47 protein-coding genes and 1 riboswitch are annotated in these 51,862 nt (G+C 63.3%); of the genes, 32 read left to right on the top strand and 15 right to left on the bottom strand.

The annotated features are described in order from the left end of the window. Positions 1 to 152 precede the first annotated feature (152 nt). The 3 genes from aceF to ggt are packed head-to-tail and all read left to right on the top strand — an operon-like array spanning position 153 to position 5,141. On the top strand, positions 153 to 1,514 hold the full coding sequence (gene aceF, locus B0E46_RS04485; RefSeq protein ID WP_254425036.1) for a dihydrolipoyllysine-residue acetyltransferase: 1,362 nt from the start codon (positions 153 to 155) through the stop codon (positions 1,512 to 1,514). Positions 1,515 to 1,527: 13 nt separating this feature from the next. After that, the gene (gene lpdA, locus B0E46_RS04490; protein WP_077554614.1) at positions 1,528 to 3,309 is read left to right on the top strand and encodes a dihydrolipoyl dehydrogenase; all 1,782 of its coding nucleotides are present in this window, start codon (positions 1,528 to 1,530) and stop codon (positions 3,307 to 3,309) included. Between the two features lie 50 nt (positions 3,310 to 3,359). Then, positions 3,360 to 5,141, top strand: a complete 1,782-nt coding sequence (gene ggt / locus B0E46_RS04495; RefSeq protein ID WP_077554512.1) for a gamma-glutamyltransferase — start codon at positions 3,360 to 3,362, stop codon at positions 5,139 to 5,141. A gap of 98 nt (positions 5,142 to 5,239) precedes the next feature. Here ggt and B0E46_RS04500 read toward each other — a convergent pair whose 3' ends face one another. After that, positions 5,240 to 5,545: a GIY-YIG nuclease family protein gene (locus tag B0E46_RS04500; protein WP_254425037.1), complete on the bottom strand. Its 306-nt coding sequence runs from the start codon at positions 5,543 to 5,545 to the stop codon at positions 5,240 to 5,242. A 307-nt stretch (positions 5,546 to 5,852) separates the two neighbouring features. On the opposite strand from B0E46_RS04500, the gene dapB reads away from it, so the two are divergent. Beyond that, positions 5,853 to 6,653 (top strand): 4-hydroxy-tetrahydrodipicolinate reductase, encoded by an 801-nt coding sequence (gene dapB / locus B0E46_RS04505; protein ID WP_077554515.1) that lies wholly within the window; start codon positions 5,853 to 5,855, stop codon positions 6,651 to 6,653. 33 nt (positions 6,654 to 6,686) lie between these two features. On the opposite strand, the gene B0E46_RS04510 is transcribed toward dapB, so the two are convergent. After that, positions 6,687 to 7,163: a hypothetical protein gene (locus tag B0E46_RS04510; RefSeq protein WP_077554516.1), complete on the bottom strand. Its 477-nt coding sequence runs from the start codon at positions 7,161 to 7,163 to the stop codon at positions 6,687 to 6,689. Then, positions 7,160 to 7,741 carry a sigma-70 family RNA polymerase sigma factor gene (locus B0E46_RS04515; RefSeq protein ID WP_077554517.1) on the bottom strand — a complete coding sequence of 194 codons (582 nt, stop codon included), beginning with the start codon at positions 7,739 to 7,741 and terminating at the stop codon, positions 7,160 to 7,162. Before B0E46_RS04515 ends, B0E46_RS04510 begins: the two co-directional genes overlap by 4 nt. A 121-nt stretch (positions 7,742 to 7,862) precedes the next feature. Here B0E46_RS04515 and B0E46_RS04520 point away from each other — a divergent pair, with 121 nt between their 5' ends. Next, a complete protein-coding gene (locus B0E46_RS04520) occupies positions 7,863 to 8,189 on the top strand; it encodes a hypothetical protein (RefSeq protein ID WP_077554519.1) in 327 nt (108 codons plus the stop codon). A gap of 44 nt (positions 8,190 to 8,233) precedes the next feature. Further along, positions 8,234 to 8,638, top strand: coding sequence for a DUF3224 domain-containing protein (locus B0E46_RS04525; RefSeq protein ID WP_077554520.1), 405 nt, complete (start codon positions 8,234 to 8,236; stop codon positions 8,636 to 8,638). A 31-nt stretch (positions 8,639 to 8,669) separates the two neighbouring features. Here B0E46_RS04525 and B0E46_RS04530 read toward each other — a convergent pair whose 3' ends face one another. After that, positions 8,670 to 9,347: a hypothetical protein gene (locus tag B0E46_RS04530; protein WP_139350413.1), complete on the bottom strand. Its 678-nt coding sequence runs from the start codon at positions 9,345 to 9,347 to the stop codon at positions 8,670 to 8,672. 169 nt (positions 9,348 to 9,516) lie between these two features. Here B0E46_RS04530 and B0E46_RS04535 point away from each other — a divergent pair, with 169 nt between their 5' ends. Continuing rightward, on the top strand, positions 9,517 to 10,467 hold the full coding sequence (locus tag B0E46_RS04535) for an ATP-binding cassette domain-containing protein (RefSeq protein WP_077554524.1): 951 nt from the start codon (positions 9,517 to 9,519) through the stop codon (positions 10,465 to 10,467). Then, complete coding sequence (locus B0E46_RS04540; protein ID WP_077554526.1) at positions 10,464 to 11,780, top strand: ABC transporter permease; 1,317 nt, start codon at positions 10,464 to 10,466, stop codon at positions 11,778 to 11,780. Before B0E46_RS04535 ends, B0E46_RS04540 begins: the two co-directional genes overlap by 4 nt. On the opposite strand, the gene dinB is transcribed toward B0E46_RS04540, so the two are convergent. Then, positions 11,770 to 12,876 carry a DNA polymerase IV gene (dinB, locus tag B0E46_RS04545; protein WP_077554527.1) on the bottom strand — a complete coding sequence of 369 codons (1,107 nt, stop codon included), beginning with the start codon at positions 12,874 to 12,876 and terminating at the stop codon, positions 11,770 to 11,772. The genes B0E46_RS04540 and dinB overlap by 11 nt on opposite strands. 9 nt (positions 12,877 to 12,885) lie before the next feature. Next, positions 12,886 to 13,815: a hypothetical protein gene (locus B0E46_RS04550; protein WP_077554528.1), complete on the bottom strand. Its 930-nt coding sequence runs from the start codon at positions 13,813 to 13,815 to the stop codon at positions 12,886 to 12,888. 17 nt (positions 13,816 to 13,832) lie between these two features. Beyond that, positions 13,833 to 13,909: riboswitch (S-adenosyl-L-homocysteine riboswitch) on the bottom strand. 182 nt (positions 13,910 to 14,091) lie between these two features. On the opposite strand from B0E46_RS04550, the gene B0E46_RS04555 reads away from it, so the two are divergent. Next, a complete protein-coding gene (locus tag B0E46_RS04555; RefSeq protein ID WP_077554530.1) occupies positions 14,092 to 15,423 on the top strand; it encodes an amino acid permease in 1,332 nt (443 codons plus the stop codon). Between the two features lie 195 nt (positions 15,424 to 15,618). After that, the gene (locus tag B0E46_RS04560; protein WP_077554531.1) at positions 15,619 to 17,745 is read left to right on the top strand and encodes a beta-agarase; all 2,127 of its coding nucleotides are present in this window, start codon (positions 15,619 to 15,621) and stop codon (positions 17,743 to 17,745) included. On the opposite strand, the gene B0E46_RS04565 is transcribed toward B0E46_RS04560, so the two are convergent. Continuing rightward, the gene (locus B0E46_RS04565; RefSeq protein WP_077554533.1) at positions 17,739 to 19,106 is read right to left on the bottom strand and encodes a hypothetical protein; all 1,368 of its coding nucleotides are present in this window, start codon (positions 19,104 to 19,106) and stop codon (positions 17,739 to 17,741) included. The genes B0E46_RS04560 and B0E46_RS04565 overlap by 7 nt on opposite strands. A gap of 163 nt (positions 19,107 to 19,269) precedes the next feature. Here B0E46_RS04565 and B0E46_RS04570 point away from each other — a divergent pair, with 163 nt between their 5' ends. After that, positions 19,270 to 19,701: a hypothetical protein gene (locus B0E46_RS04570; RefSeq protein WP_077554534.1), complete on the top strand. Its 432-nt coding sequence runs from the start codon at positions 19,270 to 19,272 to the stop codon at positions 19,699 to 19,701. Between the two features lie 83 nt (positions 19,702 to 19,784). Here B0E46_RS04570 and B0E46_RS04575 read toward each other — a convergent pair whose 3' ends face one another. From B0E46_RS04575 to B0E46_RS04585, 3 genes are read right to left on the bottom strand one after another with little or no spacing between them, the layout of a single operon-like run. After that, complete coding sequence (locus tag B0E46_RS04575; RefSeq protein WP_077554536.1) at positions 19,785 to 20,192, bottom strand: hypothetical protein; 408 nt, start codon at positions 20,190 to 20,192, stop codon at positions 19,785 to 19,787. After that, positions 20,189 to 20,659, bottom strand: coding sequence for an Mpo1-like protein (locus B0E46_RS04580; protein ID WP_077554537.1), 471 nt, complete (start codon positions 20,657 to 20,659; stop codon positions 20,189 to 20,191). The genes B0E46_RS04575 and B0E46_RS04580 overlap by 4 nt, the downstream gene beginning before the upstream one ends. A 28-nt stretch (positions 20,660 to 20,687) precedes the next feature. Beyond that, complete coding sequence (locus tag B0E46_RS04585) at positions 20,688 to 21,584, bottom strand: phosphoribosylaminoimidazolesuccinocarboxamide synthase (RefSeq protein WP_077554539.1); 897 nt, start codon at positions 21,582 to 21,584, stop codon at positions 20,688 to 20,690. A 132-nt stretch (positions 21,585 to 21,716) separates the two neighbouring features. Here B0E46_RS04585 and B0E46_RS04590 point away from each other — a divergent pair, with 132 nt between their 5' ends. From B0E46_RS04590 to trpE, 7 genes are all read left to right on the top strand, one after another. Further along, positions 21,717 to 22,043: a c-type cytochrome gene (locus tag B0E46_RS04590; protein WP_077554540.1), complete on the top strand. Its 327-nt coding sequence runs from the start codon at positions 21,717 to 21,719 to the stop codon at positions 22,041 to 22,043. Continuing rightward, entirely contained in the window at positions 22,040 to 22,864 is an 825-nt protein-coding gene (gene djlA / locus B0E46_RS04595; protein ID WP_077554541.1) for a co-chaperone DjlA, read from the top strand. Before B0E46_RS04590 ends, djlA begins: the two co-directional genes overlap by 4 nt. Positions 22,865 to 23,014: 150 nt before the next feature. Next, positions 23,015 to 23,683, top strand: coding sequence for a ribulose-phosphate 3-epimerase (gene rpe, locus B0E46_RS04600; RefSeq protein ID WP_077554543.1), 669 nt, complete (start codon positions 23,015 to 23,017; stop codon positions 23,681 to 23,683). A 797-nt stretch (positions 23,684 to 24,480) separates the two neighbouring features. Further along, the gene (pdsR, locus tag B0E46_RS04605; RefSeq protein ID WP_077554544.1) at positions 24,481 to 25,170 is read left to right on the top strand and encodes a proteobacterial dedicated sortase system response regulator; all 690 of its coding nucleotides are present in this window, start codon (positions 24,481 to 24,483) and stop codon (positions 25,168 to 25,170) included. Then, on the top strand, positions 25,170 to 25,757 hold the full coding sequence (locus B0E46_RS04610; protein ID WP_254425038.1) for a hypothetical protein: 588 nt from the start codon (positions 25,170 to 25,172) through the stop codon (positions 25,755 to 25,757). Before pdsR ends, B0E46_RS04610 begins: the two co-directional genes overlap by 1 nt. Before the next feature lie 26 nt (positions 25,758 to 25,783). Next, positions 25,784 to 27,799, top strand: a complete 2,016-nt coding sequence (locus B0E46_RS04615) for an ATP-binding protein (protein WP_077554546.1) — start codon at positions 25,784 to 25,786, stop codon at positions 27,797 to 27,799. 18 nt (positions 27,800 to 27,817) lie between these two features. Further along, positions 27,818 to 29,347: an anthranilate synthase component I gene (gene trpE, locus B0E46_RS04620; protein ID WP_077554547.1), complete on the top strand. Its 1,530-nt coding sequence runs from the start codon at positions 27,818 to 27,820 to the stop codon at positions 29,345 to 29,347. 58 nt (positions 29,348 to 29,405) lie between these two features. Here trpE and B0E46_RS04625 read toward each other — a convergent pair whose 3' ends face one another. Together B0E46_RS04625 and B0E46_RS04630 are read right to left on the bottom strand one after the other, a co-directional pair. Beyond that, the gene (locus B0E46_RS04625) at positions 29,406 to 29,885 is read right to left on the bottom strand and encodes a GNAT family N-acetyltransferase (protein ID WP_077554548.1); all 480 of its coding nucleotides are present in this window, start codon (positions 29,883 to 29,885) and stop codon (positions 29,406 to 29,408) included. A 67-nt stretch (positions 29,886 to 29,952) separates the two neighbouring features. Further along, positions 29,953 to 30,357: a hypothetical protein gene (locus B0E46_RS04630; protein ID WP_077554549.1), complete on the bottom strand. Its 405-nt coding sequence runs from the start codon at positions 30,355 to 30,357 to the stop codon at positions 29,953 to 29,955. Between the two features lie 256 nt (positions 30,358 to 30,613). On the opposite strand from B0E46_RS04630, the gene B0E46_RS04635 reads away from it, so the two are divergent. The 8 genes from B0E46_RS04635 to B0E46_RS04670 all read left to right on the top strand — a co-directional run bounded on the left by B0E46_RS04635 (position 30,614) and on the right by B0E46_RS04670 (position 43,211). After that, a complete protein-coding gene (locus B0E46_RS04635) occupies positions 30,614 to 31,297 on the top strand; it encodes a hypothetical protein (RefSeq protein ID WP_077554551.1) in 684 nt (227 codons plus the stop codon). 299 nt (positions 31,298 to 31,596) lie between these two features. After that, positions 31,597 to 32,892, top strand: a complete 1,296-nt coding sequence (locus tag B0E46_RS04640) for an integrase arm-type DNA-binding domain-containing protein (RefSeq protein ID WP_077554552.1) — start codon at positions 31,597 to 31,599, stop codon at positions 32,890 to 32,892. 288 nt (positions 32,893 to 33,180) lie between these two features. Next, complete coding sequence (gene lexA / locus B0E46_RS04645; RefSeq protein ID WP_077439063.1) at positions 33,181 to 33,801, top strand: transcriptional repressor LexA; 621 nt, start codon at positions 33,181 to 33,183, stop codon at positions 33,799 to 33,801. Next, the gene (gene imuA, locus B0E46_RS04650; RefSeq protein WP_077554554.1) at positions 33,801 to 34,424 is read left to right on the top strand and encodes a translesion DNA synthesis-associated protein ImuA; all 624 of its coding nucleotides are present in this window, start codon (positions 33,801 to 33,803) and stop codon (positions 34,422 to 34,424) included. Before lexA ends, imuA begins: the two co-directional genes overlap by 1 nt. A 12-nt stretch (positions 34,425 to 34,436) precedes the next feature. Further along, a complete protein-coding gene (locus B0E46_RS04655) occupies positions 34,437 to 35,840 on the top strand; it encodes a DNA polymerase Y family protein (RefSeq protein WP_077554555.1) in 1,404 nt (467 codons plus the stop codon). Next, positions 35,837 to 38,908, top strand: coding sequence for an error-prone DNA polymerase (locus tag B0E46_RS04660; protein ID WP_077554556.1), 3,072 nt, complete (start codon positions 35,837 to 35,839; stop codon positions 38,906 to 38,908). Before B0E46_RS04655 ends, B0E46_RS04660 begins: the two co-directional genes overlap by 4 nt. 83 nt (positions 38,909 to 38,991) lie before the next feature. Further along, entirely contained in the window at positions 38,992 to 41,319 is a 2,328-nt protein-coding gene (locus tag B0E46_RS04665; RefSeq protein ID WP_077554558.1) for an AAA family ATPase, read from the top strand. Further along, positions 41,316 to 43,211 (top strand): UvrD-helicase domain-containing protein, encoded by a 1,896-nt coding sequence (locus B0E46_RS04670; RefSeq protein ID WP_077554559.1) that lies wholly within the window; start codon positions 41,316 to 41,318, stop codon positions 43,209 to 43,211. Before B0E46_RS04665 ends, B0E46_RS04670 begins: the two co-directional genes overlap by 4 nt. A gap of 129 nt (positions 43,212 to 43,340) precedes the next feature. Here the strand turns inward: B0E46_RS04670 and B0E46_RS04675 are convergent, their stop codons facing one another. Further along, positions 43,341 to 44,345, bottom strand: coding sequence for an SOS response-associated peptidase family protein (locus B0E46_RS04675; protein WP_077554560.1), 1,005 nt, complete (start codon positions 44,343 to 44,345; stop codon positions 43,341 to 43,343). A gap of 568 nt (positions 44,346 to 44,913) precedes the next feature. Here B0E46_RS04675 and B0E46_RS04680 point away from each other — a divergent pair. Beyond that, a complete protein-coding gene (locus B0E46_RS04680; RefSeq protein ID WP_077554561.1) occupies positions 44,914 to 45,399 on the top strand; it encodes a JAB domain-containing protein in 486 nt (161 codons plus the stop codon). 65 nt (positions 45,400 to 45,464) lie between these two features. Here the strand turns inward: B0E46_RS04680 and B0E46_RS04685 are convergent, their stop codons facing one another. Next, positions 45,465 to 45,815, bottom strand: a complete 351-nt coding sequence (locus B0E46_RS04685) for a helix-turn-helix transcriptional regulator (protein ID WP_077554562.1) — start codon at positions 45,813 to 45,815, stop codon at positions 45,465 to 45,467. 272 nt (positions 45,816 to 46,087) lie between these two features. On the opposite strand from B0E46_RS04685, the gene B0E46_RS04690 reads away from it, so the two are divergent. From B0E46_RS04690 to B0E46_RS04710, 5 genes are all read left to right on the top strand, one after another. After that, complete coding sequence (locus B0E46_RS04690; RefSeq protein ID WP_168171126.1) at positions 46,088 to 47,731, top strand: lysozyme inhibitor LprI family protein; 1,644 nt, start codon at positions 46,088 to 46,090, stop codon at positions 47,729 to 47,731. A 291-nt stretch (positions 47,732 to 48,022) separates the two neighbouring features. Beyond that, positions 48,023 to 48,979: a DUF932 domain-containing protein gene (locus B0E46_RS04695; RefSeq protein WP_077554564.1), complete on the top strand. Its 957-nt coding sequence runs from the start codon at positions 48,023 to 48,025 to the stop codon at positions 48,977 to 48,979. Between the two features lie 13 nt (positions 48,980 to 48,992). After that, positions 48,993 to 49,445, top strand: coding sequence for a hypothetical protein (locus B0E46_RS04700; RefSeq protein WP_077554566.1), 453 nt, complete (start codon positions 48,993 to 48,995; stop codon positions 49,443 to 49,445). A gap of 80 nt (positions 49,446 to 49,525) precedes the next feature. Next, complete coding sequence (locus B0E46_RS04705) at positions 49,526 to 50,524, top strand: lambda-exonuclease family protein (RefSeq protein WP_077554567.1); 999 nt, start codon at positions 49,526 to 49,528, stop codon at positions 50,522 to 50,524. Beyond that, positions 50,518 to 51,417, top strand: a complete 900-nt coding sequence (locus tag B0E46_RS04710; RefSeq protein WP_077554568.1) for a hydrolase or metal-binding protein — start codon at positions 50,518 to 50,520, stop codon at positions 51,415 to 51,417. The genes B0E46_RS04705 and B0E46_RS04710 overlap by 7 nt, the downstream gene beginning before the upstream one ends. A gap of 251 nt (positions 51,418 to 51,668) precedes the next feature. On the opposite strand, the gene B0E46_RS17870 is transcribed toward B0E46_RS04710, so the two are convergent. Further along, a partial coding sequence (locus tag B0E46_RS17870) for a hypothetical protein (RefSeq protein WP_217316316.1) occupies positions 51,669 to 51,862 on the bottom strand: 194 nt, incomplete at its 5' end.

Consider the following 51,862-nt stretch of genomic DNA (forward strand, 5'->3'; position numbering starts at 1 on the left):
CAAGGTCATGCATACGCGTGCGCATGGTTGGCGTTGGCGCGGGCTTGCCGTGCTTTGGTGCAATACGGATCGGGTGCAGCTTCGCTATGATTAAGGCCTTGTTCGCGTCCGCCATCCCCGAGCGGCACGCCCTCGCCATCGCAGGAGTCCCCATGGCCGATCTCAAAGAAGCCCTTGTTCCCGATATCGGCCATGCCGACGTGCCCGTCATCGAGGTGCTGGTGAAAGTCGGTGACCGCGTGGAGAAGGAACAGAGCCTGATCACGCTGGAGTCGGACAAGGCCACGATGGAAGTGCCCGCACCGTTCGCCGGCACGATCAAGGAGTTGAAGCTGAAGGTGGGCGACGAGGTGTCCGAGGGCGCGCTGATCGCGATCATCGAGGCAGACGGCGCCGCCGCTGCGCCTGCCGCCGAGGTTCCGAAAGCCGCCGCGCCGGCTCCCACCCCGGCGCCTGCGCCAGCCAGGGTGGCAGCGCCGCAGGTCGAAGAAAAGCCCGCGCCGATCGGTGGTCGCAGCGTGCTGCCCGGTAGCGTGCCGGAGGGTGACGTGTCGCCAGCGGCGCGACCGCCGCTGGATGCACGCCTGGTGATGCCCGGCGATGCGCCGTACGCCAGCCCGGCGATCCGTGCGTTTGCGCGCGAGCTTGGGGTCGACATCACCCAGGTGAAGGGTTCCGGCCGCGGTGGCCGCATCCAGCGTGAGGACGTGGCCGCTTGGGTGAAACACGCGCTCGCTTCCGGCGCGCGGCCGGTCGCCGGTGCATCCGCCTCGCTCGGCGGCCTCAGCCTGCTGCCATGGCCGAAGATCGACTTCGCCAAGTTCGGCGAGATCGAGGAGAAGCCGCTCTCGCGCATCCAGAAGATTTCCGGCGCCAACCTCGCGCGCAACTGGGCGATGATCCCGCACGTCACCCAGCACGACGATGCCGATATCACCGAGCTGGAAGCGTTCCGCAAGAAGCTCGGCGAAGAGAACAAGGACCTGAAGGTCACCCCGCTGGTGTTCCAGATCAAGGCGGTGGTGGCGGCACTGAAGCAGTTCCCGCAGTTCAACGCCTCGCTCGACGAGAGCGGCGAGAAGCTGATCCTGAAGAAGTACTTCCACATCGGCATCGCGGTGGACACGCCCGATGGCCTGGTGGTGCCGGTGATCCGCGATTGCGACAAGAAGGGCCTGCTCGACCTGGCCCGCGAGCTGGGCGAGATCTCGAAGAAGGCGCGCGACAAGAAGCTCGGCCCCGCCGAGATGTCCGGCGGCTGCTTCTCGATCAGCTCGCTCGGCGGTATCGGCGGCACCGGGTTCACGCCCATCGTCAATGCGCCGGAGGTGGCGATCCTCGGCGTCTCCAAGGCCGCGACCAGGCCGGTCTGGAACGGCAAGGAGTTCGCGCCGCGGCTGATCCTGCCGCTGTCGCTGTCGTACGACCATCGCGTGATCGACGGCGCGCTCGCCGCGCGCTTCGCGTCCTTCCTGGCCACCCAGCTCGGCGACATCCGTCGCCTGTTGCTCTGACGGGAGACGGATGATGGCGAACACGATGGAAGTGAAGGTTCCCGACATCGGCGGCAATCACGATGTGCCGGTGATCGAAGTGCTGGTGAAGGCCGGCGACACGGTGACCAAGGACCAGAGCCTGATCACGCTGGAGTCGGACAAGGCCACGATGGAGATCCCCTCCAGCGCCGCCGGCGTGATCAAGGAATTGAAGGTGAAGGTGGGCGACGAGCTGTCCGAAGGCGCGGTGATTGCCGTGCTTGAGGTCGCCGGCGATGCTGCTGCACCCAAGGCCGAGACCGCACAAACCGAAGCGCCGAAGGCTGTTGCACCCGCTGCCGCTCCGGCTCCGGCCAAGGCAGCGCCGGCGCCATCGGCAGCGAGCGCTTCCGGTCGCAAGGCCGACATCGACTGCAAGCTGGTCGTGCTCGGCTCCGGCCCCGGTGGCTACTCGGCCGCGTTCCGCGCCGCGGATCTCGGCGTCGACACTGTGCTGGTGGAACGCTATGCCACGCTTGGCGGTGTCTGCCTCAACGTGGGCTGCATCCCGTCCAAGGCGCTGCTGCATGCGGCGGCAGTGATCGACGAGGCCGCCTCGATGGCCGCGCACGGCGTCAGCTTCGGTGCGCCGAAGATCGACATCGACAAGCTGCGCGGTTTCAAGACCAAGGTGGTCGGCCAGCTCACCGGCGGCCTGACTTCGATGGCGAAGCAGCGCAAGGTGCGCACCCTCGAAGGCAACGGCAGCTTCGTCTCGCCGAACGAAATGGAAGTCCAGACCAAGGACGGCGTGAAGCTGGTCCGCTTCGAGTACGCGATCATCGCCGCCGGTTCGCAGTCGGTGAAGCTGCCCTCGTTCCCGTGGGAAGACGAGCGCATCGTCGACTCCACCGGCGCGCTGGAGCTGAAGGACGTGCCGAACAAGCTGCTGGTTGTCGGCGGTGGCATCATCGGCCTGGAAATGGCCACGGTGTACAGCGCGCTCGGCAGCGAAGTGACCGTGGTCGAGTTCATGGACCAACTCATCCCCGGTGCCGATGCCGACCTGATCAAGCCGCTGGCCAAGCGCATCGGCGGCAAGCTCAAGGGCGTGCACCTGAAGACCAAGGTGGTCGAGGCTAAGGCGACCAAGAAAGGTATCGAAGTCAGCTACGAAGGCGACAGCATTCCCGAAACCACTTTGTTCGATCGTGTGCTGGTATCGGTGGGCCGCTCGCCGAACGGCGGCAAGATCGGCGCCGACAAGGCCGGTGTCGCGGTGACCGATCGCGGTTTCATCAACGTCGACAGCCAGATGCGCACCAACGTGCCGCACATCTTCGCGATCGGCGATCTGGTCGGCCAGCCGATGCTGGCGCACAAGGCCACGCACGAGGCGAAGGTCGCCGCGGAAGTCGTTGCCGGGCAGAAGAGCCACTTCGATGCACGGGTGATTCCGTCGGTGGCCTATACCGACCCGGAAATCGCCTGGGTCGGCGTGACCGAGCGCGAGGCGAAGGAAAAGAGCCTGAAGATCGGCGTGGGCAAGTTTCCGTGGGCCGCCAGCGGCCGCGCGATCGGCATCGACCGGACCGAGGGCTTCACCAAGCTGATCTTCGACGAGGACACCCATCGCATCGTCGGCGGCGGCATCGTCGGCGTGCATGCCGGCGAGCTGATCTCCGAAGTCGCGCTGGCGATCGAGATGGGCAGCGAGGCGGCCGACATTGGCCTCACCATCCATCCGCATCCCACGCTGAGCGAGTCGATCGGCATGGCGGCCGAGGTGTACGAAGGCACGATCACCGACCTGTACCTGCCGAAGAAGAAGTAAGTCGCGCCGCTGCGATAAAACAAAACTCGGGTCGCCCCGAAGGAGCCGTGATGAGTCATTCGCAGATCCGGATCGGCGCTGCCGTCGCCCTGCTGGTGGGGCTGACGGCCGCGACGCATGTCAATGCCGATGTCGGCCGGGGTGATCGCTACTCCGGCCATCCCTGGGCCTCCCGTTCGCCGGTGCTGGCCCAGCACGGCATGGCGGCGACCGAGCAGCCGCTGGCCTCGCAGATCGCGATCGACATCCTCAAGAAGGGTGGCAGTGCAGTGGATGCCGCGATTGCGGCGAACGCGGCGCTCGGCCTGATGGAGCCGGTGTTGAACGGCATCGGCGGCGACTGCTTCGTGATCGTGTGGGATCCGAAGACGCACCAACTCTACGGCTACAACGGCTCCGGCCCGTCGGCGAAGGGCCGCGACCTGGCCAAGATGCAGGCCGAGGTCAAGGCCGCGTATCTCAAGGCCGGGCTGCCGGCGAAGGATCACATTCCCGCCGTCGGCTCGCTGCCGATCACCGTGCCGGGCACGGTCGATACCTGGGGCGCGCTGCACGACAAGTTCGGCAAGCTCTCGCTGGCCGACGATCTGGCGCCGGCGATCGGCTATGCGCAGAACGGTTTCCCGGTTACCCAGCTGGTTGCTCAGTACTGGAAGGGCAACATGGCGGCGTTCGAGCGGATGCACGGACTGATCGAGGAAAGCGCGAATGCGCGCCACACCTATCTGATCGACGGCCACACGCCGGCCGAAGGCGAGGTGTTCCGCAATCCCGATCTGGCCCATACCCTGACGCTGATCGCACAGGGCGGCCGCGATGCGTTCTACAAGGGCGCGATCGCACACACCATCGATGCCTACTTCAAGCGCATCGGCGGCGACCTGCGCTACGAGGATTTTGCCGGCTACCACGGCGAGTGGGTGACGCCGCAATCGGTGAACTACCACGGCTACGACGTCTACGAACTGCCGCCGAACGGACAGGGCTTCGCCGCGCTGGAAATGCTGCAGCTGCTCAAGGGCTTCGACCTGAAGAAGATGGGCGTGGGCAGCGCCGATGCGCTGACCGCGATGCTGGAAGCCAAGCGTCTCGCCTATGAGGATCTGGCCAAGTACTACGCCGATCCGCGTTTCGTCGATGTGCCGATGAAGGGCCTGCTGTCCGAAGGCTATGCCGACCAGCGGCGCAAGCTGATTCATCTCGACCACGCCAACGCGGGCATCGGTCCCGGCGATCCGAAGCTGTTCAACGGCGACACCACGTACTTCACCACCGCCGACAAGGACGGCATGATGGTGTCGATCATCCAGTCCAACTACCGCGGCATGGGTTCGGGCCTGGTCGCCGATGGTCTCGGCTTCATGTTCCAGGATCGTGGCGAGCTGTATTCGCTCAAGCCCGGCGCGGCCAACGTCTACGCTGCCGGCAAGCGACCGTTCCACACCATCATCCCGGGCTTCGTGATGAAGGACGGCGCGCCGTACATGTCGTTCGGCCTGATGGGCGGCGACATGCAGCCGCAGGGTCACATCCAGGTGCTGACCAACATGATCGACTACGGCATGAACGTGCAGGACGCCGGCGATGCCGCGCGCTGGCGCCACTACGGCAACGCCGAACCCACCGGCGAGGCCTCGCAGGGCATCGGCACGGTGGAGATGGAGTCGGGTTTCGATCCCGCGGTGAAGGCCGAGCTGGTCAAGCGCGGCTACAAGGTCGTGCCTGGCACCGGCAACTTCGGCGGCTACGAGGCGATCATGTTCGACGCCAAGCAGCACGTGTACTGGGGCGCCACCGAGATGCGCAAGGATGGCGAGGTGATCGGGTATTGAGGTGACGGGTGAAAAGCTCCTCGCTGGAATGACGGCAATGGCCTATTCGGACCAAGCTTGGCTAGATCTTGATCAGAAGATCAATGCGGTATCGACAACTATTGCGACGAATCGGCCAATAGAAACGCCAGCTTCCGCTTCCGCGGCAGCTGCTTGATCTGCCATTCCGCACGCGAAGCGCTGGCGCGATCCGGATAGCGGCGAAATCCCAGCAAGCGCAGCGGCGGGTTGGCGCGGGTATAGCGCGCGCCGCGGCCGGCCACATGGGCCGCATAGCGTGCGTCAAGGCGGTTGGTTATGCCTGCGTAGTAGCTGCCGTTGCGGCATTCGATCAGGTACAGGCACCAAGCACCGTCGGCTTCCGGCGATTGCGATGCTGCGTCGGCGGCTGGCGTTGCAGTCACGAGGTCTCGTTTCATGTCGGTGGCAGCTGAATCGGGTCGGTGCGGAATGGTGCCTACGTAGGCTCGTCATTCTCGCGGAAGCGGGAATCCAGCGCCTCTCGCTATACCCGAAACCTTGCAGTTGCTGGATTGAGCAGCTTCGCTGTTGTGGCGATTTTTTGCTTGCGCAGGAATGACGAAAGATGAGGCTTCCTGCTCAAGCGAGTGCCATTTGGGTCGGTGCGTTCAATCGTCGCCGGTGATTCGGGACAAGCGTGCCACGCGCAGATTACTCTGCGCCGATCACGACAAGAACCACGAGGTCACCATGTCACTGAAGGTATGCGTTGCCGGCGCCACCGGCTGGGCCGGCTCCGAGCTGGCACGCGGCATCGCCACGGCCGATGACCTCTCGCTGGTTGCGGCGGTAGCCCGCAAGCACGCGGGACAAAAACTCGGCGAGGTGCTGGGCGAGCCCCGACTGGCGACACCGGTCTTTGCCAGCGCCACCGAGGCGCTGACACAGCCCTGCGATGTCTTCGTCGAATACACCAAGCCGGACAGCGCGAAGGCGAACATCCTTGCCGCGCTGGAACATGGCGCGCACGTGGTGGTCGGCACGTCGGGGCTCACCGACGAGGATTACGCGCAGATCGACGCGCTGGCGCGCGAGCGGCAACGTGGCGTGCTGGCCTGTGGCAACTTTGCGCTGACCGCGGTGCTGCTGATCAAGTTTGCCGAGATGGCGGCGAAGCTGATTCCGCAATGGGAGATCATCGACTACGCCTCGGCCGGCAAGCCGGATGCGCCCAGCGGCACCGTGCGTGAGCTGGCCGGACGGCTGGGCAAGGTGCGCCAGCCGACACTGGAGGTGCCGCTGGAGCAGACCATCGGCATGCGCGAAACACGCGGCGGCACGCTGGCCGGCAGCCAGGTGCATGCGCTGCGCCTGCCGGGTTTCGTGATCGGGGTCGAGACGATCTTCGGCATGCCGGACCAGACCTTGAGCCTGCGCCACAACGCCGGCAGCAGCGCGAAGCCTTATGTCGGCGGCGCGTTGCTGGCGATCCGCAAGGTGTCGGGGCTGCTTGGCGTGCAGCGCGGGCTGGATGCCGTGCTGGATCTGTGAGCAACCGTGATCGGCCGGCGCATATGTCCTGCGTCAGTCGCGTCCATGTTTGTGCTGCTGCCATGAGCCCAGCAGCCACGACATGCCGATGCATCCAGCGAAGGCCAGCAGCCAGCGGATGGCCGATGGGTCGGGCGCGGGTAGTGTCGCGCTGATCGAGGGCAGCCATGCGCTGCCGTAGCTCGCCGTCGCCCAGCCGGCGGCGAGCGCGAAGATGATGAGGAGCGAGATCGTCAGGGCAAATTCGAAGCGGATGCCGGTTGTCGGTTTGGCCGCCATGCCGGCCGCGGCCAAGGCGGCCACGTGTCGTGCGAAATCGGGCGGCAGTGACTCCTGCAGCGGTTGCCGCAATGCATGCGCCAGCATCCGATAGCGCAAGGCCTTTGCATCATCGCCTGCAGGGTCGAGGTGCAGGCGTTCGCGCCGCATGGCGCGTTCCTGCAGCAGCCATTCGCGTTCGTGGGCCGCATCGTCGAAAGGAGGGGTGGTGTCGTCGATGTCGTGGTTCATGCTGCAACTCCGGTCCGGGCCTCGAGCGCGCCGCGAAGGCGCAGTCGTGAGCGGAACAAGTGGCTCTTGATGGTGCCGCTGGCCAGCCCGGTGATCCGGGCAATCTCGGGTATCGTGATTTCTTCAAGGTAATACAGCGTCAGCACGGTCCGCTGCAAGGGCGGCAGCGCCTCGATGGCGGCGTGCAGGTGCTGCGTCGTTTCCGCGTCGGCACAGGCGGCTTCGAGGTCGAAGCCATCGCCGATGTTTTCCACCAGCGCATAGTCGTCGCCGTCCTCGGTGTTCTCCAGCAGCGGGATGCGCTTGTGCTGCAGGTGGCGCAGCGCGATCGTGTAGGCCACGCGCCCGATCCACGATTTCAGCGCGCTCTCGTAGCGATACTGGTGCAGGCACTGGTGCACGCGCAGAAAGGTGTCCTGGCACAGCTCCCGTGCGTCCTCGGGGTGGCGCACCATGCGATGGATGATGTGCCAGCACAGGCCCTGATACTCGCGGACCAGGCGCTCGAACGCGCCCGGCCGGTTGGCCAGCACGGCATCGACCAGTTCGCGGTCCGGGCTGTTGGGGATGTCTTCCATGCCGCAAGGGATACGCGCATCGCCATAATGGTTGCAAGTGGATTTCTGCAACCGTCGGCAGGGTGGCCGTATCTATGGTCCCGACAGTCAGTCATTCCGCCATCAACCCAAGGAGAGCCCCATGAATTTCGGCGACTTCATCCCGATCAGCCTGTTCATCTGCATTGCCTACTCGATCAAGGTCTGCGTCGACGCCATGGTGCGCCGGCACATGGTCAACGCGGGCGGTTCCGAGGAGCTGGTCAATTCGATCCTGCGCGACGAGGCACTGCGCCGGCGCTACACGTCGCTGCGCTGGGGCATCGTACTGGTGTCGGTCGCGGCTGGCTTCGGCCTGATCCAGTGGTTCAACTGGCAGGAAGTCACCCCGGGGCTGGTGGCCGTGCTGGCCGGTGCCACCGGCCTGGGCAACCTGGCGTTCTTTGCGATCTCGCGCAAGCTTGGCTAGGCGATCCGAGGGGTGCGACCATGTCGCACCCAGGCTGGAGAGTCATGAGCATGCATGCCAGTGGCACGTTCGAAGTGAAGATGATTCCACAGCCGGCGGAAGACGGTGTCGGTGATGCCAGTATCGGCCGGATGGCGCTGGACAAGCAGTACCGCGGCGACCTCATGGCGACCGGCAAGGGCCAGATGTTGGCCACCCGCATCGCGATCGAGGGTTCGGCCGGCTATGTCGCATTGGAGCGCGTCAGCGGTACGCTGCAGGGACGCAGCGGCGCGTTCGCGCTGCAGCACAGCGGCACCATGACGCGTGGTGCGCCACAGCTGACCATCATGGTAGTGCCCGATTCCGGCAGTGACGAATTGCAGGGACTGGCCGGGACGCTGGCGATCACGGTCACCGACGGCCGGCATTTCTACGATTTCGAATACACGCTGCCCGAGCAGGGCTGAGTGCACGCGGGCATCAGCTCACCGCCAGCGGTTATCGGCTGCCCTGCGTCTCGTCCGGTACGGCGTCGACGAGATGTTTCTCCAGTTCCTGCAGGTTGTTCTTCAGGCTGGTGTTGGTCGTATTCAACTGCTGCAGTGTGTAGAGAAACGCCTGGGGATCCACGTCGTGGTCCAGGTCGAGGTCGGTCTTGAAATTGATCACCTTGGGCATGTCCAGCATCAGCATGCTGTCGTGCTGCACCCAGTCGTTCAATTCACGCTGGGCTGCGTAGGCGGCGGAATACCTCTTCAGGCTGGCCGGTTCGATCCAGCTCACCGATTGATTCGCCACGGCCACATCCCAGGCTGACGAAGGCAGGCTTGGCCAATTCAGATTGAGCAGGAAACCCGCTTTTTGTGCACGGATGTGCTGGTTGATCGTGGCTGCCGGCAGGCCGCTTTTAAGGTCGGCGATGACCATCGCGTCGAGCTTCCCGACAGCCCGCAGGGTCGCGTCGTTCCGTCGCAGCGAATCGCGTGTCTCGGCGAGATTGTGGCGCAGCTCGGCCGTCATCTGTCGACTCGCCGCCTCTGCGGCATGGGTGTGATGCGCATGCTCGATCCATGCCTCCAGCCCAAGCGCCGTGAGGATGCTGAGCACGATCATCAGGTAATGCTTGAGAAAGTCCTTCAGCGAATGGATGCGGACTCTGGGCAGTTCGAAATGCATGTCGCTGTTCCAGTCACGGACAATGCGGGGCACACAGCGTACACGATCTGCGTGGCGCAGCTGGCGATGGTTCATGCGCACTCTGCCATAGGTCATCTACGTGCTTTCGCGGCTGCATGCTATTTTCGCGCAGGGGGCCGCGTGCCCGACAGGCCAGGGACAGGGGACCATGCCATCGCCTAGCGTCAGTGTCGAATCCGTCACCAAGCGGTTTTCAGGACATACCGCCGTCAACCGCCTTTCGCTGCAGGTTTCCGCCGGCGGCATCTTCGGGCTGCTCGGGCCGAACGGCGCGGGCAAGTCCACCACGATCCGCCTGATCATGGGCATTCTCGAACCGGACGAAGGCAGCGTGTCGCTGTTCGGCTCCGCGCATGGCAGTCGCAAGCTGTCCGCACGCATTGGCTACCTGCCGGAGGAGCGCGGGCTGTACAAGAAGATGAAGGTGCTCGATCACCTGATCTTCCTGGGCGAGACCAAGGGCATCTCGCGTGCCGACGCACGCCGGCGCGCGCTGGCGTGGCTGGAACGGCTGGGCATCGGCGAGTGGGCGCTGAAGAAGGTCGAGGACCTGTCCAAGGGCATGCAGCAGAAGGTGCAGTTTGCCGGTGCCTTGCTGCACGAGCCGGAGCTGGTGATCCTCGACGAACCGTTCTCGGGTCTCGACCCGGTCAACGCCCAGGTGATGAAGGACATCGTGGTGGAGATCGCCGCCAGCGGACGTACCGTGCTGTTCTCGACCCACGTGATGGAGCAGGCCGAGCGCATGTGCGACCGCATCGCGATCATCGCGCGCGGCCAGACCGTGGTCAGTGGCACGGTGGCGCAGGTCAAGGCGGACTTCGGCGGCCGGCATGTGGCACTTGGTTTCAGCCACGACAAGTCGCGTGCCGAGGCGATCCTTGCCGACCGTTCGCTGATTGCCCGGGTCGACGATTACGGCGCTTCGGCGGAGCTGCAGATGGTCGATGGTGCCGACCCCGGGCAATTATTGGCGGCGCTGGTGCATGCGGGGGTCGGCCTGCGCCGGTTCGAAGTGGTCGAGCCGTCGTTGCATGCCATTTTCATTGCCAGGGTCGGCGCCGATGCCGCCGTTGCGCATGCCGGAGCAGCCGCATGAAGAAGATCATCGCCGTGATCCGCCGGGAGTTCGTCGAGCGCGTGCGAACCCGGGCGTTCCTGATTTCCACGATCCTGCTGCCGGTGTTCATCGTGATGATGGCGGTGCTGCCGGGGCTGATGATGAGCGGCTCGGACCGCACCAGCCGGGTCGCCGTGGTCGATGCGTCCTCGGTGGGGTTGGGGCAGTCGGTCAGTCAGGCAATGCAGTCCGAGAAGCTGGGGGATGGCTCCTCGACCAATGCGCGCTACAGCGTGCAGGTGTTTCCCGCCACGACAGCGAACCTGGCTGCGGTACGCGACGGTCTGATCGCCAGTACCGGTTTCTCCGGCAAGGGGCAGAAAGACGGCTGGGACGGCGTGCTGGTGCTCACCGACGATACCCTGGCCAGCGGCAAGCTGGACTACTACGGCAGCAACGTCGGTTCGCTGCAGTCGATGTCTAAGCTGCAGCGAACCGTGTCCAATGCGCTTGCCGGCGTGCGGCTCGGCAAGTCAGGCGTGGACGAGGCGCTGGTGAAGCGCGCGATGGCGCCGGCCGACATGGATACCACCAAGGTGTCCGACGGCAAGTTGACCGGGCAGAGCGGCGAGGATTCGTTTCTGATCGCCTATTTCATGGGCTTCGTCCTGTACATCTCGATCCTGCTCTACGGCCAGCAGACGATGACCTCGGTGATCGAGGAGAAGAGCTCGCGCATCATGGAGGTGCTGACTTCGTCGCTGACGCCGTTCCAGATGCTGCTCGGCAAGGTGCTTGGCGTGGGCATGGCCGGTCTCGCGCAGATGGCGATCTGGGGCGGCTCGGTGTTCCTGGTCAGCAGCCAGCGCGTGCACCTGGCTGGCATCTTCGGCATGAGCGCGGATGCGGTACGCAGCTTTCCGATCCCGAGCATGGCGCCGGGCCTGCTGGTGGTGTTCCTGCTCTACTTCGCGCTGGGCTTCCTGCTTTACGGCGCGCTGTACGCGGCGATCGGCGCGATGTGCAACACGATCCAGGAGACCCAGCAGTACGCGGTGTTCGTCACCATGTCGATCCTGCTGGGTTTCTTCTCCGTGTTCAGCCTGATCAAGGATCCGACCGGCAGCCTGGGCGTGACGATGTCGTACATCCCGCTGTTCGCGCCGTTCACGATGCCGGTGCGCTGGTCGTTGAGCTCGGTACCTCCATTGCAGTTGGCGCTGTCGCTGGGCCTGATGGTGCTTGCGCTACTCGCCTGCGTCTGGCTGGCCGCGCGGATCTATCGCACCGGCATCCTGATGTACGGCAAGAAGCCGTCGTGGCGCGAACTGTGGCGCTGGATCAGGGCCTGACTTCCGACACCACCGGGTTGTCGAACAGGTCGCTCTGCGCCTGGTAGCTGTCCTGCTCGACGAAGCCGGCCAGGCCGACGCCGACGAGCCGGTAACGGCTGTCGGCAGGGCGCTCGACGCGTTCGCGCAGCGCGCACGCGATGTCGGCCAGCTCGTTTGCCGAGAGCGGTCGTTGCACCGGGGTGAGGCTGCGCGTCAGCGTGCGGAAGTCCGCGGTCTTCAGTTTCAGCACTACGGTGCGTGCCACGCGACCCTGCTCGCGCTGGTGCCCGGCCCAGGCTTTCTCGGCGAGCCGGCGGATGTGCGGTTCGAGTTCGTCGAGCAGCAGGTCGTGCTCGAAGGTGTCTTCGGCGGAGACCTGCAGGGTGAGGCGCTCCGGTTGCACCGGATGCTCGTCGATACCGCGCGCCAGCTCGTGCAGGCGGCGGCCCCAGCGTCCGAAGCGCTGCTCCAGTTCGGCCAGCGCAAATGCGCGCAGTTCGCCCACGGTGGTAATGCCGAGCACGGCCAGCTTCGCCTCCATTACCTTGCCGACGCCGGGCAGCCGGCCGATCGGCAATGGAGTGAGGAAGGCCTCGACCTGCTGCGGGCGGATCACGAACAGGCCATCCGGCTTGCGGAAATCCGAGGCGATCTTGGCCAGGAACTTGTTCGGCGCCACCCCGGCCGATGCGGTCAGCATGGTCTCCTCGCGGATCGCGGCGCGGATCGCCTCGGCGGTAGCCGTGGCCGAGGGCAGGCCGCTCTTCGTCACGGTGACGTCGAGATAGGCCTCGTCCAGCGACAGCGGCTCGATCAAGTCGGTATGTCGCGCGAAGATCTCGCGCACCTGCCGCGACACCGCCTTGTAACGCACGAAATCCGGCGGTACGAAAACCAGCTGCGGACACAGCCGTTCGGCGCGGATCGCCGGCATCGCCGAGCGCACGCCGAACACGCGGGCCTCGTAGCTCGCCGCGCACACCACCGAACGCGCACCGCGCCATGCCACCGCCACCGGCTTGCCGCGCAGCGACGGGTCGTCGCGCTGCTCCACCGACGCATAGAACGCGTCCATGTCGATATGCAGGATCTTGCGTGCGGCTGGGACGGACATGCGGTGATTCTAGGGCGTCGCTGTCTGCCTGTCGGTGCTGTGCGGAAGTTGTCGATTACCGGGAAGCCGGTTCGCCACCAGTTGCGCCAGCCGGTCGGCCGCTGCCGGATGCTCGGCGAGATGCAGGAACGGCTCGATCAGCTCCAGCTCCATGATCAGGAAGCGGCCGGCGCAGACCACGCCGTCGACGCGTGCATAGGCTTGATCGCGATGCCCGATATCGGCGACTGCAGCGAGTGCACGTTCGGCAGCGCCCAGCGTCGCGGCATTCGGCACGATCGGATCGGTGCTGCCGCCGTACTCGCCCTGCACGCGATAATCACCGGCAGCTGGCCGCTTGATCACGGCGTGACTGAACTCGCCGCCGAAATACAGCAGCGACCACTCGCCGTCGCTGACGATCTCCGGCACGAACGGCTGCACCAGATAATCGTATTCACGCGGCAGCTGCGTCACCGCCTGGGCGAAGGTCTCGGCGCCGACGGTGCCGCGCAGCGTATGCCAGGCGCCACCGCTTATCGTCGGCTTGATCACCACCTGCTGCGCCGGCATCGTCGACAGCACGTCGCCCAGCTCATGCGCACTGGCGAGCTGCGTCGGGATGATGCCGATGCCGCGTTCGGCGAGTTCGAGCAGGTAGCGCTTGTCGCTGTTCCAGCGCAGCAGGGCGCTGTCGTTGATGGTGGGGATGCCCAGTCGGTCGAGCCGGTCGAGCCAGGCCAGGAACGCCGCATGGTGCTTGAAGTAATCCCAGATCGTGCGGATCAGCACCGCATCGAACGTCGGCCAGTCGACGTCCGGGTCATTCCACACGCAGACGATCGGCTCGAGGCCGAGGCGCTCCAGCGATGTGGCCAGACCGACATCATCAGGCTGGATGGACGGGTAGTCCGCGGAGGTGGCGAAAGCGAGCCGGCGAGCGGCAGCGTGAACAGACATGGCGACATCTCCAGTAAGTGGAAAGGGCGCCCTTGCGATGGAGTCGCATGCCGAGCGTGGCGGACGGAGGTCCGCTGCAGCACCCCTCGGCGACGACGACGCAACGAAGTCGCCGCTGCGTCATGAATCGGCAGTGTGTGTCGCACTGCGATGCCAGTGTTCCGAGACAAAAGCCGCTTGTCAATTTGCGGTTGGCGCCGCTGCATACCGCCTGAAAAGGTTCGTATGCGACGCGGGACTGGCCGAAGCGGTGCCCACAATGGCATGGTAGCGGCCATGCTGACCGAACCCGCCAATGCCTATGCCCGTCGCCTGAACACCTGGGACGCCGCGATGATCGTCATCGGCGGCGTGATCGGGGCGGGCATCTTCATCACGCCGGCCACGGTGGCGCAGAACACCTCGTCCGGCCTGCAGGTGCTGATCCTGTGGGCGATCGGTGGCCTGCTGACCCTCGCCGGCGTGCTGTGTTACGCCGAGCTCGGCGCGCGACGGCCGCAGGCGGGTGGCATCTATGTGTACCTGCGCGAGGCGTTCGGCTTGCTGCCGGCGTTCCTGTTCGGCTGGACCATGGCGCTGATCAACTATCCCGGCAGCGTGGCGGCGGTGGTGACCAAGTTCGCCGTCTATTTCTGTCGGGCGCTGGGCTTGAGCCGGCTCTGCGAAATGCCGGTGGCGGTCGGCGCGATCGTGTTCATCGTCAGCATCAACCTGTTCGGCATCCGCGCCGGCGCGTGGATGCAGAACATCTTCACCGTGCTCAAGGTGATGGCGATCGCCTTGCTGGTGGTGGCTGGCATGGTGCTGGCACATGGCCACTTGGGACTGGTGCTGGTGCCGGACAACACGCAACCGGTGTCGTCGTGGGCGTTTGCCGGCGCCCTGCTGCCGGTGCTGTTCGCCTATGGCGGTTTTCATTACCTCAACGACCTGGCCGGCGAAGTGCGCAACCCGCAGCGCACCCTGCCGCGCGCGCTGGGCATGGGCATGGCCGGCGTGGTGCTTTGCTATGTGCTGGTCAACTTCGCCTATCTGGCCGGGCTCGGTCACGCCGGTCTCGCCACCAGCCTGGCGCCAGCAGCCGACCTCATGCAGAAGCTTTTCGGTGTGCACGGCGCCACCGTGATCGAGGTCGGTATTGCCTGCTCCACCTTCGGCTATTGCAGCATCGCGATCGCCGGCGGTGCGCGCGTGCTGCAGACGATGGGTGCGGACGGCGTGTTCTTCCGTGCGACCGGACGCGTCGATCCGCGCACGCGTGCGCCACAGATCGCGCTGGCCGTGCTCGGCTTGTGGGCGATCGTGCTGACCGTGTCGGGCAGCTTCAACCAGCTGCTCAACTACACCACGGTAGGCGAGTGGCTGGGCCACGTGTTCGGCATCGGCACGCTGTTCTGGTATCGCAAGCACTTCATCGACCAGCCGGCGCCGTACCGGGTGCCGTTCTATCCGCTGCTGCCGCTGATCTTTGTGACCACCGTGTTCGGCGTGATCGTGGCCAGCGCCATCCACGAGCCGGGCGATGCCGGCATGAGCCTGCTGATCATCGCGCTGGGTGTGCCGGTGTATTACGGCTGGCAGTGGTGGTCGCGCCCGCGCGAGGCGTAACGGGCAGGTGGCTTTCCAACGGAGCCGCTCCGCAAGCGCAGCAAGCCTTGCCGCTCCCTTCCAATTCCGTCATTCCGCGCATGCCGGTGTCGCACTTCGCCTCCCGCCAATCCAGCGCAGGCGCCAGCTTTGTGTGTTGTACTTTGCCGTGCCCTCGCATAATGCCCGGGCACCCCGCCCCAAGGCCGGTTGCGCATGAATCGTCGAGTATCGATCTGGCTATGCCTGTGCTGTCTGGGCGCCTGTCATGCGGCGAGCATCCCCGCTGTCGCGGATCTCGCCAGCCACGATGCCATGGCACAAGTAGGCTTCGATCAGGTCCGACGCGTGGGCGACGCCGAACATGCCGCTGACGGCGTGGCGCAACAGCGCTATGCCTTCCAGGCCGCGGCGCATCCGCAGATCGTGCTGACCCCTGTTCATGGCGTGTGGGACTGGTCGAAGCAGGGCGAACTTCATCTGCGCGTGCAGAACGCGATGGCATGGTCGGTGACGCTTGCCGTCGATATCGACGATGCTTCCGGCCGGCATCTGCACGCGACCGTGGGCGTGCCGGCCGGCCCGGCGCAGACGCTGGTGATGCCACTGCACGCCGAGTCGCCGCGTGGCGAGGGGATGCAGGTGGGGCCGCCGATGCCGTTCGACGATCATGGCCGGCCGACCTTGCTGGCAACCGCGGTGCAGGGTGCCCTGGACTTGCACAAGATCAGCGCGATCCGCCTCGGCGTACCTGCGCCGCAGGCCACGCAAATGCTGCTGTTCGGTCGTGTCGACACCGCGCCAGGCGGGACCACGCTGCACGATGCGTATGCCGGCATCGTCGATCGCTACGGACAATTCACGCGGGGTCAGTGGCCGGAGAAGATCGATGCCGATGCTGCCTTGCGCGCAGCCGGGAAGGCGATCCTGGCCGCAGCGCCGACCGCAGGACTCGATGCCTACGGTGGGCGTCTGGACAGCCAAGGGTCGAACAAGACCGGCTGGTTCCACGCGCGGAAAACCGACGGTCGCTGGCAACTGGTGACGCCCGATGGTCACGCGTTCTTCTCGCTCGGCGCCAACGCGGTGGTCGCCGATGGCGGTCGCAGCTATGTCGAAGGCCGCGAGTTCATGTTCCGTGACCTTCCGCCGGCCCATGGTGAATGGGCGGCGTTCTACGGCAGAGGCGACAACCGCGACAAGGATCAGGGCGCCAGCCAGGGCATCGGCTACGACCATGGTCGCTGGTTCGATTTCTACGCGGCGAACCTGTATCGCATCGATGGCAGGAACTGGCTGGATGCATGGCGCTCACGCACGCTGGATCGCCTGCAGGCGTGGGGCTTCAACACCATCGGCAACTGGAGCGACGATGCGTTGGGTCGCACGCATCGGTTGCCGTATACGCGTTCGATCAATATCGACGGCGACTACGCGAATGTCTCCAGCGGCTACGACTACTGGGGCCGCATGCCCGACCCGTTCGATCCGCGTTTCGTGCAGGCCACCGAGGTGGCAGTGACCAAGGCGAGCGCCGACGTGCGCGATGATCCGTACCTGCTCGGCTATTTCGCCGACAACGAGCTGGCCTGGGCCGGCAGCGGCCCGCAAGGGCGCTGGGGGCTGGCCATCGGCACGCTGGCCGGCGACGCGAAAAGCCCGGCCAAACAGGCCTTCATCGCGATGCTGCGCAAGCAGTACGTGGCGCCGGAAACGCTGTCCGCCGCGTGGGGCATCGCGCTGGGCTCATGGGATGCACTGGATGTCGCCGGTTTCGCCGCGCCGACGCCGAACGAGGCGCATCCGGCGATTGCCGCCGATTACAGCGCATGGCTGCGGCGCTACGCCGACACCTATTTCCGCACCGTGGGCGAAGCGATCCGCCGGCACGATCCGCACCACCTGTTCCTCGGCGGCCGCTTCGCGGTGAACACGCCCGAAGCGGTCGCCGCCTGCGCGCAGTATTGCGACGTGGTCAGCTTCAACGTCTACGCCGACCTGCCGCAGCACGGTTTCGACGCAGCGGCGATGCGGCAGCTGGACAAGCCGGTGCTGATCAGCGAGTTCCACTTCGGCTCGGACGACCGCGGCCCGTTCGGCAAGGGCGTGGTGTCGGTATGGAACGAACAGCAGCGTGGCGAGGCGTACGCGAAGTTCATCGCTGCCGCCGCGGCCGACCCGGATATCGTCGGCGCGCACTGGTTCCAGTACACCGACCAGCCGGTGACTGGCCGCCTGCTCGATGGCGAGAACAGCCATATCGGGCTGGTGGGGATCACCGATATTCCGTTTGGCGGGTTTGTTGAGGCCGTGCGCACAGCGAACAAGGCTGTGGATCATTGATCGTGTTTGCCACGCTCACGCTTGCGATGCTCACCCTCGGCGATGACCTTGTAACGGTTGAATGACTGCAGCCAGAGTGCGTTCTGGCTGGCGTCGCTCTCATGCGTGGCCTCGTTCTCGCTCTTCGTATCGGGCACGCGATTGAACGGGATGCGCATCGGCGCGGCGTCGTGTTCGAGTGCCAGCTGCATGCTGCCGAAGTAGAGCTTGTTGTAGCCGAACTTCGCGTTGATGCGATCGACCAGAGCGTCGACACGGCGCGTATCCTGCGTTGGCGCGAACAACGAACCGCTGCTTTGAGTGCGCGGGACCAATCGCATCAAAGTCACGCTGACCGATAGCGGCGTGGCGTTCACCGGTCCCGGCAACAAGCGACGGCGATGGCCGCTGTCCAGCATGCCGTTCAACAGGCGCAGCAGTTCGCGGCTGTCGTCGGTGGGATCGAAGGCGAGGTCGCATTCCCAGCGCTGGTCGTGGCCGATGAAGCGGATGCGCACGGCCAGCGCACCGCTGAGCATTTCCTCGCGGCGCATGCGCATCGCGGCCTTCACCAGCAGTTTCTTCAGCACCGCGCGGGCACCGACGGCGCTGCGCAGTTCCGGTCCCAACACGTGCGAATGGCCGATCGAGCCGCGTTCGGTGGGCGCGGCCGGCAGCCACGCGCCGCGCAGCAGGCCCCACATGCGCTCGCCCTCGATGCCGCCCCAGGCGTGCCGCAACCGATGCTTGTCGGCGGCGACGAGTTGCGCCACGGTGGTGATGCCGGCTTCGTGAAGGCGCGCCTCCATCGAGCGGCCGATGCCGCACAGGTCGCGCAGTTCCAGGCCGTGCAGGGCGTGCGGCAGGTCGGCTTGCTCGATCACGGTGAGGCCGTCGGGTTTGCGCATGTCCGAGGCGGTCTTGGCGAGGAAGTCGTTCGGCGCGATGCCGATGGAACAGCGGATCGCGCCGCCGGGGGCGGCCAAGGCCACTTCGTCTTTCACCTGCTGCGCGATGGCTTCGGCCACGTCGCGCTGGCGCTGGCGACCGACCAGCTCGCAGGCGACTTCGTCGATCGAGCCGACGCGGGCGATCGGGATCGCGTGGTCGATCGCCTCGATCAGGCGGTGGTGCCAGTACACATAACGCTCTGGCCGAGCCACACGGATTTCGATACCGGGACAGAGCCGCCTTGCCTCGCGCACCATCGTGCCGGTGCCGACGCCGAACGCCTTGGCCTCGTAGCTGGCGGCGATCAGGCTGGTGGTTTCGGCGGCCACCGGCGCCACGCCGACCGGGTGCCCGCGCAGGGTCGGATCCTCGTGCTGTTCGACCGAGGCGAAGTAGCTGTTGAAGTCGACGAACAGGCTGCGCAGGCTCATGGGGCATCTCGTAAGCGAGCGGGTGGTATAGCTTGCTCCGGTCTCGCCGGAGGAGACAGTGCTATCGCTCATGCGACGGTGGAATCAGCTAGGCTGGCGCCACCGTCGGGAGGGGGCATGGGGGTGCCGCGCGACGGTTTCCACTACTTCAAGGGGAGGCTTTATGGGTACTTCTTCGTTGGCTGCGCTTGCCGGCATGGGGATGTTCGCCATGCTGGTCATGATCGTAGGTGGCATCCTGCTCGGCGCACTGATCCTGTGTCTGTCATTTCGTATTGCAGTCGGCTACATGCCGTCGTATTTGCGCTCTATCGGCGCGATTCTGCTGACATTTGTTGCCGTGATCGTGGTGTTGATCGTGTTGAGGATGGTCCTCCCGCAAGGGATGGGTGCTCCTCTGTCGGTGGTTGCGGACCTGCTCGTGGGTGCTGCCGTGGTCAATTATCTATTGCTGTCCAAGGACGGCAGCCAGATCGGCTACGGAAAGGCGTGTCTGGTGCAGCTGATCTATATGGTGATCTTCTTTGTGTTTTCCCTGGTCATTGGTGTGATCATGGGGATGGTGTTCGGCGCGGCGCTGTTCGGCATGCACTGAGTTCGGAAGCCGACTTTCAGCGTTTCTCAAAGACAGAAAGGGGCGGATGAAATCCGCCCCTTTCTTGTAGCGAAGCCCCCGGATCACGCCAGGCTGGTGGCGATGCCGAAACTGATCGCCATGATCGTCGCCACCGCCATGCAGGCGCTGCCGGGGCGGATGCGGTGCGCATCGACACGCGGGGTCAGCCGCCACAGCAGGAACGTGCCGATCAGCATGTCCAGCACCAGGGTGCAGCGCAGCAGGCCGGAGTCGAGCAGGGCTGCGTAGGGCGGGTGCAGGTGGCCTTCGTACGCGGCCACGCCGGTGATCAGCAGCAGGCCGATCATGGTCCACAGCAGGCAGGCCAGGTAGATGCGGTTGAACACCACCGCGCAGCGTTCGGTCCAGCGCAGCACCGACCAGCCGATCAGGGCGAAGAGCAGCGCGCCGATGCTGCTGTAGAGCACCCACCAGAGCAGGGTGCTGATCAGGGTAAGCAGGGTTGTCATGTGGTCTGCTTGAATCCCAGTCGGCGCAGCAGCTTGGCCATCAGCCAGGCGGGGCCGATCAGCAGGTACGACAGGTCGGTGAGGAAACTGGGGCGGCGCCCCTCGAACTTGTGGCCTATGAACTGGCCGACCCAGGCGACCACAAAGACGCCGATGGCCAGATAGCACAACGACGCGCCGCCGAGCCGGTAGTACAGGAAATTGGTGAGCAGGCCCAGCACGGCGAATGCGAGCAGCAGCGCAAAAGCCAGCCGGTGCGAGCGCCGCCAGTACCAGTAGAACGCCAGCACCATCGCCAGCACTGACCATGCGCCGGGACGGAGGAACGCCGCCGGCACCGGAATCGTCCACAACAGCGCGATCACCGACCACACGATCGGCGGCACGCACAGCCAGTGGAACACCTGGTTGGTCGGGTTCTGGTGGTCGCTGCTGTAACTGTCGAGCCAGTCCTGCATGGTGCGCATGGGGCAACTCCGCGTTGAGTTGGATCGTCTAGTCGAGCTTGAGTCCGGCCAGTCGCTGCAATGCCTCGGCGTATTTGGCGGCGGTGGCGGCAATCACGTTATCCGGAATCACCGGGCCCGGCGCGGTCTTGTTCCAGTCCTGCGTCTCCAGGTAATCACGCACGAACTGCTTGTCGTAGCTGGGCGGGCTGATGCCGACGCGGTATTCGTCGGCGGGCCAGAAGCGCGAGGAATCCGGCGTCAGCATCTCGTCCATCACGTACAGCTTGCCGCTGGCGTCGGTGCCGAACTCGAACTTGGTGTCGGCGATGATGATGCCGCGTTCGGCCGCATAGGCGGCGGCCCACTGGTAGATCGCCAGCGTGGCGTCGCGCACCTTGCCGGCCAGTTCGGCGCCCACCGCGTTGACCACTACGTCGTAGCTGACGTTCTCGTCGTGGTCGCCGACGGCAGCCTTGGTCGACGGGGTGAAGATCGGTGCGGGCAGCTGCTGCGCCTGCCGCAGGTCCGCTGGCAGCTGGATGCCGCACAGCGCGCCGGTGGCCTGGTAATCCTTCCAGCCCGAGCCGATCAGGTAGCCGCGGGCGATCGCCTCCACCGGCACCGGCTTCAGCCGCCGCGCCACCACCGCGCGTTTCTCGTACAGGGCCAGGTCGGTGCCGGGCGGCAGCACTTCAGCCAGCGGTACGTCGAGCAGATGGTTGGGCACCAGGTGCGCGGTCTTGCCGAACCAGAAGTTGGAGATCTGCGTGAGCATCTCGCCCTTGCCCGGGATCGGGTTGGGCAGCACCACGTCGAACGCCGACAGCCGGTCCGTGGCGACCATCAGCAGCCGATCGTCGGACAACGCGTAGACATCGCGCACCTTGCCACGATGGAGCAGCTCCAGGCCGGGCAGGTTCGATTGCGGCAAGGTGGTCGGCACGGCGAAGGTTCCACGGAGGGGAGGAGAGCGCTCATTCTAGCTGCTGCGGCCGATCTGCCGGAAAGCCGCACCCGGCAGGCCGCATTCCCGGGCGCTGCTAGAATTGCCTGTCTTCATCCCCATGTGTTGCCGATGCGAACCCTACTGATAGCGGCGCTGTGTCTGGTCGCCGCCACGCCAGCCCTTGCCCAGAGCCAGACCGCGGCGCCGCCGCGACCCAGCCGGCTGGGCCTGTGCGCCGCCTGCCACGGCGAGACCGGGCACGCCAGCATGCCCGGCGCGCCGAACCTGGCCGGCCAGCAGCTGGACTACCTGCGCAGTGCGCTCAAGCAATATCGCAACGGTGGCCGCGATGTACCGCTGATGCGCGCGGCGATCGGCCCGGTCAGCGATGCCGATCTCGATGCGCTGGCTCGCTGGTACAGCGCGCAATCGCCGCAACCCCAGGCGCACCCATGAGCTTCTCCTACACCCTGTGGTTCGCATTCTTCGGCCTGTATCTCGGCCATTTGCCTGGCGCGATCACCGGCGCCGTGGTCGGCTTCATTTTCGACAACCTTCGTCATAGCCAGCGCAAGAACGCCACGCCGGAAGCGGGCGGCTACGTCGGGCCGCTGTTCACCCTGCTCGGCGCGGTGGCGAAGTCCGATGGCCGCGTGTCGGAGGCGGAGATCGCGGTGGCCGAACGCCTGATGACGCGGATGGGGCTGGATGCCGAGCAGCGCAAGCAGGCCGCGGTCAGCTTCAACGTCGGCAAGCAGCCGGAGTTCGATGTCACCCAGACCATCACGGCATTGCGCAACTGGGTCGGCATGCGTCGCGACCACGCGTTTCCGGTACTCGATGTGGTGATCGAAACCGTGCTGGCCGAGGGCAATCCGGCGCCGGAAAAGATGGCGATCCTGCGCCAGCTCGCGTTCGCGCTGCGGGTCAGCGACATGGAGCTGATGGCGCTGATGGCGATGAAGGGTTACGCGTGGAATGCCGGCGGCGGCCAGCGCGGCTACGGTTACGGCCAGCAGCAGGGCCATGGTTCGACCGGCGGCGGCTACGTGCCGCCACAACGCACGCCGCAGGGGCCGGATCCGTACGCGGTGCTCGGCATCGATCGCAGCGTCGACGATCGTGCGGTGAAGCGTGCCTACCGCAAGCTTATTTCCGAGCACCATCCCGATCGCCTCGGCGACCTGCCCGAAGACATGCGCAAACGCGCCGAGTCGCGCGCCAGCGAGATCAATGCCGCTTACGACCGTATCAAGGAACAGCGCGGCTTCAAGTAACCTAATATGGCAAAACCGGGCATCCTGCCGCGGTTCGCAAACAAACTGCCGCGGCAAAGCCGCGACAGCTTGTCGCGACAAGTGCTCGCGCATTCGTCGCGTCGGCACATCCCTGTGCCGGTTTGGCAAGTTCCTGCTCCGAGAAAAAACATGACCAAGCAATCCCCGATCATCGCCCCGTCCATCCTCGCCGCCGATTTTGCGCGACTGGGCGAAGACACTGCCGCGGCACTGGCCGCCGGCGCCGACTGGGTGCATTTCGACGTGATGGACAACCATTACGTGCCGAACCTCACGATCGGCCCGATGGTGTTGCAGTCGCTGCGCGGGTATGGCATCACTGCGCCGATCGACGTGCACCTGATGGTCAAGCCGGTCGACCGCATCGTGCCGGACTTCGCCAAGGCCGGCGCCAGCCTGATCAGCTTCCATCCGGAAGCGAGCGAGCACATCGACCGCACGCTCGGCTTGATCAAGGAATCGGGCTGCCAGGCCGGGCTGGTGTTCAACCCGGCCACGCCGCTGGATTACCTCGACTACGTGATGGACAAGCTCGACTTGATCTTGATCATGTCGGTCAACCCCGGCTTCGGCGGCCAGAAATTCATCCCCGGCGCCCTGGAGAAGCTGCGCCAGGCGCGCCAGCGCATCGAGGCCAGCGGCCGCGCGATCCGGCTGGAAGTGGACGGCGGCGTCACCGCCGACAACATCGGTGCGATCGCCGCGGCTGGCGCCGACACCTTCGTTGCCGGTTCGGCGATCTTCCACGCCAAGGATTACCGCGCCGAGATCGCCGCGATGCGCAAGGCGATCGCTTGAGCGTTCCTGCCGCCTTGTGCCAGGCGATCGGCTGAGCGTCATGCATAAAAATCCCGGCGCATGGAATGGATGCGCCGGGACAAACGTCGTCGGATGACGTGAGAGGAAACACTGTTGACTGGTGTGCCGTTGATTGGTGTGTGCCGACACGGCCGCATCGGAGGGAGGGGTCGCGGCCGTATCGGCACATTCCACGGCAATGGAACGGGCACCAATCGGTAACTCTGACCGGGACGATCCGGTTTGGTTCCGGGAAAATTTCTGAACGCGCTGAATCGGCGGGTCGCCCCGATTCAGGTTCAAAAAAATCCCCTCGCAAGGAGGGGAAAGTAACCACCATGTCGGACGGAATGCGGGTGCGGTGGGGCGTTACACGGGCTGCCAGTCCGGGTCAGGATCTTCCTGGCCCGCGTCCGGCGCGATTCCCTTCGCGCCGGACGCACCCATGCCTTCCACGGCTGAAAGCTTGAAGATGTTCGTGTGCATGGCGCCGATTCCGATTCAATGCATGCCGAGGATCAGGCCGAGCAGCAGCGCGCCCAGCGCCAGCGTCACCCGCAGCGGTTCGAAGCTGCGCAGCTCGGCATTCGGATCACGTTCGGTGGATTCGATTTTCGACATCGTCCGGCTCCATGCGTGGTGCATGGTTCACATCAAACATCCGGCCGCGGCGCTGGTGCCGGCACAATCGGGCCGGCTTGCCGCTGGCTTGTGGCAAAACGCGGGCACGGCTGGCATACGGCTTGCGCGGCGGCGGTCCGCATAGCACGCTGCGCGCACTACCAAGGGAGCGCGCCATGGGCCGCAGCATTGCCATTGTCGAAGACGAGCCGCTGATCCGCGCCAACTACGTCGAGGCGCTCAACCGCTTCGGCTACGATGCACGTGGCTACGGTTCGCGGCGGGAAGCCTCCACGGCATTCGCCATGCGCCTGCCGGAACTGGTGATCATCGACATCGGCCTCGGCGACGAGCCCGAAGGCGGCTTCGACCTGTGCCGCGAACTGCGTGCGAAGTCGGCCACCCTGCCGATCATCTTCCTTACCGCGCGCGATTCGGATTTCGACGTGATCTCCGGCCTGCGCCTGGGCGCCGACGACTACCTCAGCAAGGACACCAGCCTGCACCAGCTGGCCGCGCGCATCGCCGCGCTGTTCCGCCGCATCGAGTCGCTGAAGGCACCAGCCTCCAGTGAGACCGTGATCGAGCATGGCCCGCTGAAAATGGAATCCGAGCGCATGCGGATCAGCTGGAACGGCGAGGAGGTTCCGCTCACCGTCACCGAGTTCTGGATGGTGCACACGCTGATCCGCTTCCCCGGCCACGTGAAGAATCGCGACCAGCTGATGCGCGAGGCGGAACTTGTCGTCGACGACGCCACCATCACCTCGCACATCAAGCGCATCCGCAAGAAGTTCATCGCGGTGGCGCCGGAGTTCGACGCGATCGAGACGGTGCATGGCGTGGGTTATCGGTGGAAGCCGTGATGCCGCGTACGGTGATGCGACAGGTGCTGTTGGCGCTGGCGCTGCTTGTCTCCGTCGTGGCGCAGGCCGGTATGGGTCCGGACAACGTGCTGGCGCGTGGTGCGCGTGATGGCAACATGCCGGCCTGGGCGATCGCCGTCGTCGCGCCGGCTGGCTGGACGCGCGATTGCTGCACCTATGCCAAGGCCATCGGCGTCGATGCGGTGCTCTACCAGGGCGAATGGAGCGGCAAGCCGCAGCGTGTGATGGTGTTGAACGTGTGGCCGCGCAAGCTGCCTACACTGGCGGCGGAAATGCAGGGTGACCTCAAGCATTACCGCCAGATCGATCCGGCGGCCAAGGCCACGCCCATTGTCGTGCGGCATCCTGCCATGCCATGCGAGGCTACCCTCTACCAGAGCACCGATCATGTCGATGACGTGGTGGTGTTCTGCGATCCGGGCCAGGCCAGCGGTATCCGGCTGAGCTGGTCGATGACCTTCGACGACGCCGACCCGATGCGGCGCACACTGCTCGACGATTTCATGCGGGTGGTGATGGCCTCGCGCTACCTGCGTGATGCGGCATCGCCCGCACATGGCGCCTGACGGCCCATCGTGATGATGGTCGCACGATGACCCTGCGCCGCAAGCTGTTGCTGGTGGCCTTGTGCACGTTGGCATTGCCGGTGGCGGGCTGGCTTTACGTGCGGCAGATGGAAACCCTGCTGCGCGAGGGGCAGGCGCAGGCCTTGCTGGCGTCGGCGCGTGCGGTGGCGCGCAGCCTGGTGGTGACCGATGCGGTCGTGTCGGGACAGGGCAAGGGCTGGTATGTGCAGCAGACGCCGGACCCGATCACGGTGGACGGCTATGGTGACGACTGGGCGCCATTGACGCCGTGGAGCCAGCCGCTGGAGCAGCGCGGCCGCCTGCTGCTCGCCGAGGACGATGCCGGCCTGTACCTGTATGCCGATGTGCCGGATACCCGGCGTACCCGGGCCGATACCGAGGATGCCAATGCACTGGCAGCCGATCACCTGATTCTCTCGCTCGGCAATGCCTCCGGTCAGCGCCGATACCTGCTGGCCAGCGCCGCACCGGGGCCGCTGACGGCGCGCCCGCTCGATCCGGTGGTGGAGGGCTTGCCCGACCTGATCACGGCGCAGTGGCAGGAGGATGGCAGCGGCTACCGGGTCGAGCTGCGCCTGTCGCGCAACCTGTCGCTGCGCACGCTCGGGGTGGGCGTATATGACGCCCATGCCGGCGGCGATCCGATGGCGGCCGACACGCGCCCGTTGCTGCGCTTCTCCGGCACGCTTTCCGAGGAGTTGGCAAGGCTTGCGCCCGACCAGGTACAGGCGCGCGTGTTGTCGCCGCAAGGCTGGCTGCTGGCGCGCAGTGGCCGCCTCAATACGCTGCCCGGCAGTGATGGCCAGCCGGGCTGGTTCGCTTCCCTGATCTATCGTTCGCTGCTGGCGACCCGGCTGGAAGATGCCAACCTGTGGGCGCAGGACGTGCCGCGCCTGGATACCCGCGAGGTCACTACGGCGAGTACCGGCAAGCCGGTCAGCGTCTGGCGCAACGGCGAGGAGCGCGGCAGCGTGGTACTGGCTGCCGCGGTGCCGATCGAGCGTGCTGGCCAGGTCGATGGGGTGCTGCTGCTGGAGCAGGCCAGCCGCATCGTGCCGCTGCTGGCCAACCGCGCACTGCTCGGCCTGCTGCTGACCAGCTTCGGCGTGCTGCTGGTTGCGGGCGGTATCCTGCTGGCGTTCGCCACCCGGCTCAGCCTGCGTCTGGGTCGCCTGCGCAACGCAGCCGAACGCGCGCAGCTCAACGATGGACGTCTGGACGGCCTGTTCGAGCAGGGCCGCTTTCCGATGACCGATGCCACCGACGAGATCGGCGACCTGGCGCGCAGCTTCGAGCGCCTGTTCGAGGTGGTCGGCGGCTACACCGACTACCTGCGCACGCTGGCCTCGAAACTCTCGCACGAGCTCAACACGCCGCTGGCCATCGTCAAATCCTCGTTGGACAACCTCGAGCACGCGACGCTCCCCGCCGAGGCGCAGCCGTACCTGGCGCGTGCCCGCGACGGCGTGGCGCGACTCGGCGCGCTGGTGCGCGCGATGAGCGAGTCGAGCCGGATGGAACGCTCGATCACGGCGGCGGAACCGGAAGACGTCGACCTGCGCGACGTGGTGCGTGGCTGCGCGGATGCGTACCGTCCGCTGATCGGCCAGCGCCAACTCGAGTGCGTGCTGCCCGAGCTGCCGCTGCATCTGCATTGCGCGCCGGAGCTGATCGCGCAGGCGCTGGACAAGCTGCTCGACAACGCGCTGTCGTTCACGCCGGAGCATGGCTGGTTGCGGCTGAGCCTGCGGGTGGCCGATGCCGGCGCCGAGATCGAGCTGGCCAACCAGGGGCCGCTGCTGCCCGAAGCGATGCAGGGTCGGCTGTTCGATTCACTGGTCAGCCTGCGCGACAAGGCCACACCGGGCGATGCGCCGCATCTGGGTCTGGGCCTGTACGTGGTGCGGCTGGTGGCCGAGCGCCACGGCGGCGTGGCGTCGGCCCGCAACCTCGACGATGGCAGCGGCGTGGCCTTCAGCCTGCAGCTGCACGGCATGCCACGGCAGCGATTGAGTGGCTGAGCGCGCGCTTCGCCTACAATGGCCGTTCCTTCCGTTTGGCCATCCGGATTTCCCCACGTGATCTCTCCCAATAAAATCAGCCGAGACGAATTCGACGCGCTGGTTGCCCAGGGGCATACGCGCATCCCGCTGGTGCGCGAGGTGTTTTCCGATCTCGACACGCCGCTGTCGGTATACCTGAAACTGGCCGACGGCCCGTACACCTTCCTGTTCGAATCGGTCGAGGGCGGCGCCACCTGGGGACGCTATTCGATCATCGGCCTGCCGGCGAAGCGGGTGTATCGCCTGCGCGGGCACGAGCTGGAAGTGGAGGACTCCGGCGAGATCACCGAGCGCCGCCACCTGGACGACCCGCTGGGCGAGATCGAGAAGCTGCGCCAGCAGTACCACGTGCCGCGCCTGCCACAGCTGCCCGCGTTCAGCGGTGGCCTGGTCGGCTACTTCGGTTTCGAGACGATCGGCTATATCGAACCGCGGCTGGCGCAGTGGGATCGCGCCGACGAACTTGGCACGCCCGACGTACTGCTGATGCTGGCCGAGGAAGTCGCGGTATTCGACAACCTCAAGGGCCGGCTGTACCTGATCGTGCACGCCGATCCGTCGCAGCCGCAGGCATACGCCGCCGCGCAGCGCCGGCTCGATGCGCTGGTCTACCGGCTGCGCCAGGGCGGCGCCTCGTATCCGCAGCTCACGCAGTCGATCGCGCTGGACGAGGGCGATTTCAAATCCTCGTTCACCAAGCAAGAATTCGAGGCGATGGTCGAGCGCGCGAAGGAATACATCCGCGCCGGCGATATCTTCCAGGTGGTGCCCTCGCAGCGTCTCAGTGTCGGTTTCAACGCGCGGCCGGTCGATGTGTATCGCGCGCTGCGTGCATTGAACCCGTCGCCGTACATGTATTTCGTCGACCTGGGCAACACCCAGATCGTCGGTTCCTCGCCGGAGATCCTCGCGCGCCTGAAGGACGGCAAGGTGGTGGTGCGTCCGCTCGCCGGCACGCGCAAGCGCGGCGCGACGGAAGCGGAAGACCAGGCGCTCGAAGCCGAGCTGCTGGCCGATCCGAAGGAGCGCGCCGAGCATGTGATGCTGATCGACCTCGGCCGCAACGACATCGGCCGCATCAGCGAGACCGGCAGCGTCGAGGTGAGCGAGTCGTTCGTGATCGAGCGCTACTCGCACGTGATGCACATCGTCTCGCAGGTGCAGGGCGCCGCGAAGCCGAACCTCAGCTACATGGACGTGCTCAAGGCCACGTTCCCCGCCGGCACGCTCAGCGGCGCGCCGAAGATCCGCGCCCTGGAAATCATCCAGGAGCTGGAGCCGTACAAGCGCAACATCTACGCCGGCGCGATCGGCTGGATCGGCTGGTGGGGCGACGCCGATACCGCCATCGCGATCCGCACCGCCGTCATCCAGGACGGCCGCCTGCACGTGCAGGCGGGCGCCGGCATCGTCTACGACTCCGATCCCGCGGCCGAGTGGGAAGAGACGATGAGCAAGGGGCGCGCGTTGTTCCGCGCGGTGGCGCAGGCGGCGAAGGGATTGTGAGCGGCGTCAGCGCCTGAATCGGGCCGACCCGCGAAGCGGGCTCGGTTTGATGGAATGGTCAGACAATCAGCTTCAATTCATAGAAGCGGGTGCCGGGCAAATGCGTGCTGTTGTACGCGGGGATCTCGGAAAAGCCAAGCGAACGATACAGGCCTTGCGCCGACGCCATGGTGGGGAGCGTATCCAGCCGGAGCGTGCTGTAGCCAGCGCGGCGAGCGGCCTGGATGGTTTCACCAATGAGACGCTTGGCTAGCCCCCAGCTGCGAAACGCTGGCCTTACATACAGGCGCTTCATCTCGCCGGTCTGCTCGTCAAGGCGCCGAAGGGCGACGCAGCCAGCCGCCTCGTCCTTGATCCAGGCGATGAACAGGGCGCCATGCGGCGGCACGTAAGGCGACGGCAACGCGGCAAGCTCCGCCGCGAAACCCTGGTATTCAAGATCCACGCCGATCGCTGCGGCGTACTCAAGGAAAAGTTCGCGTGCGGCGGCGACTAGCTCCTGGCTTTCTACTGGTACGAGTGTGATGGTATTCGACATGCGTGTTTTGTTTGGTGCTGGAGTCTAGCAGCGGCGTAACTGTCCGTCTTGAACGAAATGCCGGGCATCATGGTATTTCGGCTGGGCATACTGCTGGACTTGCAACATATGTTTTCAGGTTAACGTGCGTGGCTTCGTCCCGGTACGCTTGGATGTTGTCGACAGCACCCACATCGGCAACGGTGAGCAAGTTCGTCTCTTTGCAAAACTCCAACGCTACGTAAAAGCCGCCCGAGCCGCTGGTGCCTGCAAAAGTTACAAAGACAAGGTGCCGGTTGCGAGCAGCTATGGCGGATGAAACCAGCGCATGGTTCTCGCTGGCGTAGCCATTTTCATCTGGATGTTGCCGATTGAATGCGTTCAGGTACGCGCGCGCGAGGTCCATTGCCAGACGTTGATCGTAGCGAAATGCAGCGGCAGCGGAAGCGTCGAAGCTGATGAAAATCGCAAGGGCTGCAAGAAGGCTCTTCATGATGCCTAACTCGAAGTGAGCCCCAGTCGGGGGATGGCGCCGGATGTTCAGGCCCCGTGGGTATGTCGTCAAGTTGCAATGGCATTGCGGCATCAACGCTTTGTTCGATAGCCGCACGATCCGTTATGGATGAGCTTGATGCTGTTCCTTAGCCATCGAACCATGCGCCGATGGGGCTGATCCGCCGCCGTCCATGACGTCGTGGTGCTGCAGTTATCATGCTGGCTGCGCATCCGAGCGCCATCCAAGGAACGCCATGAGCCCACCAACTAAGCGCAACGGTGCGATTGTGCTTCTGGCATGGTTGTGCGCGTTGCCCGTCGTAGCTCGCGAGTTCGCACCAAGCTGGCCCGATACGCTGCTAGGCCGTACGCAGGCTCTGGCTGAGTTGCAGACGTTGAATGCCGATCTGCTGAGTCATCCGAGCGCCACGCTGACGCTGGAGCGCTGGTGCAGCTCGCATCACCTGGCCGCCGAGGCGAAGATCGTGGCGCATCGCGTGCACGGTGCGGACAAGCCATTGCCGGAAGGTGCCCGCGCGCAGCTCGGCATCGGGCCGGATGAGCCGGTGCGCTATCGGCGTGTGCAGCTGGCTTGTGGGGATATGGTGCTGTCGGATGCGGACAACTGGTATGTGCCGGCGCGACTCACGGCGGCGATGAATCGGCAGCTCGACAGTTCCGATATGCCGTTCGGCAAGGTCGTGCAGCCGCTGCATTTCCGTCGCCAGACGCTTTCCGCCGACGTGCTGTGGTCGCCGCTGCCAAGCGGTTGGGACAGCGGCGCAGCGCTGCCGCCGCCCAGCGACAAGCCGCTGATCATCCCAGCCCATGTGCTGCAGCACCGTGCGCTGCTGGTCACCCAGGACAACCAGCCCTTCAGTCTGGTGATCGAGAGCTATACCGCGAACGTGCTGCGGCCTGTGCACGCCGGGCCTTAGTCATTACGCCTCCATGCTTCGGCCACGCGCGGTCCGATGCGGGTTGGCGCATGGCGGTGGTCTATCCCATGCGATCCTGCGAGTATCATTCCCCATCCGCAGCGCAAGCCGATGAGCCATCCATGCTCCTGATGATCGACAACTAGCATCGGTATCCAAGCATATCCATGACGGTCCGCGCAATTGCATAAACATCCTTAAAAACAAGGATTTTTATGCCGTAGGTGTCCGTGCTGGTCCGTTGTAAGCCAGAGAAATTGCGGGTACCGTTGTGGGTATCAAAGCCCGATACCCGCACCATGTCGCTGACTGACGCCAAGATCCGCAACACCAAACCTGGTCCGAAACCTATCAAGCTGGCGGATGGTGGTGGCCTCTATCTAGAAGTGCGCTCGACCGGGACGAAGCTCTGGCGTTTCCGCTATCGCATCGTGGGCAAGGAGAACGTCTTTGCTATTGGTGAGTACCCGAGCATCGCCCTTGCCGAGGCGCGCACCGAGCACGGCAAGGCGCGGGCGCTCGTCAAGCAAGGCATTCACCCTTCACACAACCGACAGGCCGAACGGCTATCGAACCATGCGGCGAATGCGAACACGTTCGAAGGTGTTGCTAAGGAGTGGATTTCCAAGAAGTCTCCCGGGTGGACGCCGTACTACCTGCGTCAGGTGGAGCGGTTCCTGGGGTCAGATGTATTTCCCCATGTGGGTAGGTTGCCGATTCGCAGCGTATCGGCGGCACATCTGCTTGAAATCATCCGTCGCATCGAAGGGCGCGGAGCCGAGACGGTTGCCTTGTTGGTTCGCCAGTGGTCTTCGGCCATCTTTAGGTACGCCGTTGCCACACTGCGCGCCGATGGCGATCCCGCCGCTGCATTGAAAGGGGCCATTCATCGCCCGAAGGTCGAACATCACAAGCCGCTTTCATGCAATCAGATCGTCGACTTCACCAAAGCGTTGGGAAAGTACGGTGGGTATCGCACAACCGTAATCGCACTACGACTGATGCTGCTTACCTTTGTTCGAACTGTCGAACTTCGCAAGGCTGAGTGGTCGGAGTTCAACCTGGACAACGCCGAGTGGCGGATACCCGCAGAGCGTATGAAGATGCGGGAACCGCACATCGTTCCATTGTCAAAGCAGGCGGTCTGTCTGTTGCGTGAGTTGAAGACCTATACGGGAGGGCGCGATGTGTTGTTCCCGAACTATCGCAGGCCAAAGGAGTGCATGACTGCCACGACCTTGAATCGCGCACTGGAGCGCATGGGATTCAATGGCAAGGACAGCATCGGTTTCTCGGCTCACGGCTTCCGCGCTACGGCGTCGACCATCCTCAATGAGATGGGCTATCGCTCAGATGTGATCGAGCGTCAGCTGGCGCACGCCGAACGCGACAAGGTGCGTGCGAGCTACAACCATGCTGAGTACATGGCGGAGCGGATAGCAATGATGCAGGAGTGGGCGGACTTCCTGGTTGACCCGATGCGCAGTGTTAGAAAAGGTGCTGCGTCTCGAAAGGCCAAATCTGATTTAACTGCAAAACGTCAGCTATCTACCCACCGTCGCCAACCAGGTGTCCATTCCCGGCATCAAACCTGACCGCAAGCGCGAGGGGAGCCGCTGCGCCAGCGCGCGGCCATCGCTGGGATCGCGCAGGACCAGTTCGTCGGAAGCGTAGCGGTCGGGAAGGGCTTTCCTGTGGTGAGGGGAGCAGTGAATCCCGAAGCCATCTCACCCCCGTGAGATAGCTGCGAGGGATCCTGGGGTTGAAACCGCGTTTGAAGCCGTATGCAGTCACCGCGCTAAGCCCTTGATCTGTCTCAGGTGGTTTGGCGCAGCTTTTTTTCATCTTCCATTTTCACCTAAATAGGTGAAACTATGCGAGTCATGACCATCCAGATCACCCAGCGTCAATTGAACGTCCTCGCTTTCATCCGCGCCCGGATTGAGCGGGATGGACAGGCGCCCACGCTTGAAGAAATCGGCGACGCACTGAGCATCGGCAACGTCAGTGCGGTGCTCAAACACGTCCGTTCGCTCGAAGCGAAAGGTCGGCTGACGATCGAACCCAGCCATGCCCGCGGTATCCGACTGGTGCGCGAATCCGATCCCTTGGATGCCGACACGCTGGAACTGCCGCTGATTGGTCGCATTGCGGCCGGCGAGCCCCTGTTTTCGGAGTCACGGGTCGATCGCAGCCTGCGTGTGTCCCGTTCGCTGTTTCGGTTGCGACCGGACTACCTGGTGAAGGTGGTGGGCGATTCGATGCGCGACGAAGGCATCCTTGACGGTGATCTGGTTGCAGTGCACGCCACGCCGGTGGCCCGTCATGGCCAAGTGGTCGCCGCGCGTGTGGATGGCGACCGTTTCACGATCAAGCGGCTGCACTGGAAGGGCGATGTGATCCGGTTGATGCCGAACAGTCCGGGCTTCAAACCCATTGACGTGGATCCCACCGAAGACTTCGCCATCGAAGGATTGTTTGCGGGCTTGCTGCGGGGTAGCTGATGAACGCCGTGGTCCCACTCTCTACGTTGCTCGATGCTCGTCAGGTCTGGCGTGGTCGTGCTCACGAGGTATCAGTCGGCGATCAGCCCACCGGTTGGTGTGCACTTGATGCAGTGTTGCCTGCAGGCGGGTGGCCCGAGGCTTCGTTGTCGGAAATCTTGTTGCCTGTCGGTGGGGTAGGTGAGCTTCGTCTCGTGCTGCCCACGCTTGCAAGGTTGACCCAAGGTCAGCGCAACGTCGTGATCGTGTCACCTCCGTATGCGCCGTGTGTCGCCGGCTGGCGCCAGCAAGGCGTTGACATGCGTCGTGTGGAATTCGTCGATGCTGGTGAGAAGGATGTGCTCTGGGCCACCGAGCAGTGCCTGGGATCGGGAAGCTGCGCCGCGGTGCTGGCATGGCCGCATCACGCTGACGATCGTGCTTTGCGGCGCCTGCAGGTGGCTGCGGTCACCGGGCAGGCGCTTGCTTTCGTGTTCCGTGACCGCTCCCACCTTTCCAACGCATCACCTGCCGCGCTGCGTCTGGAACTGGAAGCACCGCCCCGTCCGCAGATCTGGGTGCGTAAATGCCGAGGCGGGGCCGTACCCGCCCAGGCCATCCCGTTGCCGCGTTCTGTCCATTGATGGCAACCAGACATGCTTTGGGCTTGTATCAAACTGCCGCATCTGGCGATGGATGGGATTCTCCGACGCCGTCCCACAGAGGGACCGTTGGTGCTCATCGACGGGCCGATCAACGCACGCACGATTGTTTCGGCCAATGAGACCGCTCGCGCGGCAGGCTTGCATGTCGGGCAGCGGCTGAGCGCTGCGCAGGCACTCCTATCGCAGTTCGAAGCGATTCCGTATGACCGCGAGTCGGTGGAGCGTTGGCTCCACTTCCTGGCCGCCGTGGCTTACCGCTACAGCTCCGAGGTCAGCCTGCTGCCGCATGCGATCGTGCTGGAGGTCAGCAAAAGTATGGGCCTGTTCGGGCCATGGCCACGCCTTGAATCCATGCTGCGCGCGGACTTCACCGATCTGGGGTTCCGTCATCGCATGGCGGCAGCGCCGACCGCTCATGCCGCCCACGTGCTGACCACGGTTTCCGACGGGCAAGCGGTGTTATCCGTGGACAACCTGCGCAACGCCTTGCAGCGGGTACCGATCGCGAAGAGTCGCTTGCCCGCAAGCGCGATCGCAGCGCTGCCGAGCATGGGCATTCGTACGTTGGGCCAAGTGCTGGCGTTACCGCGCGATGGGCTGCGTCGCCGGTTCGGTGCGGAACTGCTGGCGTCACTGGATCGCCTAACTGGCGACCTGCCGTCGGGCCTGGAACTGTATCGGCCGCCGGACACATTCGACCTGCGTATTGAGTTGCTCCATGAGGTGGAGAACCAGTCCGCCCTGATCTTTCCGGTGCGGCGCATGGTCGATGATCTGGCCGCGTATCTCGCCGGTCGCGACGGCGGAGTGCAGCGCTTCTTGCTGCGCTTGGAACACCGCGAAGGTCGCTTCACGGATGTGCCCGTGGGCTTGCTTGCCTCGGAACGTGATGGTGCTCTGTTGTTCGAGTTCGCGCGTGGTCGGCTGGAACACGTGACGCTACCTGAGCCGGTGCTGGCGCTCCGCCTGATCGCCCGCGATCTGCCGGCGTTCGTGCCCGCGGGACGTGATCTGTTCGATGAGCGACCGGCTAATACGTTGCCGATCGAGCAGGTACGCGAACGGTTGCGCGCGCGGCTGGGCGATGGCGCGGTCTATCGGCTGGGCAGCACGCAGGATCCGCGGCCTGAGCGTGCGCAACGCGAAGCCACGCACGATGAAGTGCCGATCGAGCCGCACCCACGCCCTACGTGGTTGCTTCCCCGTCCCATCCCCTTGCGCGGAGGGAACCCGATCATCCTGGCCGGTCCGGAACGCCTCGAAACGGGGTGGTGGGATGGCGGTGAGGTCTGCCGCGATTATTACGTCATCGAGACATCGCTGGGGCAGGAGGCCTGGGCGTTCTGCGCACCCGACGAGCAGGCCGGCTGGATGATCCACGGGTGGTTCGCATGACGGCCTACGCGGAGCTCCACTGCCTGTCGAACTTCTCCTTTGGCCGCGGCGCATCCAGCGCACGGGAACTGTTCGAGCGCGCGAAGACCTGTGGCTATGCCGCCTTGGCGATCACGGACGAGTGCTCGTTCGCCGGCATCGTCCGTGCGCTGGAAGCTTCACGCGAGACGGGCGTGCCGTTGATCGTCGGTTCGGAAATCAAGCTCGACGACGGGCCGAAGATCGTCGTGCTGTGCGAAACGAAGGAGGGTTACACATCCCTCTGCGGTCTGATCACGCAGGGGCGCCGAGCTTCGGAGAAAGGCACTTACCGTTTGACGCGTGCTGACGTGGCCAGCGGCCTGCCGGGCACGCTGGTCCTGTGGGCGCCTGACTTGGTCGTCGACATGGACCACGGTCGCTGGGTGCGACAGACGTTCGGCGATCGCGCGTGGCTGGCCGTTGAGCTGCATCGCGGGCCGAACGACGCGCGGCGCGTACGTGAACTGGATGCTATCGGTCGCGAGGTCGGCTTGCCGCTGGTGGCGGCGGGCGACGTACACATGCACGTCCGGCGACGGCTGGCCTTGCAGCACACACTCACGGCGATCCGGCATCGCTTGCCGATTGCCGAAGCGGGCGGATTAATCGCGCGCAATGGCGAACGACATCTGCGCCGTCGGCATGTACTCGCCAAGCTCTACCCCGAGGCCTTGCTCGACGAGAGCGCACGGATCGCTGCACGCTGCACCTTCACGCTCGATGAGCTGCGCTACCGCTATCCGGCCGAACTCGTGCCGGAAGGCCATACCCCCACCAGCTGGTTGCGCCAGCTGGTCGAAGAGGGTGCACGGTGGCGCTGGCCCGAAGGCGTGTCGGAGAAAGTGCACAAGCAGCTAGAACACGAACTGGGGCTAGTCGAAGTGCTGCGCTACGAACCCTACTTCCTCACCGTGCACGACATCGTGCGTTTTGCGCGCAGCCAGGGGATCCTGTGTCAGGGTAGGGGATCCGCGGCGAACTCCTCGGTGTGCTTCGCGCTCGGCGTGACCGAGGTCGACCCGATGAAGATGAGCCTGCTGGTCGAGCGGTTCATTTCGAAGGAGCGCAACGAGCCGCCCGACATCGACATCGATTTCGAGCACGAGCGCCGCGAAGAGGTCATCCAGTACATCTACCGGAAGTATGGGCGGGAGCGTGCCGCTCTGGCGGCCACGGTCATCTGTTACCGTGGCAAGAGCGCCGTGAGGGACGTGGCTAAGGCCATGGGGCTGCCGCTGGATCAGGTCGACCAACTGAGCCAAGTGTTTGCGTGGTGGGACGGCGATGAATCACTCGCCGAGCGGTTGCGCGAACGAGGATTTGATCCCGAGAGCGCGGTCATCCGCCGCATCGTGAAGCTGACGGCGGAGATCCTGGACATGCCACGGCACCTGTCGCAGCACATCGGCGGGTTCGTGATCTCCGATGCGCCACTGAGTGAGCTGGTGCCGGTGGAGAACGCCGCGATGCCCGACCGCACGATCATCGAATGGGACAAGGACGACCTCGACACGATGAACCTTTTGAAGGTCGATTGTCTGGCCCTGGGCATGCTCACGTGCGTGCAGAAATGCTTGAACATGATGCGCGACCAGCGTGGACAGGACTACTCGATGGCTACGTTGCCATCCGAAGACCCCGACACCTACGCCATGATCCAGCGGGCGGACACTGTGGGCGTGTTCCAGATCGAGTCACGGGCGCAAATGGCCATGCTGCCGCGACACCGCCCCGAGAACTTCTTCGATCTCGTGGTGCAAGTCGCAATCGTTCGACCCGGTCCTATCCAGGGCGACATGGTGCACCCGTATCTGCGGCGACGAAGGAAGGAGGAGCCGGTCGACTACCCCTCGGAAGAACTGAAGGAGGTCTTCGAACGCACCCTGGGCGTACCGTTGTTCCAGGAACAGGTCATGAAGCTGGCCATGATTGCGGCCGGCTACACCGCGGGGGAGGCGGATGGACTCAGGCGCGACATGGCCGCGTGGAAGCGGCGGGGCGGATTGGAGAAGCATCGCGAACGCATCCTGACCGGCATGACCGATCGCGGTTACACCACCGCCTTTGCCGAGAAGTTGTTCGAGCAGATCAAGGGCTTCGGGTCATATGGGTTCCCCGAATCACACGCGGCCAGCTTCGCGGGCATCGTCTATGCGAGCTGCTGGCTGAAGTGCCACGAGCCGGCGGCTTTCGCCTGTTCACTGTTGAACAGCCAGCCCATGGGCTTCTATGCACCGAGCCAGATCGTTCAAGACGCCCGGCGCCATGACATCGACGTTTTTCCTATCGACGTGCAGTGCAGCGATTGGGACAACACACTCATCACCCGTGACGAAGAAGCTCCCGCGATTCAGCTTGGATTGCGTCAGGTACGCGGGTTCAGCGAAGAAGCTGCACTGCGGATCATGGCGGCTCGCGCGCCACGTCCGTTCGCAGACATCGCGGATCTCTGCGCGCGAGCGGCCGTGGACAAGCGTCACCAGGACTTGCTGGCGCAAGCCAGCGCGTTACGGGGTCTGTCGCGGCACCGGCACCACGCGCATTGGGAGGTAGCCGGTGTAGAGAAGCAGCTGCCTCTCTTCGGTAACATAAGTCCGGCGGAGATCGAGGTGGCATTGCCGAAGCCGACACAGGCCGAGGACACGCTGGCGGATTACGCGCGAACCGGCCTGACGCTGGGGGTGCACCCCATGGCGCAGATCAGGAATCGGTTGCGCGCCGCTCGATGCACAGACTCGCGAACGCTGCGGAAGCGCCCCCACAACAGCTATGCGCGCGTTGCGGGCGTCGTCACCATGCGTCAGCGACCACAGACGGCCAGTGGGGTCACGTTCCTGACGATGGAAGACGAACACGGCATGATCAACGTCATCGTCTGGCGCGACGTCGCCGAAACTCACCGGCGGGTGTTACTGGAATCAGAGCTGCTCGGAATCGACGGACGTTGGGAGGCGGTCGATGGTGTATGTCATTTGATCGCCAGTCGCCTGCTCGACATGAGCGAGCTGCTCGGAGGTCTGGATGTGCGTTCGCGAGATTTTCATTGAGGCGTGGCACGCGTGTGCATACGCGCGCCTTGTGCGCAATTGCGTTAGCCTTCGTCCATAACAGCGCCTCATGGGATCGAGCTATGCGCATCGAATTTGTTGAGATCGCCAACTTTAGAAAACTATTGTCGACCCGGGTGGGTTTATCTCCCGAAAGGACCGTTTTCGTTGGAGCCAACAACAGTGGAAAGACGTCGGCCATCACGGCGCTGCGTTATTTCCTTGTCGATAGAGAGCGATCAAGCTTTTGCTTCAACGACTTTACGCTCTCCCATTGGCCGACGATCAACGCGATGGGCGCCGCTTGGGAAGCAGAACATGTCGCGAACCAGCCGCTGCCCGAGCCTGAATGGGATCATGTATTGCCGTTCCTCGACGTATGGCTTCATGTTGCCAACAATGAAGTTCACTACGTCCAGAAAATCCTGCCCACCCTCGACTGGGATGGCGGACGGTTGGGTGTGCGCATGCGGCTGGAGCCGAAGGACGCCGCGCAACTGCAGCACGAATATGTAACTGCAAGGTCCCAGGCGTTCGCGCTGCAGGTGGCCGGCGCCGCTCTGGCCGAACAGCAAGGCAAAGCTGCGGCCGAATTTCAGGTGGCAATTTGGCCGCAAAACCTTGTCGAGTTCCTGCAGCGCCGGCTCGCGGCGTTCTTCACGGTCAGGGCCTATGTGCTCGATCCGGCCGGCTGCGTCGATCCGGCGCATGGCGTTGCCAAACCGCAGGCGCTCAATGGAGGCGAGCCAATCGATGGCGACCCGTTTCGCGGTCTTATTCGCATCGACGAGATCAGTGCCCAGCGCGGCTTCGGCGTGGCGGGTGAGGACAGTGGCGACGAGGCTGCCATCACCATCATTGGATCGCGAAAACTATCAGTTCAGCTCCGCCAGTACTACACCCGCCATCTGGACCCTTATGAGAATCCGGATGCGCAAGACCTTCTTGCACTCAAGGCGATCGAGGAAGCCCAGAAAGCCTTCAATCTGCGACTTAGCGATGGCTTCAAGAGCCCGCTAAAAGAAATGCATAAGCTTGGCTATCCGGGCGTTACGGACCCGAAGCTAAGCATTTCGACACGGCTGCGCCCCGTTGAAGGGCTGAACCACGACGCTGCCGTGCAGTTCGTCGTCCCCATCCATGACGGCGAAAACGCTATGGATCTGTATCTCCCAGAGGATTCCAATGGGCTCGGTTACCAGAATCTCATCTCCATGGTCTTCCGCCTTATGGCCTTCCGGGACAGTTGGATGCGGGTTGGTAAGGCCAAGCACAAGGCTTCCGACGACACGATCATCCCACCTTTGCATTTAGTGCTGGTCGAAGAGCCCGAAGTGCATCTTCACACCCAGGTCCAGCAGGTTTTCATCCGCCAGGCGCACAAGATTCTGCGTAACCACGCCGATCTCGGCGGGAGCCCGAATTTCGTGACGCAGATGGTGGTTAGCACTCATTCGAGCCATATCGCCCATGAGTGTGAATTTGATTCACTGCGCTATTTTCGCCGCCTACCGGGCGGCGAAAAGGCGATCCCGACCTCATGCGTCGTCAATTTGGAAAACGCGTTTGGGACCGACCTGGACACCAAGCGCTTCGTGACCCGCTACCTGCGCGTTACCCACTGCGACCTTTTCTTTGCCGATGCCGCTGTCCTGATCGAGGGCCCTGCCGAACGTATCCTCGTGCCCAACTTTGTAAATTATTATCCGGAGTTCGAGAAGCTTTCGGAGAGCTACATCACCTGGCTCGAAATCGGCGGAAGCCATGCCCACAAGCTGCGCAGCCTGATCGAGAAAATCGGTCTTACCACACTGGTCATCACCGATATCGATTCATGCAATGCCGCGGGCGCCAGCGCGCCGCCGGTACGTGGCGCGGGCTGCACGACCCGCAACACCACATTGCGGACGTGGTGGCCCGTCATTAATGACCTGGACCCGCTGCTCGACAGGCCCGAGAGCGAGAAGGTCAAGGTCCATGCAGACGAGAACTTCTCGTTGCGGGTTGCCTACCAGTCGCCTATCCAAGCGACATTCAAAGGTGCTACCGCCGAGGCGCTTTCCTATACTCTGGAAGACGCGATAGTGATGGCGAATCTCGGGCTGTTCGAGACATTGCCGGGAACTGGGCTCATTGCTAAGTTCCGCAACGCTATCACCGCTAGTGCCGATCTGAATGCCCTGAGCGGGGCGCTCATGACCGCGCTCGAAGGTGGGGGAAAAGCTGAATTCGCGCTGGACCTACTCGAGATCGAGGCCCCACTTTCGCTGACCCCGCCGTCTTACATTCGTGAGGGCTTGCTGTGGCTGGCAGCCCAGCTTGAGCACAAACAGGTCGAGCTTGGGCTCGCTCAGATGGTAGGCGAAGAAGGTGCCGAGGCGGCCGCTGCTCCTGAGGAGATAGCGGCATGAACAACGTTGCCACCGCGCCCTCGAATGTCACGCTCGACGATCATGTAGAAGAGGATCTAGCTAGGTTCTTGAGCCTAGAGAAGCCCACGAGCTTCTTCCTATTCGCTGGCGCCGGCTCAGGCAAAACGCGCTCACTTGTGAACGCACTGAACTATATAGCCAAGACCTACCGCGATACTCTCCGCCTACGCGGGCGGCAGGTCGCCGTTATCACCTACACCAATGCGGCATGCGACGAGATTACGCGGCGCACTGAGTACGATCCGCTGTTCGTGGTGAGCACCATTCACAGCTTTGCTTGGTCGCAGATACAAGGGTTCAATGCGGACATCCGCGCCTGGCTAAAAGACAACCTTCAGCGCGAGATCGCCGACCTTCAATTCGAAGAGGAGAAGGGTAGGGCAGGCACCAAGGCATCGGTCGCCCGCCAGGCCCAGATCGAGTCCAAGCAGCGCCGGTTAGACCGGCTTGCCGGCATTAAGACCTTCACCTACAACCCCAGTGGTGACAACCGAGAGCGCAACGCGCTGAACCATAGCGAAGTCATCAAGATATTCTCGGCGTTCCTGCTCGGGAAGCCGCTCATGCAGCGCATCTTCGTGGAGAAGTTCCCATTTTTGTTGATCGATGAAAGTCAGGACACAAGCCGCGCGCTCATTGACGCGCTGCTCGTGGTGCAGAAGGCGCATGCCGAGCGTTTTTGCCTGGGCCTCATCGGCGACACAATGCAACGCATCTACCCGGACGGCAAAGAGCGTATCGAACGCGAGATACCACAGAGCTGGGCGACGCCAGAAAAAAAGCTAAACCATCGTTGCCCCCAACGCGTTGTCCGGCTCATCAATCAAATTCGCGGCAGCGTCGACAATCACAAACAGGAATCACGTGATGATCGGCCGGAAGGCTGGGCGCGGCTCTTTGTGTTTCCGGTCGATGCGCCGGACAAGCCTGCCCTGGAGCAAAGAGCCCGCGACTACATGGCGAGGCTGACTGGCGATCAGGATTGGATTGACGCCGACAAATGCAAAATCTTGACGCTGGAGCATCACATGGCGGCCCGACGGATGGGCTTCCTGCAGATGTTCGAGGCGCTGGCTTCAGTGGATGATTACCGGACGAGCTTTCTCGACGGCAGCTTTGCACCAGCGCGGTTTTTTACCCACTACATCCTGCCGCTCGTCACGGCACAGAAGAAAGGCGATAAATTCGCGGCGACTAAGGTGGTACGGGAAAGCTCCCCGCTGCTCAGCAAGGAAACCTTGAAGGGAAATGACAAGCCCATAGCTCAACTTCGCAACGCCCAAGCCGGCATTGACAGCCTGATGGCTCTCTGGGCCAATGGCGATCCCACTTGTGCCGCAATCGCCGCGAACATCGTTGACTCCAATCTCTTCTCGATCCCTGACAATCTCAAAGCCGCCTTGGCCGCTAAGCGGGCCGCGCCAGCAGACACACTCGACGATGAAGAGGCCGATCCTGTCAGCGAACAGATCGCGGCTCTCATTGCCTTTCTCGACTGCCCGTTCTCTGAAATCGCGCCTTATGCTGCCTATGTTGCTCACGAGGCACCGTTCGACACTCATCAGGGGGTGAAAGGCTTGGAGTTCGAACGCGTTATGGTTCTCATGGACGACGGGGAGGCCCGAGGCTTTCTGTTTGGATACGACAAGTTGTTAGGTGCCAAAGCCCCGACCGCAGCTGATATCAAGAACGCTCAAGAAGGCAAGGAAACGTCTCTCGACCGCACGCGACGCTTGTTTTATGTGACTTGCAGTCGCGCTCGATCTAGCTTGGCGCTCTTGGCCTATTCTTCAGATCCCGCCGCAGTTCGTGCGCACGTCGTCGCAAACAGATGGTTTGAGGAAGACGAGGTTGTATCCGACTTTCCTTAGGCGCGCTGCCCGCAATTGCTGGCTAAGCAAAACATGACTTCCAGCACTCAGCGTCGGCTTGCGCTGCGCCCGGCTGAATCTTGGTTCAAGTGATCGGTGGCACCGGGCCGGGCTAAACATCACTTTGCTCTACGTCCGAGGGCTCGCGGAAACACGTTGTAGAGGTAGTTGATGTTCGTAATACGGCCGCACACGTCGGTCGAGGATCGCATACAAGCTCGCGTAGTCATTCGGGTTTGGATCGAGCCATACATCAATGTCCTCTTCCTGAATTGGAACGGGACACCGGTCGTGGCCTGCCTCAACAACTTCTAAGGGCGGGTCATCGGTGATCGCGGCGAATGTATAGAACCCCGGATCGTCACCGGCTGGTTCGACAAAGGTCCAAAGACAAGCCACGAAGAGGTTTTCACCGGTCGATGGCGTGAAAAGAATTTCCACGCTTTGCTCGCGCTCACCTGGTACCAGCGGTCGTTGCTGCAGATTGTGGAGATACACGCTTTCGTAGAATCGATCCACGATCATGATGCCGTGGTTGTAGCCGAACACCTTGCGCCACACGGTCGAAAGCTTGTCGCGCCGCGCGTTGTACGTGCCTGGTTTTTCGATCTCATCGGCTTCTGTCCATCCAGGCAGGCGACAGCGGTAGCGCATCGGGACGACCATACGACCGCCCGTTTCAGGATCACGAATCATCACCGGAGCAAAGTAGCCAGGCCAAATCCTATCGATGCCATCGGCCGGTGCTGGTAACGCCAAGTCTTCCAGCTTCTTCCTTCCAGCCTCGATCTTGTTGGTTGCGACGCGGCGATCGGTCTCGGCCTTTTTAGTCGGCTTGCTTGACGCGAGCTTGGCGTTGGCTTCGATGAGGCGGGCTTCTTGGAAGCCGATCTCGGACGCGATCAGGGCGATTGCCTCAGTTTCCGCTTCGCGCGCCATCTCGATCGTGCCGACGTCCAGCACGCCACTCGTGGCGTCGATCATGGCGCGGCGCATCGCCTTCGGGACCACCTTGACCCAGTTGCCTTTCTTCTTGGTCCATCCCGCGAGCTTGGTGAATTCCTTGATGGCGAGCTTTCCGCCAAAGCGCTCGTACTTTCTGAAGTCCGCCCAAATTTGCGCCGAATAGCACATATTTGATCCTTATCGATGTGGCCGCGCTGTGCATGTTGTGTATTCCAACCCACGGTAGCAAAGGATCAACTCTCTGGGCAAAAAAGAGATGGGGACATACCGAAGAGCAGGTCATCGGCTTCCAGCGCGAGGCGGGGGCCGGCAGGCCGGTCATCCTCGATCATTCGTGTGATGCATTCGATCCGGTGCACGCATCCAATCGCGCTGCCGCGCGACAGGCCGATGGTTGGTGTCGGCGAGTTGGTCTTCCGCAGCACCACCTCAGCATTCAGCTTGGATTGAAAAAATCTTCAGCCACATATCACCCACGCGAGACGGGAAAGGCTCGTTCTCGCGTTTGGGCGCATCCGCCCTGAGGCGCCCGTCGAGAGGAAAGAAGCATGATCACGCCGAAGAATGACACGCTCACGTGCGTGCTCGTTGTCGTGGCTACGCTGCTGCTGGGCTTCGCCCGCTGCCGCTGCAACACCACGAAAGCGCCCTGATCCAACCAACCTAAGCGACATACGCCAAAGGCCCGGCTCGTCCGGGCCTTTGGCGTTTTGCCGTCTATCAAGAGGAAACGAACATGCGTTTGGCTGAAACGATGGCCCACACCCGTAGCAAGCTCGGCGGCGAGATGACGGAGAAGGATGTGCTCGCCGCAGCCGAGATAATCTTGAAGAAGAGGCTCGAACGGCAGGGGAGCATTGCCAGTCCCACCGATGCTAACGAGTTCCTTCGCATCCGCCTGGGCGGCCTGCCGTATGAAGAATTCCACGTGCTATGGCTGGACAACCGCCATCGCATCATCGACTGCCAGAAACTTTTCAGCGGCACCATCGACGGAGCCAGTATCTATCCCCGTGAGGTGGTGCGTGCCGCACTTAGCGTCAATGCCAGCGCAGCTATCCTTGCGCACAACCACCCCAGCGGCGTTGCAGAACCCAGTGCGGCGGACCGTGCTATCACCAACGAACTTCGTGACGCCTTGCGGTTGATCGGCGTGCGGATTCTGGACCACATCGTCGTCGGCGCTGAATGCGTCAGCATGGCAGGCAGAGGGTTGATGTGACCGAGATTCGCGTCGGGACGTTAGGCAAGTGCGGATCGAGCAATCTGGGCGAAGCCAGGGCCGCATCAACCCTTGCTCGATGAGCCTTTCTTCTGTCGGAGAGCGGCCAATTGGCTCGCTTGGGCAAGAACCTTTGCGCGCTCGCTCTTCGTGAGTTTGGCGAACGCAAGGAGCAATTCAGCCTGATCGTCCTCTTCAGCGAAGAGGTACGCCAGAGGCACGTTCAGCGTCCGGGCGAGCGCCGCCGCAGTGACCATGTCGGCGCGATTCACTTCTTGCTCGTAGCGGTTGATTCGAACGCTGCCCTTCACCTTATCGCCCGACACAAGGCCTCCCAACGCGCGCTGCGACAGGCCGCTCAGGGCACGCGCTGCTTTCAAGCGTTTCGCAAAGGTGGCGGTGACGGACTCGGTCAAGCGAGGACAACGGTGGCTGAACCCTCATCAGCATGACCCATATACCTCTCGCGTAGTAGACACTACCGTAGCAGTATATAGCGACGTGTTCGAGCTGGCTCACGTTGGATTCGGCCCGGACGCGTCGAATGAAGTTGTTGGATAGGTCAGAACGCCTTGCGCGTCGAATGTGAACAGACAAGGAAGAAAAATGACGCAGACAGTGGAGGTCCAGCAACCGATACAACGGAAGCCGCGCACGACCCGAGGGTCGGCGGCAATGAACAAAAAGCATGCGGCGGATTTCCGCCCATGAACCAGGCTACCTCAGGGGGTACACCATGAAAGGTTGCAAGAAATTTATCTTGTTGAGCGCTTGTGCTCTTCTCCTCGCCGCTTGTGGCAAAGAAGTTGTTGACTCACGACAGATCGACGTCAACGACGGGCTCGCCTACAAACACGGCCTCGACGATCCCTATACCGGAATCGTCTCATTCAAAGGGTTCGATTCGATGCCAGAAGCCATAAAGAACTACTGGATCACGAACGAGAATTTTGGCTTGCAAGGATGGCTTCAGGTCGCCGTGTCGGCTCAGGTTGACTGTGACGTCAGTTACACAAAGGGCCTTGCGAACGGTCCTGTTAAGTGCACAAATCCGAGTGGCGATACCTTACTGACAGCAGCGATTGCCGACGAAAGATTTGATGGTTCCTCGACGATTCGCAACCCGCTGACCGGAAAGCTCTTTGCCGAGCTGAACTGGAAGGCAGGTAACCGAGACGGCAAGCAACTCTATTACGCCGCCGATGGCGAGACAGTGATCGAGGAAGTGCACTACGCCAGTGGCCAAAAGGATGGCCGCGAAATAGAGCGGAGCACGAGCGGCGACGTTCTTACGGACGGAATCTGGGGTCAAGGCAAGCCCGTAAGTGGCAAGATTCGAACAAAGACCGATCGAGACTTGACGGCCGTCGCAACCTTTGTCGACGGCACTCTGGATGGACCGGCAACGATTTATGGCTACAAAGATCAACCCCCCGCTGTTGGCTCATTCAAGAAGGGAATGAGAGACGGGCCTTGGACCGACAATCAAGCGTCCAGTGGGGGATGGAGAGGCGATATTTATCAAAATAACCAAGCTTTCAATTCCGTGTTTGGAACAGAAGGCTCTCTTACCGAAAAGGAAATCGTAAACGGGTTTGATCAGTGCAAGGTTTTTAAGTCTAACTGGGCGAACGGAGCATTACAGGGGCCACTTGAATGCACCGCTGGCAATGGCACGGTTGTTTTGTCCATGACAATGGATGGTTCCAAAATCGTTGGCAGTTTCTTGTATCACGATGTCATTACTGGCACGACCACTCACTTGATGCAATCCGATGGCAAATTGGTGCCAGCTGACCAAGTGGATACACCTGCGACATCGCCCGCGAACAATGTTGCCGCCGGAGCGACGACGACACAGGCGGCAGCCGCCACACCGCCCCTGCCCTCGGCCCCGCCGTCCACGGCCGCTCTTGCCGCGCCGGCGCAGAGTGCGGCCCCACCTGTAGTCACATCGGCATCAACAAATGTGGGAACTACGGCCGAAGCCGTCCGCGCCGAAGTCGCTCAAACCTACCAGCCAGGCTTCGATTGTGCCAAGGCTCAGAGTCCGGCAGAACTCACGATTTGCGCCGACCCGTTGTTAAGCGCTCTTGATTCCGATGTCGCTGCTCAGTACCACGCCCTGGCTCAACAGGCTGATCCTTCTCAGAAGGGGGACCTGCTCTCTTCACAACGTGAATATCTTGCCGCTCGAAATATTTGTAAGAGCGACCGTGCTTGCGTGGAACGCCAGACCCGTAGTCGCCTTCATGACTTACGTCAGCAAGCAGCGCGAACACCCGGAGTTCTGATTGCAACACTGAAAAGCGATCACGTGTCAGCGCCATGAGGAAGCTTGTGCTTGGCCGTCACAGGGCGAGCAGCTTGGTGGTTGCTGGCACTCGATTCTTTTCCGGGCTTAGAAACTCCGGCTCTGTCGGTAGTCCGTGACATGAAAGGCAACGCAGACACGATCTACCGCGCCTTAGTGGTTGCCGCGGCTGTACTGGTGCGTATTGCGAGACGCACCAGTAGCGGCAGTCTGAAAGCTCCCTGATTCACTTCACTACTGGTTAGACACACAAGGCCCGGCATGTCCGGGCCTTGTGCGTTTTCGCCCCCAACTTACGAGGATACGACAATGCATCTGGTTGAAACGATGGCCTATGCCGGTGAGAAGCCGTGGCATGGTCTTGGTAACAAATTGGCCCCGCAGCAATCCATCGACACGTGGAAGCAGCAGGCAGGTATGGATTGGGAGATCAAGGCATCGGAGGTTCGCTACATCTCCGGCAACAACAATGTAGGCGTTATCAACGCCTTCCCGGAGCAGAAGGTGCTGTACCGCTCCGACACCAAGGCACCACTGGCAGTTGTCAGCAAGCGCTTCCAGGTCGTCCAGCCGGGCGAGATCCTGGAGTTCTATCGTGACCTGACTGCATGCAATGGCTTCGAACTGGAAACGGCGGGTGTGTTGCGTGAAGGGCGTAAGTTCTGGGCATTGGCGCGCACCGGCCAGAGCAGCACGCTGAAGGGCCGGGACAAGGTCGATGGCTACCTGCTGCTGGCGACGGCCTGCGACGGCACGCTGGCGACCACGGCGCAATTCACCAGCGTCCGCGTGGTCTGCAACAACACATTGCAGATTGCGTTGGGCCAAGCCAACGGTGCGATTAAGGTGCCGCATCGCAGTGCGTTCGATCCCAATGCAGTCAAGCGCCAATTGGGCATTACCGTCTCGTCCTGGGACGGCTTCGTCGCCCGTATGAAGGCGTTGGTTGAGCGGCCGGTTGATCCCGATACGGTCGAAGGCTTATTGCGTCGGGTGCTCACCTACGCGGCTCCAGAGGGCAAGGCCGTTGTTGTCAACGAGCAAGCGCTTGCCACCGTCCGCTCACTGTACGAAGGCGGCGGTCGCGGTGCGTTGATGGCATCCAGCCGGGGTACGGCGTGGGGTGTGCTCAACAGCGTCACCGAGTTTGTGGATCACCACCGGCGCGCGCGCAGCAACGATCACCGCCGTGATGCCGCGTGGTTCGGCCAGGGCGCACAGATCAAGCAGCGTGCCTGGGACGAAGCCATGAAGCTGGTTGCCTGACGGGAGGCATGTCATGGGACTGGACATGTACCTGGAAGCGAAACTCCACCTGCCGCCCTACGACACGGAGCTTGCGCCTGTCCGCGAAGCCATCGGGAAGGCCATTTGCTACACCCCGCCCACGGAAAAGCCCGACAACGACCCCACCCTGATGGAGATCACGGGCGTGACCGTGCGGGTGGGCTACTGGCGAAAGTTCGATCCCCTGCACCAGTGGTTCGTGAACAACGTGCAGGAAGGCCACGACGATTGTCGGCCCGCTTATGTGACGCCGGATGCCTTGTCCGAGCTGGAAGAACAGCTCGATCAGGTCAGCGACGATCCGGAGAGTGCCAGCGAGCACTTCGTCAGCGAGGGCGACGAACCGATGAGCGAAGGCGACGTCGACTATACGCTGAAAGTCGTGGTGCAGGCGAAGAAGTTGCAAGAACGCGGTTGGGACATCTACTACCGCGCCAGTTGGTAACCACACATTGAAAGCCAACTACCCGCCGCCCGGCTGATGCCCATGCATCGGCCGGGCCTTTTTATGCCCGGAGGAAACCGATGAGCAAGCAAAACGCGGCCGTGAGACTGATAGATACCAAGAAACTGCCCTATGGGCAGTGGCTGGATGTACGACGAAATGGTATCGGCAGTTCGGATGCCGCTGCTGCTGTGGGCCTGTGTCCCTACAAGAGCCAGCTCGAACTGTGGATGGAAAAGACCGGCCGCACACCCCCGGAAGAAGTTCGCCCCGGTCAGGACGACCCACGCTACTGGGGCACCTTGCTGGAGCCGATGGTGGCGACGGCCTACCAGGAACGCACCGGCCACAAGGTGCGCAAGCTCAACGCTGTGCTCCAGCACCCGTTGTTCACTTTCATGTTGGCGAATATCGACAGGGAAATAGTCGGTGTGCCCGGCGTGCAGGTGCTGGAGTGCAAGACCGCGGGTGAGTTCGGCGCACGGTTGTGGAAAGACGGCGTCCCCGAATACGTCCAGCTACAGGTGCAGCACCAATTGGCCGTAACCGGTAAAGCGGCAGCGGACGTCGCCGTGCTGCTGTGCGGGCAGCAACTGGAAATCCATCGCATCGAACGGGACGACGACGTGATCGCCCGTCTGGTCGTTTTGGAAACTCGGTTCTGGGACTACGTTGAGAAGGACATCGAGCCCCCGGCCGATGGCAGCGATTCGGCCGCCAAGGCCCTGCGGAAGCTCTACCGTGGCAACGACACCCGTTTGGATTTCACCGGCGACGAAGACCTCGACCACACTTTCGATGCACTGGCGACACTCAAGGGAGAGCTGGAAGCGATGGAGCACGAAGCCGAATCGCTCAAGCAAGTGATCCAGCAGGCGATGGGCGACGCCAGCAAGGCAGCCTTCGCTCACGGTGAGGTGACATACAAGCGGGCCAAGGACGGCATCACGCTAGATACGAAGCGACTGACGGCCGAATGTCCGGACGTCGCTGCCATGTATGCCGTGACCCGCCCCGGTACTCGCCGGTTCGTGTTGTCGCGGACTTCCGATAACGATGAGAGGACAACGACATGCTGAAAGGCTTGGCGATTACCCCGCCCGTGATCGGGCGGATTTCCATCGGGCGCGTGATCGAGCGTAACGGCAAGCGCCTACCCGAGAAGGACGACCAGTTCACCTTGACCAGTCAGGTGCAGGGGCGCGATGGGTGGCTGCTGCACCCCTTGGACGAAAAGCTGCGCAAGGAGGGTGAAGGCCACAAGTTGCGCGCGATCCCGGTGCGACTGCTGTTCAACGACCCGGCGCTCAACCTACGGGCGGACTACTCGCTGTTCAACCGCACTACCGGCAGACCGGTGTGTGTGGGCAATGGCGAGACCTGTCGGCGCACGGGCAAGGACGGTGTGGCCAGCCTGCCATGCCCGGGGCCGGATGCTTGTGCGTTCGCCAAGGACGCCTGCAAAGCCTATGCGCGCCTCAACGTGGTAATCGGTGAGGGTGAGGAAGATGCGCTCGGCAGCTTCGTACTTCGCACCACGTCGTACAACACCATCCGCACGCTCGCGGCTCGGCTGGAGTATTTCCACGCGGTGTCCGGCGGACGGCTGGCCTGTCTGCCGCTGGAGCTGAAGCTGCGCGGCAAGTCCACCACGATGAGCTATGGCACGCCGATCTATTACGTGGATCTCGTGGTGCGTACCGGCATCACGCTGGAGCAGGCCATTACTCAGGCGCGAGAACTGGACGAGCAGCGGAGTGCCAGCGGGTTCGATCAGGCGGCTTTGGACGAGGCGGCGAGGAAAGGCTTTGCCAATGGTGCGTTCGAGGACTTGGTTGAGGATGTGTCGGCGGTTGTCGAAGAGTTCTACCCCGAGGCGGAAGCGGCCCCTCGACCCAGTGGAGCCAGAGAAGGGGCATCCAGCTTGCGAGGGCGGCTGGAAGCGCGTGTGGCGTCCGCAGGCGCCTGTTGAGACAGAAATGAGGAGACGACGATGTTCAAGATCATCGGTGGCGCGGTGGTGTACGGCTTCGCCTTGTATGGGCTGCTGAGGTTCATCCAGGGCCGGCATGCTCCCAGCGACGAAGACTGATGGAGGCGGCATAACCCACGGAGAGGGAGCTCGGCTCCCTCTCCGTGCGGCGGCTTCTTTTTTTGCGCACTTCGTCGTGTGCAAACTCAAATATGGCCACGACTGCGTAGTGCGCGCACCGATGAAGTTGATCAGTAGAACCAAACGATCATGATCAGCGCGCTGGCATCGTGATCAACGTGAGGCACCGGCCGGAATCGGCCAACTCCGGACAGCCGACGCTTGAAGCACATCGCCCCAAAGCAGCCATTCAAAAACGATGAATACAGGTTTGTGTTCACGACGGTTGCTGGAGTCAGGCGGCGCACGTCAGCGTGTCTGCTTG

The organism is Rhodanobacter sp. B04, assembly GCF_002001125.1.
GTDB lineage: Bacteria > Pseudomonadota > Gammaproteobacteria > Xanthomonadales > Rhodanobacteraceae > Rhodanobacter.

Coding starts and splice junctions, on each gene's coding strand:
- aceF (WP_254425036.1), top strand. CDS start 153: ATGGCCGATCTCAAAGAAGCCCTTGTTCCCGATATCGGCCATGCCGAC.
- lpdA (WP_077554614.1), top strand. CDS start 1,528: ATGGCGAACACGATGGAAGTGAAGGTTCCCGACATCGGCGGCAATCAC.
- ggt (WP_077554512.1), top strand. CDS start 3,360: ATGAGTCATTCGCAGATCCGGATCGGCGCTGCCGTCGCCCTGCTGGTG.
- dapB (WP_077554515.1), top strand. CDS start 5,853: ATGTCACTGAAGGTATGCGTTGCCGGCGCCACCGGCTGGGCCGGCTCC.
- B0E46_RS04510 (WP_077554516.1), bottom strand. CDS start 7,163: ATGAACCACGACATCGACGACACCACCCCTCCTTTCGACGATGCGGCC.
- B0E46_RS04515 (WP_077554517.1), bottom strand. CDS start 7,741: ATGGAAGACATCCCCAACAGCCCGGACCGCGAACTGGTCGATGCCGTG.
- B0E46_RS04520 (WP_077554519.1), top strand. CDS start 7,863: ATGAATTTCGGCGACTTCATCCCGATCAGCCTGTTCATCTGCATTGCC.
- B0E46_RS04525 (WP_077554520.1), top strand. CDS start 8,234: ATGAGCATGCATGCCAGTGGCACGTTCGAAGTGAAGATGATTCCACAG.
- B0E46_RS04530 (WP_139350413.1), bottom strand. CDS start 9,347: ATGCATTTCGAACTGCCCAGAGTCCGCATCCATTCGCTGAAGGACTTT.
- B0E46_RS04535 (WP_077554524.1), top strand. CDS start 9,517: ATGCCATCGCCTAGCGTCAGTGTCGAATCCGTCACCAAGCGGTTTTCA.
- B0E46_RS04540 (WP_077554526.1), top strand. CDS start 10,464: ATGAAGAAGATCATCGCCGTGATCCGCCGGGAGTTCGTCGAGCGCGTG.
- dinB (WP_077554527.1), bottom strand. CDS start 12,876: ATGTCCGTCCCAGCCGCACGCAAGATCCTGCATATCGACATGGACGCG.
- B0E46_RS04550 (WP_077554528.1), bottom strand. CDS start 13,815: ATGTCTGTTCACGCTGCCGCTCGCCGGCTCGCTTTCGCCACCTCCGCG.
- B0E46_RS04555 (WP_077554530.1), top strand. CDS start 14,092: ATGCTGACCGAACCCGCCAATGCCTATGCCCGTCGCCTGAACACCTGG.
- B0E46_RS04560 (WP_077554531.1), top strand. CDS start 15,619: ATGAATCGTCGAGTATCGATCTGGCTATGCCTGTGCTGTCTGGGCGCC.
- B0E46_RS04565 (WP_077554533.1), bottom strand. CDS start 19,106: ATGAGCCTGCGCAGCCTGTTCGTCGACTTCAACAGCTACTTCGCCTCG.
- B0E46_RS04570 (WP_077554534.1), top strand. CDS start 19,270: ATGGGTACTTCTTCGTTGGCTGCGCTTGCCGGCATGGGGATGTTCGCC.
- B0E46_RS04575 (WP_077554536.1), bottom strand. CDS start 20,192: ATGACAACCCTGCTTACCCTGATCAGCACCCTGCTCTGGTGGGTGCTC.
- B0E46_RS04580 (WP_077554537.1), bottom strand. CDS start 20,659: ATGCGCACCATGCAGGACTGGCTCGACAGTTACAGCAGCGACCACCAG.
- B0E46_RS04590 (WP_077554540.1), top strand. CDS start 21,717: ATGCGAACCCTACTGATAGCGGCGCTGTGTCTGGTCGCCGCCACGCCA.
- djlA (WP_077554541.1), top strand. CDS start 22,040: ATGAGCTTCTCCTACACCCTGTGGTTCGCATTCTTCGGCCTGTATCTC.
- rpe (WP_077554543.1), top strand. CDS start 23,015: ATGACCAAGCAATCCCCGATCATCGCCCCGTCCATCCTCGCCGCCGAT.
- pdsR (WP_077554544.1), top strand. CDS start 24,481: ATGGGCCGCAGCATTGCCATTGTCGAAGACGAGCCGCTGATCCGCGCC.
- B0E46_RS04610 (WP_254425038.1), top strand. CDS start 25,170: ATGCCGCGTACGGTGATGCGACAGGTGCTGTTGGCGCTGGCGCTGCTT.
- B0E46_RS04615 (WP_077554546.1), top strand. CDS start 25,784: ATGACCCTGCGCCGCAAGCTGTTGCTGGTGGCCTTGTGCACGTTGGCA.
- trpE (WP_077554547.1), top strand. CDS start 27,818: ATGGCCGTTCCTTCCGTTTGGCCATCCGGATTTCCCCACGTGATCTCT.
- B0E46_RS04625 (WP_077554548.1), bottom strand. CDS start 29,885: ATGTCGAATACCATCACACTCGTACCAGTAGAAAGCCAGGAGCTAGTC.
- B0E46_RS04630 (WP_077554549.1), bottom strand. CDS start 30,357: ATGAAGAGCCTTCTTGCAGCCCTTGCGATTTTCATCAGCTTCGACGCT.
- B0E46_RS04635 (WP_077554551.1), top strand. CDS start 30,614: ATGAGCCCACCAACTAAGCGCAACGGTGCGATTGTGCTTCTGGCATGG.
- B0E46_RS04640 (WP_077554552.1), top strand. CDS start 31,597: ATGTCGCTGACTGACGCCAAGATCCGCAACACCAAACCTGGTCCGAAA.
- lexA (WP_077439063.1), top strand. CDS start 33,181: ATGACCATCCAGATCACCCAGCGTCAATTGAACGTCCTCGCTTTCATC.
- imuA (WP_077554554.1), top strand. CDS start 33,801: ATGAACGCCGTGGTCCCACTCTCTACGTTGCTCGATGCTCGTCAGGTC.
- B0E46_RS04655 (WP_077554555.1), top strand. CDS start 34,437: ATGCTTTGGGCTTGTATCAAACTGCCGCATCTGGCGATGGATGGGATT.
- B0E46_RS04660 (WP_077554556.1), top strand. CDS start 35,837: ATGACGGCCTACGCGGAGCTCCACTGCCTGTCGAACTTCTCCTTTGGC.
- B0E46_RS04665 (WP_077554558.1), top strand. CDS start 38,992: ATGCGCATCGAATTTGTTGAGATCGCCAACTTTAGAAAACTATTGTCG.
- B0E46_RS04670 (WP_077554559.1), top strand. CDS start 41,316: ATGAACAACGTTGCCACCGCGCCCTCGAATGTCACGCTCGACGATCAT.
- B0E46_RS04675 (WP_077554560.1), bottom strand. CDS start 44,345: ATGTGCTATTCGGCGCAAATTTGGGCGGACTTCAGAAAGTACGAGCGC.
- B0E46_RS04680 (WP_077554561.1), top strand. CDS start 44,914: ATGCGTTTGGCTGAAACGATGGCCCACACCCGTAGCAAGCTCGGCGGC.
- B0E46_RS04690 (WP_168171126.1), top strand. CDS start 46,088: ATGCGGCGGATTTCCGCCCATGAACCAGGCTACCTCAGGGGGTACACC.
- B0E46_RS04695 (WP_077554564.1), top strand. CDS start 48,023: ATGCATCTGGTTGAAACGATGGCCTATGCCGGTGAGAAGCCGTGGCAT.
- B0E46_RS04700 (WP_077554566.1), top strand. CDS start 48,993: ATGGGACTGGACATGTACCTGGAAGCGAAACTCCACCTGCCGCCCTAC.
- B0E46_RS04705 (WP_077554567.1), top strand. CDS start 49,526: ATGAGCAAGCAAAACGCGGCCGTGAGACTGATAGATACCAAGAAACTG.
- B0E46_RS04710 (WP_077554568.1), top strand. CDS start 50,518: ATGCTGAAAGGCTTGGCGATTACCCCGCCCGTGATCGGGCGGATTTCC.